This window comes from Pseudomonas fluorescens (genome assembly GCF_000968015.1).
In the GTDB taxonomy this organism is placed as follows: domain Bacteria; phylum Pseudomonadota; class Gammaproteobacteria; order Pseudomonadales; family Pseudomonadaceae; genus Aquipseudomonas; species Aquipseudomonas fluorescens_W.
Genome location: NZ_LACH01000055.1, coordinates 57,001 through 114,671 on the forward strand (window position 1 = coordinate 57,001; position 57,671 = coordinate 114,671).

The 57,671-nt window shown below is 57.8% G+C and carries 50 protein-coding genes and 2 pseudogenes (2 of these 52 only partly in view); 23 read left to right on the plus strand and 29 right to left on the minus strand.

Features of this window, described 5'->3' with window-relative positions:
• The 4 genes from VD17_RS23580 to VD17_RS32295 form a co-directional block, all read left to right on the plus strand.
• Nucleotides 1-876 carry the 3' portion of an aldehyde dehydrogenase gene (locus VD17_RS23580; RefSeq protein ID WP_046055906.1) on the plus strand. Its footprint begins 615 nt before the window's first position, so only the last 876 of its 1,491 coding nucleotides appear in the window; its start codon lies off the left edge, out of view; the stop codon is at nt 874-876.
• Nucleotides 877-928: 52 nt separating this feature from the next.
• A complete protein-coding gene (locus VD17_RS23585) occupies nt 929-2,212 on the plus strand; it encodes an NAD(P)/FAD-dependent oxidoreductase (RefSeq protein WP_046055907.1) in 1,284 nt (427 codons plus the stop codon).
• A 431-nt stretch (nt 2,213-2,643) separates the two neighbouring features.
• Nucleotides 2,644-3,192 carry a cupin domain-containing protein gene (locus tag VD17_RS23590; protein ID WP_007895886.1) on the plus strand — a complete coding sequence of 183 codons (549 nt, stop codon included), beginning with the start codon at nt 2,644-2,646 and terminating at the stop codon, nt 3,190-3,192.
• A gap of 267 nt (nt 3,193-3,459) precedes the next feature.
• Nucleotides 3,460-3,975 (plus strand): hypothetical protein, encoded by a 516-nt coding sequence (locus tag VD17_RS32295; protein WP_185753202.1) that lies wholly within the window; start codon nt 3,460-3,462, stop codon nt 3,973-3,975.
• 18 nt (nt 3,976-3,993) lie between these two features.
• Here the strand turns inward: VD17_RS32295 and VD17_RS23595 are convergent, their stop codons facing one another.
• Nucleotides 3,994-4,680, minus strand: a complete 687-nt coding sequence (locus VD17_RS23595; RefSeq protein WP_046055908.1) for a DUF4225 domain-containing protein — start codon at nt 4,678-4,680, stop codon at nt 3,994-3,996.
• Nucleotides 4,673-5,173, minus strand: a complete 501-nt coding sequence (locus VD17_RS23600) for an Hcp family type VI secretion system effector (RefSeq protein ID WP_046055909.1) — start codon at nt 5,171-5,173, stop codon at nt 4,673-4,675. The genes VD17_RS23595 and VD17_RS23600 overlap by 8 nt, the downstream gene beginning before the upstream one ends.
• A 495-nt stretch (nt 5,174-5,668) precedes the next feature.
• Here VD17_RS23600 and VD17_RS23605 point away from each other — a divergent pair, with 495 nt between their 5' ends.
• The gene (locus VD17_RS23605) at nt 5,669-10,432 is read left to right on the plus strand and encodes a DUF3320 domain-containing protein (RefSeq protein WP_046055910.1); all 4,764 of its coding nucleotides are present in this window, start codon (nt 5,669-5,671) and stop codon (nt 10,430-10,432) included.
• A gap of 68 nt (nt 10,433-10,500) precedes the next feature.
• On the opposite strand, the gene VD17_RS23610 is transcribed toward VD17_RS23605, so the two are convergent.
• From VD17_RS23610 to VD17_RS23650, 8 genes are all read right to left on the minus strand, one after another.
• Entirely contained in the window at nt 10,501-10,794 is a 294-nt protein-coding gene (locus VD17_RS23610) for a hypothetical protein (RefSeq protein ID WP_046055911.1), read from the minus strand.
• Nucleotides 10,795-11,362: 568 nt separating this feature from the next.
• Nucleotides 11,363-11,581, minus strand: coding sequence for a PLD nuclease N-terminal domain-containing protein (locus VD17_RS23615; RefSeq protein WP_046055912.1), 219 nt, complete (start codon nt 11,579-11,581; stop codon nt 11,363-11,365).
• A 185-nt stretch (nt 11,582-11,766) separates the two neighbouring features.
• Nucleotides 11,767-13,182: a purine-cytosine permease family protein gene (locus tag VD17_RS23625; protein WP_046055914.1), complete on the minus strand. Its 1,416-nt coding sequence runs from the start codon at nt 13,180-13,182 to the stop codon at nt 11,767-11,769.
• A 286-nt stretch (nt 13,183-13,468) separates the two neighbouring features.
• A complete protein-coding gene (gene argE / locus VD17_RS23630; protein WP_046055915.1) occupies nt 13,469-14,620 on the minus strand; it encodes an acetylornithine deacetylase in 1,152 nt (383 codons plus the stop codon).
• Nucleotides 14,617-15,294 carry a DUF1028 domain-containing protein gene (locus tag VD17_RS23635; protein ID WP_046055916.1) on the minus strand — a complete coding sequence of 226 codons (678 nt, stop codon included), beginning with the start codon at nt 15,292-15,294 and terminating at the stop codon, nt 14,617-14,619. The genes argE and VD17_RS23635 overlap by 4 nt, the downstream gene beginning before the upstream one ends.
• Before the next feature lie 163 nt (nt 15,295-15,457).
• Nucleotides 15,458-15,874, minus strand: coding sequence for a RidA family protein (locus VD17_RS23640; RefSeq protein ID WP_008027166.1), 417 nt, complete (start codon nt 15,872-15,874; stop codon nt 15,458-15,460).
• 22 nt (nt 15,875-15,896) lie between these two features.
• Entirely contained in the window at nt 15,897-17,207 is a 1,311-nt protein-coding gene (locus VD17_RS23645) for a flavin-containing monooxygenase (RefSeq protein WP_046055917.1), read from the minus strand.
• Nucleotides 17,208-17,367: 160 nt separating this feature from the next.
• Nucleotides 17,368-18,642, minus strand: coding sequence for a flavohemoglobin expression-modulating QEGLA motif protein (locus tag VD17_RS23650; RefSeq protein WP_046055918.1), 1,275 nt, complete (start codon nt 18,640-18,642; stop codon nt 17,368-17,370).
• Nucleotides 18,643-18,825: 183 nt separating this feature from the next.
• Here VD17_RS23650 and VD17_RS23655 point away from each other — a divergent pair, with 183 nt between their 5' ends.
• From VD17_RS23655 to VD17_RS23665, 3 genes are read left to right on the plus strand one after another with little or no spacing between them, the layout of a single operon-like run.
• Nucleotides 18,826-19,488, plus strand: coding sequence for a hypothetical protein (locus VD17_RS23655; protein ID WP_046055919.1), 663 nt, complete (start codon nt 18,826-18,828; stop codon nt 19,486-19,488).
• A 42-nt stretch (nt 19,489-19,530) separates the two neighbouring features.
• Entirely contained in the window at nt 19,531-20,352 is an 822-nt protein-coding gene (gene ppk2 / locus VD17_RS23660; protein WP_046055920.1) for a polyphosphate kinase 2, read from the plus strand.
• Nucleotides 20,353-20,401: 49 nt separating this feature from the next.
• On the plus strand, nt 20,402-22,189 hold the full coding sequence (locus tag VD17_RS23665) for a SulP family inorganic anion transporter (RefSeq protein ID WP_046055921.1): 1,788 nt from the start codon (nt 20,402-20,404) through the stop codon (nt 22,187-22,189).
• A gap of 16 nt (nt 22,190-22,205) precedes the next feature.
• Here VD17_RS23665 and VD17_RS23670 read toward each other — a convergent pair whose 3' ends face one another.
• Nucleotides 22,206-22,574 (minus strand): DUF5064 family protein, encoded by a 369-nt coding sequence (locus VD17_RS23670; protein ID WP_046055922.1) that lies wholly within the window; start codon nt 22,572-22,574, stop codon nt 22,206-22,208.
• A gap of 245 nt (nt 22,575-22,819) precedes the next feature.
• Between VD17_RS23670 and VD17_RS23675 the strand changes: the two genes are divergently transcribed.
• From VD17_RS23675 to VD17_RS23685, 3 genes are all read left to right on the plus strand, one after another.
• Complete coding sequence (locus VD17_RS23675; RefSeq protein WP_046055923.1) at nt 22,820-23,299, plus strand: VOC family protein; 480 nt, start codon at nt 22,820-22,822, stop codon at nt 23,297-23,299.
• Nucleotides 23,300-23,621: 322 nt separating this feature from the next.
• On the plus strand, nt 23,622-23,993 hold the full coding sequence (locus VD17_RS23680) for a PH domain-containing protein (RefSeq protein WP_046049313.1): 372 nt from the start codon (nt 23,622-23,624) through the stop codon (nt 23,991-23,993).
• 66 nt (nt 23,994-24,059) lie between these two features.
• Complete coding sequence (locus tag VD17_RS23685) at nt 24,060-24,482, plus strand: HD domain-containing protein (RefSeq protein WP_046055924.1); 423 nt, start codon at nt 24,060-24,062, stop codon at nt 24,480-24,482.
• A gap of 196 nt (nt 24,483-24,678) precedes the next feature.
• On the opposite strand, the gene VD17_RS23690 is transcribed toward VD17_RS23685, so the two are convergent.
• From VD17_RS23690 to VD17_RS23705, 4 genes are all read right to left on the minus strand, one after another.
• The gene (locus VD17_RS23690) at nt 24,679-25,587 is read right to left on the minus strand and encodes an alpha/beta fold hydrolase (RefSeq protein ID WP_046055925.1); all 909 of its coding nucleotides are present in this window, start codon (nt 25,585-25,587) and stop codon (nt 24,679-24,681) included.
• A 114-nt stretch (nt 25,588-25,701) separates the two neighbouring features.
• On the minus strand, nt 25,702-27,378 hold the full coding sequence (locus VD17_RS23695; protein WP_046055926.1) for an MFS transporter: 1,677 nt from the start codon (nt 27,376-27,378) through the stop codon (nt 25,702-25,704).
• Nucleotides 27,379-27,605: 227 nt separating this feature from the next.
• The gene (gene speF / locus VD17_RS23700) at nt 27,606-29,789 is read right to left on the minus strand and encodes an ornithine decarboxylase SpeF (RefSeq protein ID WP_046055927.1); all 2,184 of its coding nucleotides are present in this window, start codon (nt 29,787-29,789) and stop codon (nt 27,606-27,608) included.
• Between the two features lie 137 nt (nt 29,790-29,926).
• Complete coding sequence (locus VD17_RS23705) at nt 29,927-30,814, minus strand: serine hydrolase domain-containing protein (RefSeq protein ID WP_046055928.1); 888 nt, start codon at nt 30,812-30,814, stop codon at nt 29,927-29,929.
• Between the two features lie 296 nt (nt 30,815-31,110).
• On the opposite strand from VD17_RS23705, the gene VD17_RS23710 reads away from it, so the two are divergent.
• Nucleotides 31,111-31,899, plus strand: coding sequence for a DeoR/GlpR family DNA-binding transcription regulator (locus tag VD17_RS23710; protein ID WP_046055929.1), 789 nt, complete (start codon nt 31,111-31,113; stop codon nt 31,897-31,899).
• A 28-nt stretch (nt 31,900-31,927) separates the two neighbouring features.
• Here VD17_RS23710 and VD17_RS23715 read toward each other — a convergent pair whose 3' ends face one another.
• From VD17_RS23715 to moaA, 3 genes are all read right to left on the minus strand, one after another.
• Nucleotides 31,928-32,818, minus strand: a complete 891-nt coding sequence (locus VD17_RS23715) for a LysR family transcriptional regulator (protein ID WP_046055930.1) — start codon at nt 32,816-32,818, stop codon at nt 31,928-31,930.
• 248 nt (nt 32,819-33,066) lie between these two features.
• On the minus strand, nt 33,067-33,966 hold the full coding sequence (locus VD17_RS23720; protein WP_046055931.1) for a bestrophin family protein: 900 nt from the start codon (nt 33,964-33,966) through the stop codon (nt 33,067-33,069).
• Nucleotides 33,967-33,971: 5 nt separating this feature from the next.
• Entirely contained in the window at nt 33,972-34,970 is a 999-nt protein-coding gene (gene moaA / locus VD17_RS23725) for a GTP 3',8-cyclase MoaA (protein WP_046055932.1), read from the minus strand.
• A gap of 324 nt (nt 34,971-35,294) precedes the next feature.
• Between moaA and VD17_RS23730 the strand changes: the two are divergent.
• Nucleotides 35,295-35,885: pseudogene (locus VD17_RS23730) on the plus strand (molybdopterin-dependent oxidoreductase); the annotation flags it as partial.
• Nucleotides 35,868-35,960 carry a DUF2474 domain-containing protein gene (locus VD17_RS32720; RefSeq protein ID WP_259674590.1) on the plus strand — a complete coding sequence of 31 codons (93 nt, stop codon included), beginning with the start codon at nt 35,868-35,870 and terminating at the stop codon, nt 35,958-35,960. The pseudogene VD17_RS23730 and the gene VD17_RS32720, both read left to right, overlap by 18 nt.
• Before the next feature lie 69 nt (nt 35,961-36,029).
• Here VD17_RS32720 and VD17_RS23735 read toward each other — a convergent pair whose 3' ends face one another.
• Entirely contained in the window at nt 36,030-36,881 is an 852-nt protein-coding gene (locus tag VD17_RS23735) for a CAP domain-containing protein (RefSeq protein WP_046055934.1), read from the minus strand.
• 175 nt (nt 36,882-37,056) lie between these two features.
• Between VD17_RS23735 and VD17_RS23740 the strand changes: the two genes are divergently transcribed.
• Entirely contained in the window at nt 37,057-37,677 is a 621-nt protein-coding gene (locus VD17_RS23740) for a cell wall hydrolase (protein ID WP_046055935.1), read from the plus strand.
• 156 nt (nt 37,678-37,833) lie between these two features.
• Here the strand turns inward: VD17_RS23740 and VD17_RS23745 are convergent, their stop codons facing one another.
• Nucleotides 37,834-38,748 carry a LysR family transcriptional regulator gene (locus VD17_RS23745; protein ID WP_046055936.1) on the minus strand — a complete coding sequence of 305 codons (915 nt, stop codon included), beginning with the start codon at nt 38,746-38,748 and terminating at the stop codon, nt 37,834-37,836.
• Nucleotides 38,749-38,853: 105 nt separating this feature from the next.
• Here VD17_RS23745 and VD17_RS23750 point away from each other — a divergent pair, with 105 nt between their 5' ends.
• From VD17_RS23750 to VD17_RS23760, 3 genes and pseudogenes are all read left to right on the plus strand, one after another.
• A complete protein-coding gene (locus tag VD17_RS23750) occupies nt 38,854-40,593 on the plus strand; it encodes an amidohydrolase (protein WP_046055937.1) in 1,740 nt (579 codons plus the stop codon).
• A gap of 90 nt (nt 40,594-40,683) precedes the next feature.
• A pseudogene (locus VD17_RS23755) lies at nt 40,684-41,411 on the plus strand (TorF family putative porin).
• Between the two features lie 299 nt (nt 41,412-41,710).
• Nucleotides 41,711-42,613 carry a universal stress protein gene (locus VD17_RS23760; protein ID WP_046055938.1) on the plus strand — a complete coding sequence of 301 codons (903 nt, stop codon included), beginning with the start codon at nt 41,711-41,713 and terminating at the stop codon, nt 42,611-42,613.
• 150 nt (nt 42,614-42,763) lie between these two features.
• Here the strand turns inward: VD17_RS23760 and VD17_RS23765 are convergent, their stop codons facing one another.
• From VD17_RS23765 to VD17_RS23785, 6 genes are all read right to left on the minus strand, one after another.
• On the minus strand, nt 42,764-44,029 hold the full coding sequence (locus VD17_RS23765; protein ID WP_046055939.1) for an MFS transporter: 1,266 nt from the start codon (nt 44,027-44,029) through the stop codon (nt 42,764-42,766).
• Between the two features lie 33 nt (nt 44,030-44,062).
• Nucleotides 44,063-45,133, minus strand: coding sequence for a sugar phosphate isomerase/epimerase family protein (locus VD17_RS23770; protein ID WP_046055940.1), 1,071 nt, complete (start codon nt 45,131-45,133; stop codon nt 44,063-44,065).
• Between the two features lie 112 nt (nt 45,134-45,245).
• On the minus strand, nt 45,246-46,751 hold the full coding sequence (pdxR, locus tag VD17_RS23775) for a MocR-like pyridoxine biosynthesis transcription factor PdxR (protein ID WP_046055941.1): 1,506 nt from the start codon (nt 46,749-46,751) through the stop codon (nt 45,246-45,248).
• 42 nt (nt 46,752-46,793) lie between these two features.
• Entirely contained in the window at nt 46,794-46,946 is a 153-nt protein-coding gene (locus tag VD17_RS32300; RefSeq protein WP_185753204.1) for a hypothetical protein, read from the minus strand.
• 21 nt (nt 46,947-46,967) lie between these two features.
• Nucleotides 46,968-48,392: a GGDEF domain-containing protein gene (locus VD17_RS23780; RefSeq protein WP_046055942.1), complete on the minus strand. Its 1,425-nt coding sequence runs from the start codon at nt 48,390-48,392 to the stop codon at nt 46,968-46,970.
• Between the two features lie 194 nt (nt 48,393-48,586).
• Entirely contained in the window at nt 48,587-48,877 is a 291-nt protein-coding gene (locus tag VD17_RS23785) for a hypothetical protein (protein WP_046055943.1), read from the minus strand.
• Between the two features lie 358 nt (nt 48,878-49,235).
• Between VD17_RS23785 and VD17_RS23790 the strand changes: the two genes are divergently transcribed.
• Both VD17_RS23790 and VD17_RS23795 read left to right on the plus strand, forming a co-directional pair.
• Complete coding sequence (locus VD17_RS23790) at nt 49,236-50,051, plus strand: carbon-nitrogen hydrolase family protein (protein ID WP_046055944.1); 816 nt, start codon at nt 49,236-49,238, stop codon at nt 50,049-50,051.
• Nucleotides 50,052-50,179: 128 nt separating this feature from the next.
• Complete coding sequence (locus VD17_RS23795) at nt 50,180-51,280, plus strand: polyamine ABC transporter substrate-binding protein (RefSeq protein WP_046055945.1); 1,101 nt, start codon at nt 50,180-50,182, stop codon at nt 51,278-51,280.
• 85 nt (nt 51,281-51,365) lie between these two features.
• Here the strand turns inward: VD17_RS23795 and VD17_RS23800 are convergent, their stop codons facing one another.
• The gene (locus VD17_RS23800) at nt 51,366-52,289 is read right to left on the minus strand and encodes a LysR family transcriptional regulator (RefSeq protein WP_046055946.1); all 924 of its coding nucleotides are present in this window, start codon (nt 52,287-52,289) and stop codon (nt 51,366-51,368) included.
• Between the two features lie 137 nt (nt 52,290-52,426).
• Here VD17_RS23800 and VD17_RS23805 point away from each other — a divergent pair, with 137 nt between their 5' ends.
• Nucleotides 52,427-53,482 carry a tartrate dehydrogenase gene (locus tag VD17_RS23805; RefSeq protein WP_046055947.1) on the plus strand — a complete coding sequence of 352 codons (1,056 nt, stop codon included), beginning with the start codon at nt 52,427-52,429 and terminating at the stop codon, nt 53,480-53,482.
• 87 nt (nt 53,483-53,569) lie between these two features.
• Nucleotides 53,570-54,922, plus strand: a complete 1,353-nt coding sequence (locus VD17_RS23810; protein WP_046055948.1) for a dicarboxylate/amino acid:cation symporter — start codon at nt 53,570-53,572, stop codon at nt 54,920-54,922.
• 54 nt (nt 54,923-54,976) lie between these two features.
• On the opposite strand, the gene VD17_RS23815 is transcribed toward VD17_RS23810, so the two are convergent.
• Nucleotides 54,977-55,462 (minus strand): adenosine-specific kinase, encoded by a 486-nt coding sequence (locus tag VD17_RS23815; protein ID WP_046055949.1) that lies wholly within the window; start codon nt 55,460-55,462, stop codon nt 54,977-54,979.
• A gap of 185 nt (nt 55,463-55,647) precedes the next feature.
• Here VD17_RS23815 and VD17_RS23820 point away from each other — a divergent pair, with 185 nt between their 5' ends.
• The gene (locus tag VD17_RS23820) at nt 55,648-55,848 is read left to right on the plus strand and encodes a YbdD/YjiX family protein (protein WP_033054429.1); all 201 of its coding nucleotides are present in this window, start codon (nt 55,648-55,650) and stop codon (nt 55,846-55,848) included.
• Here the strand turns inward: VD17_RS23820 and VD17_RS23825 are convergent.
• On the minus strand, nt 55,845-57,671 hold the 3' portion of the coding sequence (locus VD17_RS23825; RefSeq protein WP_046055950.1) for a membrane protein. It continues 1,662 nt past the right edge of the window; only the last 1,827 of its 3,489 coding nucleotides appear in the window; its start codon lies off the right edge, out of view; the stop codon is at nt 55,845-55,847. The two genes, VD17_RS23820 and VD17_RS23825, sit on opposite strands and share 4 nt — an antisense overlap.

Genomic DNA, 57,671 nt, shown 5'->3' on the forward strand with positions numbered 1-57,671 from the left:
GCGCTGGACGCCGGCATCCCTAAAGGCGTGTTCAACGTCTTGCCGGGCTACGGTCACACCGTCGGCAAGGCGCTGGCGTTGCACATGGACGTCGACGTGTTGGCCTTCACCGGCTCGACCGCGATTGCCAAGCAACTGCTGATCTATTCCGGGCAAAGCAACATGAAACGCGTCTGGCTCGAAGCAGGGGGGAAGAGCCCGAACGTGGTGTTCGCCGACGCGCCGGATCTGCGCGCGGCAGCACAAGCGGCGGCCGGTGCGATTGCCTTCAACCAGGGCGAAGTCTGCACAGCCGGTTCGCGCTTGCTGGTGGAGCGTTCGATCCGCGAGCAATTCATCCCACTGCTGGTTGAAGCACTGCAAGCCTGGAAACCGGGGCATGCCCTCGATCCGGAAACCACCGTCGGCGCGGTCGTCGATCAGCGTCAATTGGAAAACGTGCTGCGCTACATCCAGGTCGGTAAAGACCAGGGCGCGCAACTGATCGCCGGCGGCAGCCGCACCCTAGAAGCCACCGGTGGCCTGTACGTGGAACCGGCGATCTTTGACGGCGTGACCAACGCCATGACCATCGCCCGCGAAGAAATCTTTGGTCCGGTGCTGTCGCTGATCACCTTCGACACCGAGGAAGAAGCGCTGGCGATTGCCAACGACAGCATCTTCGGCCTCGCCGCAGGCGTGTGGACCAGCAACCTGAGCAAGGCCCACACCTTCGCGCGCGGCTTGCGTGCCGGCAGCGTCTGGGTCAACCAGTACGACGGCGGCGACATGACCGCGCCGTTCGGCGGGTACAAGCAGTCGGGTAACGGTCGGGACAAATCGCTGCACGCGTTCGACAAATACACCGAACTCAAAGCGACCTGGATCAAGCTCTAACACCTCTACAACGGCGGCCGCCGGCACATGCCAGCGGCCATCGGAGAATTTTATGAAGCAAACACATGTAAACAGCTACTACGCCGCCACCCGCAACTTCACCGGCGACTTCCCGGTGCTCGAACAAGCGGTGGACTGCGACGTCTGCATCATCGGCGCCGGCTACACCGGTTTGTCCTCGGCCCTGTTCCTCGCTGAAGCCGGTTACAGCGTGACCGTGCTCGAAGCCGCCAAAGTCGGTTTCGGCGCCAGCGGTCGCAACGGCGGTCAACTGGTCAACTCCTACAGCCGCGACGTCGATGTCATCGAAGAACGCTACGGCGACAAAACCGCCGAAGTCCTCGGCAGCATGATTTTCGAAGGCGCCGACATCATCCGTCAGCGCATACAACACTACGACATCCAGTGCGACTACCGCCCGGGCGGCATCTTCGCCGCGCTGAACAAGAAGCAGCTCAAAGGCCTGGCCGAGCAGAAAAGCAGCTGGGAACGCTACGGCAACAAAAACCTGAAAATGCTCGACGCGGCGGACATCAAACGCGAAGTGGGTTGCGACAACTACGTCGGCGGCCTGCTCGACCTGCAGGGCGGCCACATCCACCCGCTGAACCTGGCCCTCGGCGAAGCCTCGGCCATCATCGGCCTGGGCGGCAAAATCTACGAGCAATCCGCCGCAGTGGAAATCACCTACGGCGAACCAATTACCGTGCGCACCGCCAAAGGCGTGGTCCGCGCCAAATACCTGCTGATCGCCGGCAACGCCTACCTGCCACAAGACCTCGACAACCGCGTCACGCGCAAAAGCATGCCGTGCGGCTCGCAAATCGTCGTCACCGAACCGTTGTCCGAAAAGGTTGCGCGCAGCCTGATCAAAAACAACTACTGCGTCGAAGACTGCAACTACCTGCTCGACTACTACCGCCTCACCGCCGACAACCGCCTGCTGTATGGCGGCGGCGTGGTCTACGGCGCCCGCGAACCGGACGACATTGAACAACTGATCAAGCCGAAGATCCTCAAGACCTTCCCGCAACTGAAGGACGTGAAAATCGACTACCGCTGGACCGGCAACTTCCTGCTGACCATGTCACGCATGCCGCAATTCGGCCGTATCGAGAAAAACGCCTACTACATGCAAGGCTACAGCGGACACGGCGTCACCTGCTCGCACTTGGCCGGCAAACTCATCTCGGAAATGATCCGCGGCGACGCCGAACGCTTCGATGCGTTCGCTTCGCTCCCGCACATGCCGATGATCGGCGGCCGCACCTTCCAGGCCCCCCTCACCGCCATGGGCGCCGCGTACTACGCGCTGCGAGACCGTTTCGGCATCTAACCCCACCGCAACCCCTGTGGGAGCGAGCTTGCTCGCGATGAGGCCATATCAGTCGCCATCAATGTCGCCTGACACACCGCCATCGCGAGCAAGCTCACTCCCACAGGTTGGTCCAGGCCGATCACAGATTTTGTGGTCGTCACAGATCCCCTGTAGGAGCGAGCCTGCTCGCGATGAGGCCATACCAGTCGCCATCAATCCCATCTGACACCCAGCAACCGTACTTATACTTTTCAAGGCCAAACCACCCGATTTCAGGACAAAACAACCTTTTTACCCAACCATTTATCGAACCTGCTGAGCAACACCACCAAACGTGATTTAATACCCGCCTTTCAAATTTCCGGGACAGGGAAGCGGTGTTTTTCGCGGCCAAAAGTCGCCCGCCATCCACCCCCATAACCCTTAAGTATTCTTCGCATAAGGCTGTCATGGACACGGGCTCACGACTCAAATTAGTACGCGAAAGCTACAAACTCTCCCAGCGCGAGCTGGCCCGGCGTAGCGGCGTCACCAATGCCACCATCTCCCTGATCGAACAAAATCGCGTCAGTCCCTCCGTCAGCTCCCTCAAAAAACTGCTCGAAGGCATTCCTATGTCTTTGGCGGACTTCTTTACCTTCGACCAGCCGCCGCGTGAGCATCAATACGTGTTCCGCGCCAATGAACAGCCGGATCTCGGGCGTCATGGGCTGCGGTTGCTGCTGATTGGCGCTTCGGTGCCGAGTCGGCAGATGCGGTTGCTGCGCGAGCAATACGCGCCAGGGGCGAGTTCGGGGGAAGAGCCGATTGTGCACTCGGAAGGGGAGGAGTGTGGGCTTGTTACGCGGGGGACGGTTGAGTTGACGGTTGATGGGCAGATTAGTGTGTTGAATGCTGGGGATGGGTATTACTTTCCGACGACGTTGCCGCATCGGTTTCGGAATATTGGGGCGGATGAGGCGGAGATTATTAGTGCGAATACGCCGGCTAACTTCTGATAGCGATGAACTCTGGCATCGTTCAACTTGATTTTCTGCGATTGATAAAAGTCCGACTCCCGTTCAGGTTTCGGACTTTTTATTTTCACGACACTCCAAAAATATTTCTATTACTCAGCTAAATCTACAAGCTTCCGATTTTGAAGACCCTCTATAGCCCTGGTTTTTTGGTGAGTTGCTTCTGGATCGTTGGGAAAAATACGTAAGAAAAAAAGAAATGATGTGTAAGGCTTTTCGGATCGTCGCTCGTTTGTGTCGTTTGTTAGAGTGAGCCATATTAATGGTGTGGTTATAATTTTGGGTGTGTGCGCTAATTGTATCGAAGCTCAAAAAACTATCAGGCTGTATGAGGGGGCAATAATGCGGTTGCGGGTTTTTTTTACCGTTTTAATTTCGGATTCACTAGCTGTTATGCTTTCGATGTTTTATGCGTTATTACTTACGTGGTTAATAGAGATAGTGGTCCCTTTAATTGGGGTTTGTTATTGGTTGGTGCTAGGTGCTTTTTTTGTTATTTTGTTGTTTGTTAACTTTTATTACTGTTCTCCCGGTTATATTGATGTTTCACTTGGGCGCGATCTTAGTCCCGAAAGAGACTCTGCTTGGGTTGCATATTTTGGCGCTTTTGTCGGTTCTTTGTTCTGGACTGCTGTTATCGTTCTACAAATTGATCAAGCATTTTCGCTGCAAGGCAGTCTTTCGTTTGTCGTTAGTGCGGCTATTTTTATGTTGGTTTTTGCCTGCTTATGCATTTATATAATGAGGCTGCGTCGAAGAAAGTGATGTGCTTGATGATGTGGTTCATTCTAAATCTGTTTCTTCTACTATGTTTTTTATTGTGATTGTATCGATCAATGCTTCAAAGGCCAGTGCCAGTTTTCCCATTTGTCTGTATGCTCGTTCATAGTTGATAGGGTCTTTCCTGAAAAGTTCAAGCGTATCAGTTTTACGCACTAGACTCATTACGCCGAAAGCTGATAGCCCTAAGTCCACAGAATAATAGATAGTGTTTCCGGTTTTAGTGTTTTTGGCTAGATGTTGATATGTTCTTCTAACTGGCCCTACTGTGCTGGGTGCGTCAGGTCCGTTGTATATATTTCCTGCGCTTTCATAAATGTTATTTGCGCCATGCGCAATGTAGGTTAACCCACTGGTTAATTTAATGCCTCTTGAGTTTCCGAGTGATGAAGCCCCGGTTTGAATCTGAATTGCTCCCGCTAAAATCCCAATGCCATTTTGAGTGTAAAACATCGCTTTGGATGATAATTCGGCATACTCGTCTCTGATCTCTTGCAAACCCTGTCGTGCGCTGATCAAGCCTTCATCAACCGCTTGGATAATTTCGTTAGCAAAAGATGAAACGATCGAACTAAATTGAAGCTGCAAAAAACTATCGTACAGCTGCGTAGCGCCGATAGTGCACCCGAACGCCACAAGATCGGACGCAGCTTTAGTCACGTCATGAATATCACAGGAATCATCATTCATCCTCAATTCCCCACGTACTGTAAGCACACGTTCCCGCCTGAACGTGCGTCCAAGTGATATCACGATATCGGATGGATACCATCTCTTGAGGTTCTGCATCATTCATATGTATGGCATGAGGAACTTGAAGGTTGATGTGCGCGATTTTCGCCCCGGTGAGTTGTATTTTATAATATTTATCTTGGCCGCCCGCCGGAGATGTTCTATAGAAAAAGATAGTGCACTCAATGTCCTCCCTTTCATGGAGTGCACTAGCCAACAAAGGTGAAGATTTATCGATGTTCTTCGTAATCATGATCGGCAGATGTTTGCCGCGACCACCTGAAACTCCACCGTCGTTACCTGTAATCATGTTGTGCGAATACGCCAGAATCATGATCTCGTCTTTATGGGCGATTTGACATTTACTCCCTATAGATTCCACACCGGAGCACCCGGCGGAAATTAAACCTTGGCGTTTGCCGGTGATTCTCATGTATCCGTGATTAGCCATGCGGGGTACATCCTGTTTTCTGATTGCTTTATTTCGAGCGTATCAGATGCACTATTGACAGAATTTTGATTTGGCAAATCTTTCAATTAAGTTAAGACTCGTCTTACAGCTTGTGAAGAAATTAGTGATGGAAGAAACCTACAGGCGGAATTTTTTACCTTTGATCGGCTCCTGCGTGAAAATCAATATGCTTTCCGAGCAACCACAGCCCAATCTTGACGTCGTGGGCTGTGGTTGCTGCATGAGAGTAAACGCGGGACGAGTCGGAGGAGGTGCCGTTTATGCTTGCGGGTGGGGCACGGCGAGGTTTCGTTTCACGTAATAGGAGGGCATTTTTTCCTTCAGCATTTGTGGGCTTATCGAAAAATAGCTGCATTGGCACATTAGTTCGTTGTGACGGTGATGATCGTCGTTCATGATCAATCTTTTTTCGTGAACCCACGGAAACCCATTTCCCATCGTTTTCAGCCCCGATCACGTTTCAAGAGAGACCTCATGAGTTCAGGGATTAGTCAAAAGCTGCAGGGTAGCCGCAAGGAACTGCTCGATATCGGCCTTCGCAACACCATGCTGAACTTCCGCGCGTCAGCCAAGACGTTGACTGTGGTGGATGAGCTTTCAGAGTCAGTGTTCCACCTGCTTTATCGGCAGGAGAAGGCCATGAGCTTTTCGCCAATGGCACGCCAGAAGTTGGCGGCGTTGGCGAAAACCGCTCAGATCGAGGGGGAAGACGCTCAGGACGCTGCGACTGATGAGTTGCTGTTGCATGAACTTGACGGCTTGGGCGAATCGGGGTTTGTCGACGATGAGCTGGACGAGTCTGGGCGAGCGCGTCGGCATACGGATACGCGCCTGCAGATAGCACTGGATGAGGAACGCCTTTTCCTGCAGCTGTTGAGGATTCATAGCGAGGCGCGAGCGTTTATCGAGGAACAAGGCGTAAACACCCTGTTTCTGGCGCTGGGCTTTCTTCATTGGTACGAAGCGGACAGCTCAGAGACCCTTCGCAAGGCTCCCTTGATGTTATTGCCGGTGACCCTTGAACGCAGCGGCGCAAAGGACGCCTTCAAGCTGAAGTATTCCGGCGACGAGTTGATGCCTAACCTGTCTCTGATCGCCAAGCTCAAGACCGATTTTGGTCTCGACCTTGCGGCCTGTGAATTCAGTGAGGATCGCTTCGATGCTACGGAGGGTAGTCTAGACAGCTTTTATGCCGAAGTTACGGACCTGATAAGCAAGCAACCCCGCTGGAAGGTTTCAACCAACGAGGCTGCCCTCGGGTTCTTTTCCTTCGGAAAGTTCCTGATGTTCAAGGATCTGGACCCGAAAAGTTGGCCGCAAGACCAGCAGCCCGACGCCCACCCGGTAATCAATCGGCTTCTGGGACCTGGCTTCGGCGACCAGCGGCCAGCCTATGCCGAGGATGTGAACATCGACTCGGTGCTCCAGCCTGGGGAAGTGCGATTCGTTAAAGACGCAGACAGCAGCCAGACTGAAGCGATTCTTGAAGTGCGAGAGGGCGCCAATCTGGTTATCCAGGGGCCCCCGGGAACCGGTAAGTCGCAGACCATCACCAACATCATCGCGGAACTGATTGCCCAGAAAAAAACTGTGTTGTTCGTGGCCGAAAAAATGGCCGCCCTTGAAGTGGTTAAACGTCGACTCGATCAATGTCACTTGGGCGATGCAGTGCTTGAGTTGCACAGCCATAAGTCGACTAAAACGTCGGTGCTCAAAGAACTCGGACGTACGCTTGAACAAGGCCGGCCACTGACCAAGGTGGGCGAGGATGATCTGGCCAACCTGGCGGAACTGCAAGGCAACTTGAACCGTTATTGCTCCGCAGTGAGTGCGCCTGTGGGTGCCAGCGGCATGGACTTTGTTGAGGTGCTGGGGCGGTACCTCAAACTCAAGTGCAGCTACGGTGTGTTGCCTACGATTGCTTTCGCGCCAATGGCGTCATGGACTCAGGCTGATCAGCTGAAACGCCGCGAACTGGTCGAAGAATTAACACTTCATCTCAAGGAAATGGGCCGCCCGGACCAAAATCCGTTCTGGGGAAGCAAACGAACTTTTTTCTCTCCCATTGAACAGAACAATGCGAACGATGCGTTACAACAAGCAAGTGCGCACTTAGCCGCTTTGGACGCTGCCGCCAAGGCGCTGTCGATTCGACTGATGCTGACTCAGCCCGCCACTCTCGCGGACGTTGCTGTCATCTGCCGCGCCGCAAGGCGGGCGGCCGAGGCGCCTCGTTTGCAAGGTGTAGAGCTGAGTACGGGAGACTGGCAGCTGCGCCGCGATGCCATTCGTGAATTGCTTGATGCTGGCCAGCGCATGAGCATGTGCAAAGCCAACCATGGCGCTCAGTTGATCGAGGCCGCGTGGGAGCAGGATCTGTTGGACGTTCGGCAGAACCTGCTGGCCTACGGTGACAAATGGTGGAAGGTATTTTCGGGGCGCTATCGTGCGGCCAAAGCTCGTTTGCAAGGGCTTGCACAGGGTGCGCTGCCTGGCAGCAATGCCGAACAACTTAGTTTGGTCGATTCGGTTCTGACCTATCAACAAAGCCAGAAGGTTTATAACCAGCACGAGGGGCTGGGTAGTGCGCTATTCGGCGCTCAATGGCAGCGTCAGCAGTCCGACTGGGCGGTACTAGAGCGCGTTAGTGCCTGGGTTGTCCAGCTCTACGAAGACCTCGGTAATGGCCATGTACCACAAGGAATCATTGCGTTTCTCGCCGGGCACACGGACGCTAGTGGGCTTGGGGAAACTGTCAGTGACATTGAGGAACATCTCGCTGGCCTTGATCAGGCATTGCTGGCTGGGCTGGAAGTCATCGGCATGCACGATGACAACGCCCAAACGCTGCGCAACTTGGATCTGTCTGCCTTAGGCACACGCTTGCAGCTGTGGCAGGCCAGCCTGAGCGCGCTTTACCAAATGGCTCGGCTCAATGTGCTGTCGGGCGAAATGCATCAGGCCCAACTGGACGAGTTGTTGAACATCGCGCTGCGCAGTGACACGCCCGATCAGATACCCGCCATCCTCGACTTTTCCTGGTATTCGGGGCTTGTGCAAAAGGCCTACGCCGAAAAACCAGCACTACAGCAATTTGACCGCATCAAGCACGAACATCAGATTGCCAGGTTCAAAGCACTTGATGCTGCTTCGTTGAACCATGCTCAAACATATTTGGCGCGTCAGGTATGGGAGCACATGCCCAATGTGAACCAACCGGGAGAAATGGCAACGCTGCGTGCAGAGCTGAATAAGAAACGTCGGCACATTCCGATACGCCAGCTGATCGACAAGGCTGGTCGGGCGATTCAGCAAATCAAGCCGGTATTCATGATGAGCCCTATGTCGATCGCCAACTTTTTGCCTCCAGGCAAACTGGCATTCGACGTAGTGGTGTTCGACGAAGCCTCTCAAGTCAAGGCCGTCGATGCGTTTGGCGCGATATTGCGCGGCAAGCAAGTGGTGGTTGTAGGAGACACACGGCAGATGCCACCTAGCGATTTGTTTAGCCGCGACATCGCACCTGATGACGAGAACGACGCCACCGCAGACATCGAAAGTATCCTCAGCCTGTTCAAGGCAGCAGGTAGCCAGGAACGCTACCTGCGCTGGCACTATCGCAGCCGGCACGAATCACTTATCGCTGTTTCCAACGTCGAGTTCTACGACAGCAAGCTGGTGGTATTTCCCTCTGCTGGCCAGCATCTCCATGCAAAGGGTGTGAGCTTCGATTATCTGCCCCACGCACTGTATGACCGTGGCCGCACTCGAACCAACAAAGAAGAAGCCAAAGCAGTCGCCCATGCGGTGATGAAGCATGCGCTGGAGACACCGGAACTTTCCTTGGGGGTTGCCGCATTTAGTGTCCCTCAGCGGGATTTGATTAATGTTGAAGTCGAGTTGTTGCGGCGTAAGACACCTCAGGCCGAAGTGTTTTTCACTGCACAGGGGAGCGAACCGTTCTTCGTAAAAAACCTTGAAAACATTCAAGGTGATGAGCGCGACGTGATCTTCATCAGCATTGGTTATGGCCGAAATGAATCCGGTCGTATCGCCCGTGAATTTGGTCCGCTCAATAAAGATGGTGGGCATCGTCGGCTTAACGTTCTGATCACGCGGGCAAAATTGGCGATGCGGGTGTTTTGTAACTTCCGTGGCGATGAGCTGGACATCGATGCCACTGCCAAGCACGGCGTACGGGCTTTGAAAAATTTCCTCAAGTACGCGGAAACGGGTGAACTTGAAGTGGCCAAGGAAACCGGCAAAGCTACGGACTCGCCCTTTGAGGACGAGGTTATCCGGGCATTGCGTGATCTTGACTACCAGGTAGAGCCGCAAGTCGGCACCGCTGGTTACTTCATTGACCTCGCAGTGAGAGACCCCGAATTCCCAGGCCGTTACGTGCTGGCCGTTGAATGCGATGGCGCCGCCTATCACAGCTCGCGCTCTGCGCGTGATCGCGATCGGTTGCGCCAAGGTGTGCTTGAGGGCCTGGGCTGGAACTTCCATCGTATCTGGAGTACCGATTGGTTCCGCAATCCCAAGCAAGAAATTAGCCGCACAGTGGCAGCGATCGAGGCTGCGCGCGAACGCATAGCCAACCGTCGTAACGTCCCGGTTGCAGAGACTTTGATCGAGCCCCTGCATGAAATCCTCCGCGATGAAAGTGTTGACGAAGTCGAGCCGGCTGCCAGTCCGCGTTATGAGAAAGCGCGGCTCGCTGCAGTAACCAACCAAGTGGAACTGTATCAACATCAACCTGAACACCTGCTGCAACTGATACGAACAGTTGTTGATATTGAATCTCCAGTGCATTCGGTCGAGGTTACTCGACGTCTCATGGATGCATTCGGGGTGACGCGGCAAGGTTCAAGAATCACCGCCGCTGTAGAGCATGCGATTGGTATGGGCGTTAAACAGAGGCACTTCTTGCGTCGTGGCGAGTTTCTTCACTTGACCGAAGGTCGCCCCGTTGTCATCCGCAGCCGAGCACATTGGGAGTCCACCGAGCGCAAGTTGGAGTGGGTCGCACCTGAAGAGCTCGACCAGGCCTTGATAGAAATCATCATCTCGGGATTTTCCATGAGTTATGACGATGCGATCTCTGGAGCTTTGAGATTGCTGGGCTTTGGTCGTGCCACTGCCAAGGTGACAGCGCTATTGGAAGAAAGAATCGAGCAATTGATCAGTGATAGGCGTTTGGAATTGAGAGAGGGTCGATTAGCGGTGTGTGCCTGATAAGGTATGCAGTTGTGCAAATAATAGAAAACCCGCAGTGATGCGGGTTTTTTTCGACTCGAATTTGGTCACTGACCCTTTGGCGCATCAAACCCACGCTGCTCAATCACCCGAAACACATCGCTCACATCCTGGACCATGATCCGGGCGATGTTGGTGACGGTGTTGATGTCGTTCTCGGCGTAGTCGGGGAGGCTGGTGCAGGCCATGAGGTTGAGGTACTTGAGGACGGCGCTGAGGCGTTCGCTGACGCAGTTATGGAGTTCGCGGAGTGGGGCGTCGCTGTCGATGAGCAGGACGGGGTAGTCGGTGGCGAATTGGGACATGGGGGTGAAGCGGCGGGGTGGGTTTTGGGTTGTCATGGTTTTAGTCCTAGAAAGATGAATCACATCCGTCATAACCAGTTCACAGTCGGAAATCGGCTGTGTTGTGACTGACGGTATTTGGTGTCTTCTTTTTAGGGCTGCGAATCCCTGCCGCTAACTTCTGTCAGCGACGGGGTGAACTATAAGCGGCGATTTTGGCGTCTGCAAACGGGGGTGTAGGACGACAGATCGGGTTTTGCCGTTGATAGTGGAGGCTGCAATTGGCTGTTTGGCAGTTGTGGATTCAGAAGTTGTTTGGTGTCAGATCAATCTTGTTTGCTGGATTTACGGCTGCTGCGCAGCCGAACGCAGGCTTCGCCAGCTGCTACAGGGTTTGGGTGATGTTTAAAAGTTCGGTAGGGTTTGGGGCGGCTTCGCCGCCCAGCGGGAGCAAGCTCCCTCGCCACAGAAGGTGGTTTCCTACGAGACTTTCGGAGCTGAAGATTAATCGAGCGAGGTCTTCTCCAGTTCTAACGGAAAGTCAGAAACAAAAAAGCCCCGAATCTTCGGGGCTTTGTTGTTTAGTTTGCGCAGTTCCCAAATTCTTACCGCGCAGCCTCCGCCGTCATTGTCTAGCCTGCGGTGAATGCGGGTCGTGATCGGTGTGTTTCGGTCCCGCCAGTGCCCACGCTATCAGCCCGAACAGCGGTACAAACACGATCACCACCATCCATACGAGTTTGTTGCTGGATTTGCCTTCGGCTTTTCGCACTTTGTTGATGGCCCATAACTCGATCACTACGAGAATTGCGGCGAGTACGATCCAGATGGTTTCGGTTTGCATTGGTCACCCTCCTGATAGTCATTCAGTTAGGTGAGTCGTGCTGGGCAGGGTTCATTTAATTTTGGAGGGTTGCGGGGGAGATGTAGGCAGGGTTGCTCGCGATGGTGGTCTGTCAGGCAAATCAATATTGACTGTCAGGGCCTCATCGCGAGCAAGCTCGCTCCCACAGGGGATTGGGGGTTTAGTTAGATCGAGTTGGCGAGTTTTCCGGTTGAGAGGCGACGTTTGTAGGCGGTGTCGCGGTTGGCTAGCCAGTAGTAGAGCGGCGACGTGATCAGCAGGCCGACCAGCCAGGACAGGTCTGCCCCATTGATGTGTTCCGAAATCGGCCCGACATACAGCGGCGTGTTCATAAACGGAATCTGCACCACGATCCCGATCGCATACGCCAACAACGCCTGCGGGTTGTACCGGCCATAGATCCCGCCATCGACCTTGAAGATCGAGCCGATGTCGTACTGACCTTTGTGAATGGCGTAGAAGTCGATCAGGTTGATCGCGGTCCACGGCACCAGCACCACGAGCAGCACCAGCACCATGTCGACGAAGTGGCCGATGAAGTTGGCGGAGGCGCCGACGGCGGCGAAGCAGCAGGCGGCGAGGACGATGATGGAGAGGACGGCGCGGCTTTTGGCGGTCGGGATCCAGCGGTAGGCGAAGGTTTGGACCAGGGTGATCAGCGACAGTACGGCGCCGTACAAGTTGAGGGCGTTGTGGCTGATGACGCTGAGCAAAAACAGCACGAGCATCAACGGGCCGATGGAGCCGGTGGCGAGTTTGACGGCGTCCATGGTGTCCATGCCGACGGGTGTGGCGAGAACGGCGACGGCGCCGAAGATGAACGAGAGGCTGGAGCCGAGCACGGTGCCCAGGTAAGTGGTCCAGAACGTTGCGGCCACGGGCACGTTGGCCGGCAGGTAGCGCGAGTAATCGGAGACGTAGGGGGCGAAGGCGATTTGCCAGAGCGCGGCGAGCGATACGGTGGCGAGCCAGCCGGAGATGTTGAAGCTGCCGCGGGTGAGGAAATCGGCGGTTTGCACGTGGGTGAAGATGTAGCCGAAGCCCAGCACGATGCCGGCGCCGAGCACCCAGGTGCCGATGCGGTTGAGCACGTGGATGAAGCGGTAGCCGATGATGCCGATGATGCCCGAACCGAGGGCGCCGATGACGATGCCCACCGGCACAGGCACGCTGTCGACCACGCCGTGCAGGGACTTGCCGGCGAGGACGATGTTGGAGGCGAAGAAGCCGATGTACATGATGCCGGCGATCAGCACCACCAGCAGCGCGCCGAGTGAGCCGAACTGGGCGCGGCTCTGGATCATTTGCGGAATGCCCATCTGCGGGCCTTGCGCGGAGTGCAGCGCCATCAGCACGCCGCCGACCAGGTGGCCGACGAGGATGGCGACGATGCCCCACACCAGGTTCAGGTGAAACATTTGCACGCCGAGGGCGCCGGTGACGATAGGCAACGGTGCGATGTTGCCGCCGAACCAGAGGGTGAACAGGTCCCTTGTCTTTCCGTGACGATCTTCGGGGGGCACGTAGCCGATGGTGTGTTTTTCGATGAGCGGGGCGGAGGTTGTTGCTGCGGTAACCATGACGGACTCCAAGGCAATTTGAGTACGTGGACGTACTTCGGTGAGCGCTGCACGGGGGCGACGCTTTTCTTGTTGGAGTTGATGATGTGCGGTGGGGAGTGAGAGATAAATTAGTAAGTTTGTTGGCATAGACGTTAAAAAAAGTATGCCTATGGGCAGCCACAAAACCTGTGGGAGCGAGCTTGCTCGCGATGAGGGCCTGGCAGTCAAAATTGATTTGGCTGACAGATCGCTATCGCGAGCAAGCTCGCTCCCACAGGGGATTTTGGGGTGTTCAAAATCTTTGTTAATCGCTGATCGATTGCAGCATTCGATGGAGCATGGCGTCGCAGGCGGTGAGTTGTTCGAGGCTGACGAATTCGTCGGGTTTATGGCCCTGATCCATGCTGCCGGGGCCGCAGACGACGGTGGGAATGCCTGCGGCGTCGAATAGGCCGCCCTCGGTTCCGAAGGCTACGGTGCCGAACTCTCGGGAGCCGGAAAACGCAGCAATCAACTCAGCCGCTTCGCTGTGCGCATCGGTCGCCAATCCGGGGTACGCCGACAACTCGCTGAAGCGAATCTCACTTTGTTCACTCACAGCACGCATGCGCGGCAACACCTGCTGCTCGGCATAGGCCTTCAGCTCCTGCGCAACCTCACTCGGATCATGCGAGGGCAGGGCGCGGATTTCGAAGTCGAAGCGGCAATCGGCGGGGACGATGTTCAAGGCTTTGCCGCCAGAAATCACGCCGGTTTGCACCGTGCTGAACGGTGGATCGAAACGCGTGTCGTGATGCTCGGGCGCCTTGAGCCGGTTACCAATCCGCCCCAGTTCACCGATCAGTTCAGCGGCGTACTCGATGGCATTGACCCCAAGCGGGGCGTACGCCGAATGGCACGCTTCACCGTGGATGTCGCAACGCATCGCCTGTTTGCCTTTATGGCCCAGCACCGGTTTCAGCTCGGTCGGTTCGCCAATGATGCAGAGCATCGGTTTGACCGGGCGCTTTTCCAATTCCGACAGCAACGAACGCACACCGAGGCAACCGACTTCCTCATCATAGGAAAGTGCGATGTGCACCGGCAGCCGCAGTGTGGCTTTCACCAGCGACGGGACCAGGGCGAGCACGCAGGCGATGTAGCCTTTCATGTCCGCCGTGCCGCGACCGTACAGCTTGCCGTCGCGCTCGGTGAGTTCGAACGGCGCAACGGTCCACGGCTGGCCGTCGACGGGCACCACGTCGGTGTGCCCCGACAGCACGATGCCCGGCCGGTCCACCGGGCCAATGGTCGCGAACAGATTGGCCTTGCTGCGCGGCTCGTTGTAGACCAGCTCGCAAGGCACGTCGAAGCGTTCGAGGTAGTCGCGGACGAACTCGATGAGGTGCAGGTTCGATTCGCGGCTCGTGGTGTCGAACGCCACCAACGTTTTCAGCAAATCGAGGCTGTTGCTCATCGGTCGTCTCCGGCGACACCGTAGCCGGGGGATTTGTCAGGGGCGAGGGCGCGGTCGATGTAGTCCTGAACTTGTGGACGATAGGCGTCCCACAATTTCTCAAGCTGGCCGATTGGATCGTGATCCGCCCAATCCACCCGCAGGTTGATGATCGGCCAGGTCAACTCGCCGACCACCACCACCGCCGCCGAATGCACCGGCCCGGCTTCGCCGCCCGCTGCGATGGCCGCTTTCATGGCCGCGAGCAGGCGGTCGGTCAGTTGGCCTTCGCCATGTTCGAACGCCTCGACCATGGCCTCGATCACTGATCGATCCGCCAGCATGTTGCCGGCAGCGACGCATTGGTCGCCGGACACTGCATTGTGGTTGCCCAAGGTTTGCGCGCCGCTGAAGTGCGCGGTGCGGCCGAGATGGTCAATCGCGGTGATTTGGCGATATTGGCTGTAGCCGTTGCGGGTCAGGACTTTGTCCAGTGCCTCGGCGGGGGATAGGCCTTGCTCCATGAGGGCGAGGGCTTCCGGGCCGAGGGAGGGCAGGGTGATGTTTTGCGTGGAGACGGCGCCGACACCCGGCAGCAGCCAAGGGCAACGGGCGCCGACGGCGATGCTGGAGGAACTGATCGCAATGCCGAACTGACCGGTTTCGGGGCAACGGGCGGCGATGGAGAAGGTCATGGTTTTGCTCCTTGTATTGCCTTGGCGAATGAGGTGTCTGTGCGGACGCCATCGCGAGCAGGCTCACTCCTACAGAGGATCTTCGGTGGCCACAAAATTTGTGTACGACGACTAACCTGTGGGAGCTGGCTTGCCTGCGATGGCCGCGACTCGGTAAACGTGCTTACTCAGGAATCACCGCAATCACATCAATCTCCATCAACCATTGCGGCTGCCCCAACGCCGACACCACCAACCCGGTCGAAATCGGAAACACGCCTTTAAGCCACTTGCCCACTTCCTGATACACCGGCTCGCGATACCGCGGGTCGATCAGGTAGGTGGTGGTTTTCACGATGTGGCTAAGGTCGCTGCCGGCTTCTTCCAGCAGCTGTTTGACGTTGCGCATGGCTTGCTCGGTTTGCGCTCGCGGGTCGCCGAGTCCCACCAGGTTGCCTTCGAAATCGGTGCCGACCTGGCCGCGAACATAAACGGTGTTGCCGGCCCGGACTGCCTGGCACAGGTCATTGTCCAGGCTCTGGTTCGGGTAGGTTTCCTTGGTGTTGAACATGCGAATGCGGGTATGGGTTGGCGTGGACATTTGACGCTCCTGAAAAAGAAAATTAAGCACTGACCGTTGTTTTGTGGGCGACCGGGGCGGCTTCTGCCTCACGTTGCGCGGCATCGTGGTAGTCGAGGTATGAACGCTGGATGGCGATGTGATCAGCCACGTACTTGGCGTCATGCCAAACGCCCCAGATGAACGAAGACCCGCGACGGGACTGCCACGGCAGGCCGAGGAAATACACGCCCGGCTCGCTCGACACGCCGCGCTGATGCGCCGGTTTGCCGTTGTCGTCGAAGGCATTAACCTTGAGCCAGCTGTAATCCGTGGCAAAACCGGTGGCCCAGATGATCGAGGTCACGCCGGCCTTGGCCAGGTCAAGTTCAAGAATCGGGTTAGTCACGCATTCCGGATCGGAAAAGGTAATGCGCGCTTCAGGTTCTTCCGGCAGGTCCAGACCGTTGCGCTCGATGTAGGCGTCAGCCGCATTGAGCAACGCCAGATAGTTCTCATCGCCGCGCGCCAGGTTCTCGGCAAGGTTCGGTTGAAAAGTCGCTACGCCACCGTTGAACGATTGGGTCAGACCGACCAGCGTCATGCCGCGATGAGCCAGCCCACGAAAGTCCACCGTGCGGCCGCCATGCGCACCGCTCACCGCGATGGTCACGTGTTCCCGGCCGGGTTTCATAGCCGCCTGATCCCATTCACCCAGCACGCCCAGCCACCAGCAGAAATCACGGTTGCGATAAGCGCGAGGAGGGCGGTCATGTGCGCCGACCGAGAGGTAAACCTTCTTGCCGGCCCGCTGCAGTTCATCAGCGATTTGCACGCCCGACGAACCGGCGCCGACGACCAGCACTGCACCCTCGGGCAGTTGCGCCGGGTTGCGATAGTCGGCGGAGTGGATCTGCAGGAATGGCTGATCTTTCGGTGCAATCGGCGGGATAACCGGACGCTGGAAAGGCCCGGTGGCAGCCACCACGCGGTTGGCCTCGATCACGCCTTCGGAGGTTTCAATGGTGAAGCCCGGGCGACCGACATTGCGCTCAACCTTCAGCACGTCCACGCCGGTGCGGATCGGCGCGTTGAATTTCTTGGCGTAGGCTTCGAAGTAGTCGGCGACCCGCTCTTTCGGGGCAAAGTCGTCGGGGCTGAGGTCGTCGAAATCGAGGCCGGGAAAACGGTCGTGCCAGGCCGGACCGTTGGCCACCAACGAATCCCAGCGCCCGGTGCGCCAGCGCTCGGCGATACGGTTGCGCTCCAGCACCAGGTGCGGCACGCCGAGTTTGCTCAGGTGTTCACTCATGGCCACGCCAGCCTGACCGGCGCCAACAATCAGCGTATCTGTTTTTATTTTTTCAGTGGTCATCTCTATACCCTTCGAAGTTGGATTTAGGTCGGTAACGGCCTGCCATTTCTTGGGGTCAAGACTAGGGATCACCCTGGTATCGGTAAAATATTATTAAGCTGGCATTTGAGTATAAATAACTGATGCAGAGCGCTTGGTTCGGCGGTTTTCCCTTTAAACACTAGGCGCTGGCATCGGCTTCATGCTCGTCGGCGAAGGCCATGAGCACCTCAAGATCGAGTACATCCAGCTTGATTCGGGAAATAAAAGCGGAGAACGCCAGGTTGGCGGCTAGCAGACGCAGATCGGAGGCCCACGCCGGGACATGGACCGGTCCCTGGAGCCAACCGGACTCGAAAAGCGGCGCCAGGCGCACGGTATCCCCCAGACTGAGGCGCCCGGCGAACAGATGGCCCACCAGTTCCGGCCGGTTGTCGCGGATCGCGATGCGCAACAGGGTGTGCACGCCGAGCAAACCGGTCAGGTAGGCGGCATCCTTGGTGAACGCCGAACCGCCGCGCAGGTCGGCGCCGCGGAACACCCGCTGGGTCGAGCGGAAGGACTCCTCTTGCGACTGACCAGCGGCGAGAAAACCTTCGAATACCTGAATGAAATCGGCACCATCCAGCGCCTGCTGGACCGCAAGCACGCGCAGGGCGAGGCGGCGCAGGCGGTTGATGTCCATGCTGCCGGTGAACAGCTCGGCCAGGGTGGCAATGCCCTCCTGAGTCTGGGTCGTGCGTGGCGCCCCCAGGCCCAGGCTTTTGAGGTTGGGTTGCAGCGCGCCGTTTTGTGCCGTGGCGACATGCACGAAGGCCTCATGTTGCAACAGCTGGTTCTTGTCCAGTTCCGAGAACAGGGCGCTGGCACGCAGGCGGATACGACTCGCCCCGGCGATGGCCTTGGCGGCCAGGGTCGGATCGAGCACGATGGTGATCCGGCCCGCTCCGAAGAAGCGGTCGAGTTCCGGCTGCATCCAGGCGGCGAAAACATCGGCCGGGATTTCGGCCGGGCTCGGTGGAATCCGCGCGCCGCCCAGAAGGGCATCGGTGGTCTTGAGGAAGAATTGGGCAGCGTCCAGCATGCTCAGTTTCAGGCGTGAATAGTAGAAGTCCGGGCGTCGGTACAGCGCTGACGAATACTGAGTAAAGGCGGGTGTGCCGATGGCACCGAGCATGTGCCCCGCCGTGGCATAGCTGCGCGCCGTCATGGCGAGGTGGCGCCCGGCCGGATGGCCCTCATCGCAGCGGCCGATAAAGGCTTCTAGGGCGACGATGTCGGCGCTGTGGTCGCGCGGGCGCAGCTCGACCCTGGGCAGTTCTGCCTGCCCGGCGCGCCAACGTGCCAGGAATACTTCCTCGACCCCATCCGGCCAGGCCAGGGCCTCCAGCACGCGGATCTTGCGGGCCAGACCGGGCAGGGCGGCATCGAGTTCAGACAGGGGAGCGGCGCTCACAGGGACCTCCTTGGGAAACAAGGTTCAATCGCAAAAGTTTAGTCGTTGTCGATGCATTGCGTGGTGACAGCTCAAGTCTGAACTAAGCTGTTCGATGTGCTTGCGGATGCAATGTCTTGGCCATGCTGGCACAGCTGAAAGCCAGGACCACGCTGACGCAGCCGCCGTGGCGAGGATGAGCGCATGCAAAACACTGGAGAGCAAAAGCGGGCCCGTGTACTTGATCCGGTCGATCGTGTCACGGAGATCATCTTCGGCCTGCTGATGGCAATGACCTTCACCGGGACGATCAGTGTGGCCACCTCTGGCCAGGAGGCCGAGCGCACGATGATGATCGCCGCGCTGGGTTGCAACCTCGCCTGGGGACTCGCGGACGCCGTGATGTATTTGATGCGAGCCCTGATTGAGCGCACGCGCAACCGTACGCTTCGCACCAACCTGCGCGATGCGACGGATGCAGCCGCCGGGCAAGCGCTCATTGCTGAGGCATTACCCCCGCGTCTCGCAGTAGCGGCCGGCCCTGAAGAGCTGGAATCGTTGCGTCGCCGCCTGGTCGACTATTCATCCATGCCGTTACAGCCGCGCCTCGGTTGGGATGATTTCAGGGGCGCTGTCGGCGTTTTCCTATTGGTGGTGTTATCGACATTCCCGCTTGTCGTGCCGTTTCTGTTGCTCGACCAGACAGCGCTCGCCGTGCGCCTGTCTAACCTGGTCGGTCTCGGGGTGCTGTTCATCGCCGGTTGGATGCTCTCCAAGTACGCCGGCGCAAAACCGTGGCAAGGCGGTCTAGCGACTGCAGTTACCGGCGCTGTACTGATCACTGCGATCATCGCGCTCGGTGGATGAGCAGATTGCAACCCTACGCTGTTTATTGGTGAGGTCTCGATCATGGCAAAGGACAAGAAAAAAGCCCCTAAGAGTCAATCTGCTGAAAGCCCGAAACTGAAGAGCAAGGATTACCTTGAGCAACTGCGCACCCTGCACGTCGAACTGGTCAAGTTGCAGGAGTGGGTAAAAGCCAAGGGCATCAAGATCTGTATCGTCTTTGAGGGGCGCGATGGTGCTGGCAAGGGCGGAACGATCAAGGCGATTACCGAACGCGTCAGCCCACGTGTGTTTCGGGTGGTGGCGCTGACGGCGCCGAGTGATCGAGAGAAAAGCCAGATGTATATCCAACGTTACCTGCCGTACCTGCCCGCGGCGGGCGAAGTGGTGATCTTCGATCGCAGTTGGTACAACCGGGCGGGCGTCGAGCGTGTGATGGGGTTCTGCACCAAAGAGCAGGTTGCCAGTTTCCTGAAGACAACGCCTCCGGTGGAGCGTGCAATCGTCGCCTCGGGCGTGATCCTGCTCAAGTATTGGCTGGAAGTCAGCGAAGAGGAGCAGACCCGCCGGCTTCAAGAGCGCATCAAGGATGGGCGCAAAATCTGGAAACTGACCCCCATGGATCTCAAGTCATACAGCCGCTGGTATGACTATTCACGCGCGCGTGACGACATGTTCAAGGCAACCGACACCGATCATGCCCCATGGCTGGTGGCCAACTCCAACGACAAGCGGCGGGCGCGCCTTAACATCATCACCGATTTGCTCAGCCGTATCCCGTACAAGGAAGTAGCGCGCGAGGAGGTGGTATTGCCCAAACGGCAGAAGCCAGCCGGCTATCGCGACCCGGGTTACCCGCACCGGCGGGTTCCCGAAAAATTCTGATGGGCACGTGTAAGCGAATCTGCGCTGTCTACCTATAGGCCACAGTTCTATGAGCGATTCGGACTCTTCGACTCCCGTCCCGGAACCGGGCCGGATTGCACGCCGCAATACCGGCGACGAAACCGGCTGGAGCCGCTGGCTGCCTGGGCTTCGCACGCTGCGCGGGTACCAGATTGCCTGGTTGCGTCACGACATCATGGCCGGGCTGGTGCTCACCACGATGTTGGTGCCCGTCGGCATTGCCTACGCCGTGGCATCGGGCGTACCCGGCATCTATGGCCTCTACGCGACCATCGTTCCGCTAATCGCTTACGCACTGTTCGGGCCTAGCCGGATTCTGGTGCTGGGCCCGGATTCCTCACTGGCCGCCGTTATCCTGGCGGTCGTCCTGCCCCTGTCGGGCGGTGACCCGCAGCGCGCCATCGCCCTGGCGAGCATGATGGCGATCGTTTCAGGCGCCGTGTGCATCCTGGCGGGCATCATGCGTTTGGGTTTCATTACGGAGTTGCTGTCCAAACCGATCCGCTACGGGTACATGAACGGCATCGCGTTGACCGTATTGATCAGCCAATTACCCAAGTTTTTCGGTTTTTCGATTGAGTCCCACGGCCCGCTGAGAAACATATGGGCCATCGTCACCGGGGTGATGGAAGGAAAGACCAACTGGGCCGCGTTCATGATCGGCGCAGCCACCTTGGTCGTGATCCTGCTGCTCAAGCGCTTCAAGCGCGTGCCGGGCATCTTGATCGCCGTGGCAGGTGCGACCGTTGCCGTGGCTGTGCTGGACCTTGCCGAGCGTGCGGGGGTGTCGGTCCTCGGTGTTCTTCCACAAGGTTTACCTGCGTTCGCCATCCCCTGGATCACCCGCGCCGATATTGTGCCCGTGCTCATCGGCGGTTTCGCCGTGGCCCTGGTGTCGTTCGCCGACACCAGCGTGCTCTCGCGTGTCTATGCGGCACGGACCCGCACCTATGTCGATCCTAACCAGGAGATGGCGGGGCTCGGTCTTGCCAATCTGGCGGCGGGATTTTTCCAGGGCTTTCCGATCAGCAGCAGTTCGTCACGTACCCCCGTGGCCGAAGCCGCAGGTTCCAAAACCCAGTTGACCGGGGTTGTCGGCGCGTTGGCCGTTGCCTTGTTGCTGATGGTTGCGCCGAACCTGTTGCAGAGCTTGCCCAGCAGCGCACTGGCAGCGGTCGTGATCGCGGCGGCCATCGGCCTGATTGAAGTCGCCGACCTGCGACGCATTTATCGCATCCAGCGCTGGGAGTTCTGGCTGTCGATCGTCTGTACCGTCGGCGTAGCCGTGTTCGGTGCGATCGAGGGCATCGGGCTGGCCATCGTGATCGCCGTCATCGAATTTCTGTGGGATGGCTGGCGGCCGTATTCCGCGGTGCTGGGACAAGCCAAGGGGGTCAAGGGCTACCACGACATCCAGCGTTATCCCGACGCGAGCCTTATCCCCGGCCTGGTGCTGTTTCGCTGGGATGCGCCGTTGTTTTTCGCCAACGCCGAACTGTTCAATGAGCGAGTGCTCGACGCAGTGGCAACATCGCCAACGCCCGTGCGCTGGTTGATCGTTGCGGCCGAACCCGTCACCAGTGTGGACGTGACCTCTGCCGACGTGTTGGCTGAACTGGACGACACCTTGCATGCGGCGGGCATCAAGTTGTGTGTGGCCGAGATGAAGGACCCGGTCAAGGACAAGCTGAAGCGATTCGGGCTGTTCGCACGGCTTGGCGAATCGGCGTTCTTTCCAACCATCGACGATGCCGTCGAGAGCTACCTCGTGATCCATCCGGTGGAGGGTGCGGGTAGGCAGGACGGGGCGCGCTGAGTGGCATGGGTGTCACTCAGCGACGGTCCTTCTCAACGTTATCCAGATCGACTGGATCGCCCGGTTTGACGCCGAGTTTGTCGCGAATATCCTCGAACATCGCGTCGTATTCCTTGTGCCCGCGCATGATGAGACTGGCAGTGGTGGGCACGCCATGCCTGGCCGCAGCCTTTGCCACGTGGCTGGCAAAGTTGAAGGCCGTGTCGCGGTGCATATCGAATTCTTCAGTGAAGCTTTTACCTGATACCGCTCCGTCCATCTTGAAGTGCATCAGCATGCCTTCCTTGGGGTCACGGCGGACTTCATAGAAGACATCAATGTTGTATTCCGGGACTCCGGGCGTGCCAGGAGCATTAGTACGGTTCAGGTGACCGGGCTTGAACATGATTGGCTCCTTTTCGGATGGATGGCTAGCTTCTTGGCATCGGCTGGAGTCCAAATGACTTGGATTTCAGTCAGTGGAACTCGCATTAGTGGAGCGTGTTCCATAGCGTGGTGCTATCAATTTGCAGCAGCGCAAAATCTCCCCTTAAAGCTTAGGTGATCGCTTGGGGTTTTCTACCTTCAAGGTGCACGAAAGGTGTATCCGTACCAGAATGCACGTACCCATTCCAATTCTGGAGAACCAAGATGATCAGCAAAAACACGATTTGTCTGTGGTACGACGGCACCGCGCTGGACGCTGCGACGTTCTACGCCAAGACGTTCCCGGACAGCGAGGTGGGAGCTGTCCTTCGCGCGCCCGGTGACTATCCAGCAGGCAAGCAGGGCGATGTCCTGACGGTCGAGTTCACGGTGATGGGCATCCCTTGCCTCGGACTGAACGGGGGCTCGGGGGTCAAGCACAACGAGGCTTTTTCGTTCCAGGTTGCGACCGACGACCAGGCCGAAACGGACCGCTTGTGGAACGCGATTATCGGAAATGGCGGCCACGAAAATGTATGCGGCTGGTGCCAGGACAAGTGGGGAGTGTCATGGCAGATCACACCACGCGTTCTGAGCGCCGCGATCACCCATCCTGATCAAGCAGCGGCCAAGCGCGCCTTCGACGCCATGATGGAGATGGGAAAGATCGACATCGCTGCGATTGAAGCGGCTGTTAAGGGTTAACCAACGCTGCTGGGGGGCTACTGCGCTTTCCAGTGTCCTCCACCCGACTCGCAATCAATTTTCGCCTGACTCAAATGCTCAGCGCCGTAGTAATACGTAGTGACCTGAGCATTGTTCGGAATACTCAGCGATGTGCTGTTCATGTCCTTGTTTGATCAAAGATCAGCGCTGATAGAGTTTCGAAAACGCGATGAGGCGCGGGGTTCCATTGGTTTTTCAGATCCACTGTGGGAGGGGACGCAAAAAGCCCAGGCCCGATGGTATGCTCGCCGCGCCACGCGCTGGCAATCCAGGGAACACTCTTTAAGGAAGGGGATGGCGGATGATCGATTTCAACAACAAAGGCTTTTTCAAACTCAAGCAAAACAACGAGTACGCGGAGCGAGTCACCGCGCTGCTGCTGGACGGCGAGCAGGTCATTGATGCCTATAAATCCATGCGCGACGGCGTGGTGTTTACCAACAAACGAATCATCGCGGTGAACGTGCAAGGCATCACCGGCAGCAAAAAAGACTTCACTTCGTTACCTTACAAAAACATCGTCGCTTACTCCGTGGAAACCTCGGGCACCTTCGACCTGGATTCTGAGCTGGAAATCTACTTCTCGGCACTGGGCAGAGTGAAGTTTGAATTCACCGGAAGGACGTCGATGGTCGAGATTTCCAAACTCATCTCACAGCATCTGTTGGGCTGAACCCGGATTTTCATGGTCATTGCGGCGAGCTCCAATGCGAACGCCGATAACCCAAGGGAGAACGACATGAGCCAGACACTGGAACGCGCCATTGCCATCGCCGCCGCTGCGCACGAGGGCCAGGTCGACAAGGGCGGTAGCCCTTACATCCTGCATCCGTTGAAAGTCATGTTGCGGGTCACGACGCTGGAAGAACGCATCGTCGCGGTGCTGCATGACGTGGTCGAAGACTGCGGCATCAGCCTTGATGACCTGCGCAAGGAAGGCTTCAGTGAAGCTGTTCTGATGGCCATCGAGTCGGTGACTAAAGTGCCGGGTGAGTCCTATGAAGCCTTCGTCGAACGCGCGGCGCAGAACCCGATAGGCCGGGCGGTGAAACTGGCGGATCTGGAGGAGAACAGCGACTTGTCGCGGATCGCGCAGCCGTCGTGGGAAGACCTGGAGCGTGTTGAAAAATACCGGCGGGCGATTGGCGTGTTGCGTTCCTGACGAGCCGAACAAATAGACAACTGCGCCCCGGACTATGTAGCAGCTGGCGAAGCCTGCGTTCGGTTCGGGCCGCGATCGGACGAAGCAGTCGTGATGTCAGGCAACGCGATGCGTCAGGAAAACCGTGTGCACAGGTTTTACGACTGCTGCGCAGCCGAACGCAGGCTTCGCCAGCTGCTACATAGTCCGGGTTGCATTACTGCGCTATGAATTCGCGAATCGCTCGAATGGTCTGCGTTGGCGCTTCCTCCATCAGCCAATGCCCCGCACCCGGAATGACCACTTGGGTCACCGAGTCCGCTGCATTGCGCATCACGATCGCTTCATTCTCTGCAAAGGATTTTTCCCCACCGACGGCCAGCACCGGCATTGTCAGCCGCGTTGCCATCGACGCTTCGTTGTCCACCGCGTCCTGACGAATGCTGCGGAACTGAGCGAAGGCCGCGTGCATGGCGCCGGGTCGGGCATAGAGTTTGGCGTAATGCTGACGGGTGGCTTCATCCACCTTGGTCGGGTCGCCTGCGAATTCGTTCCAGAACCGGTCCAGGTAGATGCGCTCGCGGCCGGCGACCAGGCGTTCGGCATCCGCTCCGCCGAAGTCGAAGTGCCACAGCATCGGTGAGCGGACAATGTCGTTCCAAGGGGGAATGCCCGGCACGGGCGCATCCATCACCACCAGGCGGTCAGTCAGCTGCGGATAGCGCGCGGCGTAGGCGAAGGCGACCATGGTGCCGATGTCGTGGCCGATGACCACCGAGTGCTCGATACCCAGCGCGGCCAACAGCGCACGGATGTCGCCCGCCTGGGTCTTCTTGTCGTAGCCACTGTCCGGGATCGACGACAAGCCCATGCCGCGCAGGTCCGGCACGACGACGGTGTGATCCTTGGCCAGATCGGCAGCCAGTGGCGCCCACATGTCGCCGGTGTCGCCGAAGCCATGCAGCAGCACCACGGCGGGCCCCTTGCCGCCGACGCGCACATGGAGCGTGACGCCTTCGACCGGAATGTCCTGAACACGAAAGGCAGCAGGAAATGGCGTCACCCCGGCCTGTGCCGGAATGCTGAGCGCAAGCAGGATAAAAGCGCTTAACAGGATGCGGATCATGACGGTGCCCCCTCGGTTTACGGGGAAGGACCCCCGAAGCCATCTGGATGAGCGTAGACCGTTTGATCGTCTCTGGATGGCCCTCTCCCCGGCAGGAGAGGGCTGGTGCCAGTCTTATGTGTGATGAATTTCCCGATCCTTGGTTTCCGGCATGAAGAAAATGCCCAGAATGGCTGTCATCACAGCGATGACAATCGGGTACCACAGCCCGTAGTAGATATCACCTGTGGCCGCGACCATGGCGAATGCCACCGTCGGCAGGAAGCCGCCGAACCAGCCGTTGCCGATGTGGTAGGGCAGCGACATCGAGGTGTAGCGGATGCGCGCCGGGAACAGTTCCACCAGCCAGGCGGCGATCGGGCCGTAGACCATGGTCACGTAGATCACCAGGATGGTCAGGAGCAGCACCATCATCGGGTAGTTGGTCTTGGCCGGGTCAGCCTTCTCGGGGTAGCCGGCCTCCTTGAGCTCGGTGCCGAGGGTGGCGGCGAAGGCGTCGTTCTTGGGCTTGAAGTCGGCAGCCGGCATGCCGGTGCCCTCGAAGCTCGGGATCACCTTGTCGCCGATGCGCACTTGCGCAACGGTACCCGGCTCGGCCTTCACGTTTTTATAGGGGATGGCCCGCTTTGCCAACACGGTCTTGGCGAGGTCGCAGGAGCTGGTGAATTTGGCCTTGCCCACCGGGTCGAACTGGAACGAGCACTGGTCGGGATCGGCGACCACCGTGACCGGGTTCTTCTCCTGCGCGATGAATACGTCGGGGTTACCGTATTGGGTCAACGCATGAAAGATCGGGAAGTAGGTCACTGCCGCCAGGATACAGCCGGCCATGATGATCCCTTTGCGGCCGATACGGTCGGACAGGCTGCCGAATATGACGAAGAACGGTGTGCCGATCAGCAGGGAGCCGGCAATCAGCAAGTTGGCGGTCTGCGCTTCGATCTTCAGCGTCTGCAACAGGAAGAACAGCGCATAGAACTGCCCGGTGTACCAGACGACGGCCTGGCCGGCAGTGCCGCCGAGCAGGGCCATGATCACGATCTTGAGGTTTTCCCAGCGGGCGAAGGACTCGGTCAGCGGTGCCTTGGAGGACTTGCCTTCGGCCTTCATCTTCAGGAACACCGGCGACTCGCTGAGTTGCAAGCGGATGTACACGGAGACGATCAACAGCAGGATCGACAGCAGGAACGGAATCCGCCAGCCCCAGGCCTCAAACGCTTCGGTGCCGAGGACCGTGCGGCAGGCGAGGATCACCAGCAGCGAGAGGAACAGCCCAAGGGTTGCAGTGGTTTGAATCCACGAAGTGAAGTAGCCGCGTTTGCCTTTCGGTGCATGCTCGGCGACGTAGGTCGCCGCGCCGCCGTACTCACCGCCCAGGGCCAGGCCTTGCAGCAGGCGCAAGGTGATCAGGATGATCGGCGCCGCCACGCCGATGGTCGCGTAGCCGGGCAAAAAGCCCACGACGGCGGTGGAGATACCCATGATCACAATGGTGATGAGGAAGGTGTGCTTACGCCCGATCATGTCCCCCAGTCGGCCGAACACAATGGCGCCGAAGGGGCGTACTGCGAAGCCCGCGGCGAACGCGAGCAGCGCGAAGATGAAGGACGTTGTTTCATTGACGCCGGCGAAGAAGTGCTTGGCAATGATCGCGGCGAGAGACCCATAAAGGTAGAAGTCGTACCACTCGAACACTGTGCCCAGGGACGAGGCAAAAATGACCTTGCGCTCCTCCTTGGTGATCCCGTGGTGGGGCGCGCTGCCCGTGGAAGTGTTGTCGATTGCGGCCATGAGTCTTCTCCGTCGTTCTTGTTGTAGGCCGGAGTACCTCGTTACCTTTCTTGCCGCACCCAGGCCCTGGGGCTGATGTCGTCGGATTACGGATTGCGCGAAGCATGCACACAGGCTGACGGCCTCGCATCGCTGCAAGGTTTCCTGAAGCATAATCGGCTTCGCGCAGATATCCACTCGCCATCACGCTCAACCCCGGGTTGAAACGCCGCTGGAGGTGTGAAGACTTACGTTTTGATCACGTACCCATAGACTCGAATGCGATCACCGTCCTGTTTCAAGTACACGCCCTGGAGTTCCGGCGTGAAGCCGGGCAGTGAGTTGATACCTTCCTCCAGCGCCAGGAAGTACTTGAGCACCGCACCGCCCCATACTTCCCCGGGCACCACGCAGAGCACGCCGGGCGGGTAGGGAAGCGCACCTTCGGCAGCGATGCGACCGTCCGCGTCCGCCAGCGCCACCAGTTCGACGTTGCCACGGATGAATTCGAACTGTGCTGCCTGCGGGTTCATCGCCTTTTTCGGGAAGTGTTCCTTGCGGAACATTGCCTTCTGCAATTGCTGGACGTTGTGGGTGCGGTAGAGGTCGTGCATCTCCTGGCAGAGTTGGCGAATGGTGTAGTTGTGATAGCGCTCCTGATGCTTTGCATAGATGGCCGGCAACACCCGGCTCATCGGCGCGTCATCACTGATGAAGCGTTCAAAGCGCGCGATCTGGGCGGCGAGATGAGTCATCTTCGCCCAGTCTTCGGCCGGGGTGAGCAGGAACAGAATCGAGTTCAGGTCGCACTTTTCCGGAACGATGCCATTCTCCCGCAAGAAGTTGGCGAGGATGCCGGCATGGATGCCGAAGTCGGTGTAACTGCCATCGATCGGGTCGATGCCGGGCGTTGTGAACAGCAACTTGCAGGGGTCGATGAAGTATTGCTTGTCGGCGTATCCGCCAAAGGCATGCCAGCGATCCTTCGGATGGAATTCGAAAAACCGGATGTCGTTGGCGATGTCTTCGGTCGGATGGTCCTGCCAGGGGCGACCGTCAATGGTGTCCGGCACGAAGGGGCGAATCAGGGTGCACGCTTCCAGAATCAACTTGCGTGCGTCGATGCCGAACTTCACACAGTCTTCCCACAAGCGCAGGCCACTGCGCCCGGAATGGATGCGCGCGTTCACATCCAGTGAGGCGAACAGCGGGTAAAACGGGCTGGTAGAGGCTTGGGACATGAAAGCGTTGTTCAGCTGCGCATGGTTGCAATAACGGGCCTGGCCCTTGATATGGCGATCTTTCTTGTGGACCTGCGACGCCTGGGAAAACCCCGCCTGCTGTTTGTGCACCGATTGAGTGACAAAGATACCGGGATCGTTTTCATGCAGATCCAGCAGCAAAGGCGAGCAATCCTTCATCATCGGGATGAACTGTTCATAGCCTACCCACGCCGAGTCAAACAGGATGTAGTCGCACAGTTTGCCGATGCGATCGACCACTTGTCTGGCGTTGTAGATGGTGCCGTCATAGGTGCCCAATTGAATGATTGCCAGGCGAAACGGCCGCGGCAGTTGGGCCTTGTCCGGCGCAACTTCGCCGATGAGTTCGCGCAGGTAATCTTCTTCGAAACAATGGGCGTCAATCCCGCCGATAAAACCATAAGGGTTGCGCGCGGTTTCCAGGTAAACCGGGGTCGCCCCCGCCTGGATCAACGCACCTTGGTGATTGGATTTGTGGTTGTTGCGGTCGAACAGCACCAGATCGCCAGGCGTGAGCAGCGCGTTGGTGACCACCTTGTTGGAGGCCGATGTGCCATTGAGCACGAAGTAGGTCTTGTCGGCGTTGAACACCTGCGCCGCGTGTTTTTGCGCCAGAAGTGCCGGGCCTTCGTGGATCAGCAAATCGCCGAGCTTGACGTCGGCGTTGCACATGTCGGCACGAAACAGGGTCTCGCCGAAAAAATCGAAGAACTGCCGGCCAGCCGGGTGTTTGCGGAAAAACTGGCCGCCCTGGTGGCCAGGGCAGGCGAACGTAGCGTTGGCCGATTCGGTGTAGTGCTTGAGCGCGTCGAAGAACGGCGGCAGGAGACTTTCTTCATAGGCTTTTGCTGCGGTCTCCAATTGGTTGCCATGGTATTCGGCGTTGTTGCGCGAGGGGTCAAAAATGCCATTCACCTGAAGCAGGACATCTTGCAGGTGCTTGTAGACTTCCCGGGCGCGGTTGCCGGAACCGGGAGAAGTGACGAGGAAAATGGGGATATCGAAACCGGTTCGCTGCAGGACGTCCAAGGCGCCCCCCATCACATCCTCCACAGAGAACACCGCAACCGCGACGTCGGTGTAGTCGGTTTGATTGAGCGGAATCACTTCTCGGGAGGTCTGGAAACATTCGAACGCGGAATCACTGGCGGCTATTTTCAGGGCTTTCATGCGAGGAATCTCCTAGCGGACAGTCACTTGTCGGCTTTTTTTCAAGAGATCAATTTAGCGAAGGAGCCTTCAAGGTTCTGTGATCCAAATCATGTAGACACTGGTTATAGACCATGTTGGCAAGGGTTACGGCTTTTCTACCGGCTTTTCCCAAGGACTGCCGACAGACGCTCGACCACCTCTTTTTCGGCTACCCCTTCGTTGGCGCCTTCATGAAAGACCGCGCAACTCGCAGCGTTTTCGCCATCAACGCAGCGATAGACCGCCACTACGCTGCCCGGACCGGCGCCGGTGTGTCCGCTCAACGTCAGATCGCCCATCACCAAACCCTGCATCAGGCCGAGACCGTAGCCCGGGGAAGTCCATGGGCGACCGGGAATCGGGCCGCCGAGGACGCGTGCCGTTTGCATCGCTTGCAGCAGCGGGTTTGGCAGAAGGTGCCCGGCCAGCAGGCCGTCCAGACAAAGCGCGGCGTCCTCTAGCGGGCCAACCAGTAAACCGTGATAGACCCAGCCGGGGTCGTAGGATGGCGCGCTCCCCATGTTCACGCCGTCCAGATCGGCTCGTGTTTTGGCGAGGCGTACGCGGGTTAAACCGAGGGGGGCGAACACACGCTCCGTGAGCGCCGCTTCAAGCGTGCGCCCCGTCACGCGTTCAATCAGTCGCACGACAAACAGATAGCCGACGTTTGAATAGCGCCAACCGTCCCCGGGTGCGTAGCGCAATCGGCTGGCATCAAGGCGTTGCAGCATGTCATCGGCCGACCAGGGCGTCTCTTGGCGAGCCACGGCGTTGTGGTAGTCGGCGAGCTCGCCATAATCCGCGAGCCCGGCCTCGTGCCGAAGTAGTTGGCGCAGCGTAAAGGGGCCTTCAGCAACGGTGTCGTCCAGGTTGATCAACCCGTCACGCACCAGTGACAGCGCGGCAGCAGCGAGCACGGTTTTGGTAAAGCTCAACCAGGGCACCGTTGTATCCGGCCTTTCAGGCGTGACGAGCGCGCCGTTCGATACAAGGGAACACAGCATGAGTTGACTCTGGATGGAGGAGGAAGGGAATGGCCCTCGGTTTCTGCTGATCAGGCGTGACCCAGCGCAATCGCGAACGAGACCACGATCATGCAGGCAAAGGCAAAATTTAGATTCATGAAGTTTCCATCCAAAACATGTGTGATGGCGCCATCTTGAATCGGTCACAAACAAATAAAAAATTCGGCTTCATGATTTGAATCATCGAAACAATTGATAGGCGGCGGTTTGTGTTTATCCCGCGATGTGGCTAGTCTCGCACAAACACGCAACTACACGCAAAAGCGGGCAAAAACATGCACGACTCACACTCGGCCGCCGAGCTCCCTCATCTGCGCCGGCAAAAAATCCTGTTGATTCTCGAACGTGACGGCAAGGTCATGGCCAGTGAGCTGAGCCAGCATTTCGCGGTGTCCGAAGACACCATTCGCCGTGATCTGGCGGAGCTGGCCACCGCTGGGCTGGTGCAACGGGTGCACGGCGGGGCACTGCCGCGCCCCAAGGACACCGGCAAGGATTATTTCACCCGCGTCAGCGAAACCGATGAGGTGAAAACACACCTGGCGCAACTCGCCGCACGCCAGGTACACAACGGCCAGATTGTGATTTTCGATTCGGGGAGCACGACGCTGCAAATCGCCCGTTCTCTACCTTCGGACATTGTCATTACGGCCGTCACCGCCTCGCCGATGATCGCGATCACCCTGGCTGAATACAAAGGCATCACGGTGATTCTGGCCGGCGGGAAACTCAACCCCGCGACCATGTCGGCCAGCGGACATGAAACCCTGCGGCTGATCGAGGGCATCAAGGCTGATCTGCTGTTCACCGGGGTCTGTGCGATTCACCCGGAGGTCGGCATCAGCTCCCTGCATTTCGACGAGGTGCCGGTCAAACAGGCGATGCTCGCCAGCGCTTCCCATGTCGTTGCCGTCACCACCGCCGACAAACTGGGAGCGGTGGAGCCGTTCGTGGTCGCGCCGTGTCAACGCATTCATACCCTGATCACCGAGCGTCATGTGGCGTCGGGCAATGTCGGGGACTATCAAAAACTCGGGATCGAGGTGGTCCAGGTGGAGGCGTGAAGCGCGTTGGGTTTTGAACTAACAAGTGTCAGCTCTTTGGAGTGAATAGCAGCTTGGCTTCAGCAAAACATTTCTCGGCAATGGCCGAACGAGGCTCGGTTTTGCGCATGACCAGGCCCAAAGGCGCAAGCACACTGGCATCCGGCAGGTTGATGAACGCCAGATGCTCGATGGGCTCTTCCAGACCGCTGTCCAGCGGCATGATGGCGCAGCAGAAGCCTTCGTGAATCGCCTGGAGCAACTGGTAGGTCGAATCGCTTTCCAGTATCGGTTGCGGGTTGAGCCCACGGCTGCGGAAACTCAGATCGATGGATTTTCGGTAGTGCATGCCGTTGCTGATCATCCCCAGCGGCAGCTCGGCGGCGTCTTCCCAGCTCATTTCAGTGCCTTCGAAATGGAAGTGTCGCGTGTCGTACAGCAGACCGACGCGGGTCTCGCCGATTTCGAAAGACTCGAAATAGTTCGGGTTGACGTGATCCAGGTAGCACACGCCCAGGTCCAGTTGATTGTTGCCAAGGCCTTCGATGATCTCGTCTGAACTGAGGGAGCACAGGCTGAATTTCAGCTCGGGAAAGCTGCGGTTGAGGCCTTGAATGTAGCTGACGGGATTAAAGCTGCTCAGCGGCACCAGGCCCAGACGCAAGTTGCCGACCAACTGGCCACGGCACGCGGCGGCTTCAGCGAAGAGCCCGTCGTGGGCGGCCAGCAATGTCTTGGCCCATGCCAGCACCCGTTCACCGGCCTGGGTAAAACCCTCGAAGCGCTGGCCCCGGGTGACAAGCACCAGGTCCAGTTCATCCTCCAGGTTGCGCAAGCGCATGGACAGGGTCGGCTGAGTGATGTGGCAGCGCGCGGCGGCCTGCCCGAAGTGTCGGGTCTGCTCCAGTGCGATCAGGAACTTCAGTTGTTTGATGTCCATGATTGCACCTGCTGACGGAGGAATGAGAGGTAAGTATTGACTCAGGTGCCGAAGACACAAGGCTGGGCTGTTGACGTTTGGCCTGTTGAGTTCCTTGTGGGAGCGAGCTTGCTCGCGATAGCGGTCTGTTAGTCGACATCAATGTTGGATGTGCCGGCCTCATCGTGAGCAAGCTCGCTCCCACAGGTGATCGAAGTCGTACACGCATGGCGAGTCCGACAAACAATCCCTGCATACCTGGAAAATTATCAACTCAGCACATAGTCCACCGGTTCCAGCTGCGGTGGCAGTTGTGTCACGCCCAGTGCTGCCAACACATCCCGTTCGACGCTGCGCACCAGTGCATCGGTGGGCAGGTCGTTTTCATCGCGACCGAACGGGTCTTCCAACTCATCGCCAATCGCATCCAGACCGAAAAAGGTATAGCTGACAATCGCGGTGAAAATCGGTGTCAGCCAGCCCAGCGGCTCGGCCATCGCGAAGGGCAGCAAAATGCAGAACAGGTAGATGGTCCGGTGCAGCAGCAAGGTGTAGGGGAAGGGCAGCGGCGTGTGTTTGATCCGTTCACAGACCGCTTGCACCTGGGTCAGGCGGGTCAAATGGTTGGCCATGAGCGTATAGCGCCATTCATTGATCGCGCCTGACTCGGCGAGCGCCGAACACTGTTGACCGACCTGCAGCAGAATCCCCCCGCTGATATCCGCCGCGTTGTCCTTGGGCATCGGGTTCAACCATTCACCACTGGCCGCCAGTTCGTTTTTTTTGCGCAGTTTTGCATTGAGCGCATGGGCGAAGCCGCAGAGGTTGCTGAGGATATTGTGTCGCTCGTTCGCGTCCTTGATGACCTGGGTTTCGCGCACCATCGAGCGAATATCCACCAGCATGTCGCCCCAGGCTTTGCGCGCTTCGTACCAGCGGTCGTAGCAGGCGTTGTTGCGAAAGCTCATGAAGATCGACAACGACAAACCCAGCAGGGTGAAGGGCGTTGCACTGACCTTGGAAAAATAGCTCGGGTGCAAGGTTTCGATGAGCACGATGGCCGAGGCGAGAAGTGTCACCAACAGACTGCGCCAGGCAATTCGTTTGGCGATCGAGCCCTTGAGTGAAGTCAGGACGCCGATCAGATTGGGTTTGGGTCTAACGATCATGGTGTTCAGCCGCCCGTCATGTTCATGAAGCGAACCACCTGGACATCGTCGTTCACTTCGAAATTGTGTCGATAGGGTTTGAGTTTCATCGCCTCGATAATGGCTTTTTCCAGGCGCTCGGGATGGCCGGGGTGGCTGCGCAACACGGCCTTGAGGTCGACAGAATGCTCATTGCCCAGACACAGCAACAGACGACCTTCCACCGTCAGCCGAACCCGATTGCAGGTGCCGCAAAAGTTGTGGCTGTGGGGGGAAATGAACCCCAGACGAATTTGCGGTGCCTCGGCCAGGCGCCAGTAGCGCGACGGGCCTTGGGTCGACTCGGCGGACTCGATCAACGTGTAGCGCTCGGCGATCCGTTCACGTACCTGGCTGCTTGCGTAAAACGACTCCGCACGGCTGTGTTCACTGATGGTGCCCAGGGGCATTTCTTCGATGAAAGAAATGTCGAGATTTCGGTCGATGGCAAAACTCACGAGGTCGTTGATCTCGTGGTCGTTACGGCCCTTCATCACCACGCAATTGAGTTTGGTGTGACGAAATCCTGCGGCGTTGGCCGCGTCGATGCCTTTGATGACCTGCGCCAGATCACCGGTGCGCGTCAGCTCACGAAAGCGTTGCGGGTCCAGGCTGTCGAGACTGACGTTGAGCCGTTTGACCCCGGCCTCGAACAACGGAGCTGCGAGCTTGCCCAGCTGCGAGCCATTGGTGGTCATGCACAGTTCGCGCAGGCCGGGCAGGGCAGCGATCTTTTCGCACAGCTGCACCACCCCTGGACGGATCAGCGGTTCGCCACCCGTGAGGCGGATCTTGCGGGTGCCCAGCGCCACGAAGCTTTCGGCCAGTTGGTAGATCTCTTCCAGGGTCAGTACCCGTTGGCGTGGCAGAAACTGCATGTCTTCAGCCATGCAATACACGCAACGGAAATCGCAGCGGTCGGTGACAGACATCCGCAGATAGTCCACACGCCTGGAGAACCCATCGATCAAGACTCGCTCTGACATGACATCCTCGCCGTGAGTTGAATATTGCGCTATTAACGGACTTGTTGAGCGCAGACTAAGAGCAACATTAGAACGCGTCCAATCACTATTAATGACCGGGTGATAGACAGGATCGATGAAGGATTTATTTAGGCGATGAAAGTTGTTTTATTAATTGTTAACTATATGATATGTAACGATAAAAACTCATGATAGATCTCCTCGATAATGTGGTCGTAAATAGCGATTAGACAATATTTAAACCCCATTCATATTCTTTCTCCGTCAATCGAACAAAGACCTGAATCAGGTCAAAGCCTGTGTGCATTGTCACGGAGAATTACCATGTCTCAAGTCGACCGATACAAACCCTACAAAGGCGCAGCCGCCGGTTGGGGCGCGCTGATCAGTGTCACCAAGAACTGGTTAGGCAGTGAAAATGCCCTGAAAAACATTCGCGCCATGCTCAAGACCAACCAGAACGGTGGCTTTGACTGCCCTGGCTGCGCGTGGGGCGAGTCGCCGGAAAGCGGCATGGTCAAGTTCTGCGAGAACGGCGCCAAGGCCGTTAACTGGGAAGCGACCGGTCGCCTGGTCAACCCGGCCTTCTTCGACAAGTACAGCGTCTCGACGCTGGCCGAGCAGAGCGATTACTGGCTGGAGTATCAGGGGCGACTGACCCATCCGATGCGCTATGACGCCGCCACCGATCATTACGTGGAAACCACGTGGGATGAAGCGTTCGCCCTGATCGCCCGGCACCTCAATGCGCTGGAATCGCCGGACCAGGCCGAGTTCTACACCTCGGGCAGGGCCAGTAACGAGGCGGCATTTCTCTACCAATTGTTCGTCCGAGCCTACGGCACCAACAACTTCCCTGACTGTTCCAACATGTGCCACGAAGCCAGTGCGGTCAGCATGGGCGAAAGCCTGGGCAGTGTGCTGGCGTTGGGGGTCGTGGCGGGGGCATTGCGATTGTTGATGCATGCGGCCGGGATGAGTACCCACTGACGATCACTGAAAAAACAAACCCGGAGCCCCATGACAGGGCTCCGGGTTTTTCTATCGGGCGTCCCGAACTCACTGACCGCCGAACATCGCCGTCCAGTAAATCCCCGGATCACTCTTCGGATCAACCGCGTAGGCGGCGCCCAACTCCCGGTAATTTGGGTTCATCAGGTTCGCGCAGTGACCCGCGCTGGACACCCAGCCATCGACCACTTTGCGCACGGTGTCTTGGCCGGCAGCGATGTTCTCGCCGACCTGCCCGCCGCTGTAGCCCGCCAGCTCAGCCCGGTCACCCGGCATGCGGCCATCGCGGTCCTTGTGATCGAAGTAATTGTTGTTGGCCATCGACCGCGCGTGCTCCTCGGCCGCCGTCGCCAGTGCCGGGTTCCAGGCCAATGGCGTGGTGGCGGCAAAGGATTGCGTGCCGCACTGGCGCGGCTGGCTGCGTACGATGTTGAGCTCGGCCAGCAGCTTCTGGCCTTCGGCCTGCCAGTCGCCCAGGCGAGCGCTCAACAGTGGACGCGCCAGCACGATGCGCCACTCGCGGTCCTGGTGGCTGACGCCGACATCGACGAATTGCGGGTCCAGCACGATCTGGCAAAAGCTTTCCTGGATGGCTTTCATCGCCGACGGCGCATCGCGCGGCCCGGACAGGCTGATCGCCTGGACATTCTTCATCGGATAACCCGCGCTGGCCATTGCCTGCTGCAAATTGCCGACACTGTTGGCGTTCATCGCCAGCCGTGGGTCGCCGGCCAGCGGTGGCAGTTCCTGCGATACCTGACCCGCGCAACGCTGCACCTGGCTGCGGTAGAGGTTGATCGAATCAATCAGTTGTTTCTCGTCGGCCGCCAACGCATTCATGGCGAACAACATCCCCAGTGACACCGTGGCAAGACGCATAGCAGATGATTTGAAGCGCATGGAAATCCCCTTGAGCTGACTGCGCCCATCATGCGCGATTTCACCCCCGCGAGCGCAATGACTTTTCATGCCCGAAGACAGTTTTTTTGTCCGTCTGCTGGAATGAATTTTGGCAACTACAATCAAGCAAAGTCGCCAGTGTGGCGTGCTCCCGGTTCCGTCAGAAAGGTCGATCATGCGAGTTATCTGGATAGCCACCTGCTTGGCAATAACCCTTCTCGCCGGCCACGCCATGGCGTCTGAACAGGAGCAAAAAAAGGAGGTGGCTGAGGACAAGGCCGAGGTCCTTGAGCAGAAAGCTGCGGAGAAGGGCGCCGATGTGCCGGTGCCCAAGTCCGAAACCATCACCACCTCCGAGGCTCAGGCGGTCGATCCGGCCGGGCAGTCGCCCATGGACGATGCAATCACCTGTCTGGCCCGTTCCATCTATTGGGAATCCAAAGGCAAATCGCCCGCCGACATGGAAGCCGTCGCCAGCGTCGTCATGAACCGCCTGGGCCATGAGGGCTTTCCGGACACGGTATGCGCCGTCGTCAAGCAGGGTTCTGAAACCAAGAATTGTCAGTTTTCGTGGTGGTGTGATGGACGCTCGGATCAGGTCCAGGAAGAAAGCCAATACGCGATCGCCAAGGAAATCGCGCGCAAGGCGCTCAACAAGCAACTGAACGACCGAACCCACGGCGCGATGTATTTCCACAACCGGAAGGTGAAACCCGCTTGGGCCAAGGAATACATCAAGACCACAGAGACTTCGATGTTTCTTTTTTATAAGCCGCATGAAGGGGCGGCGAAGTAGGGACGTTCGGTATAGGTCCGGGTCGCCGGCCATATGAAGAGCATTAGATGCTCGGGATCAGATGAGGCGAGCTGGGACGAATGTTGCCTATCGTGGAGGGCCGTCGACCCAATGCGGCTTGAGTCATATCGACTCGTCTCGAACTTGCCACACCTCTCAGTGCAACGCCTGTTCGTCCAAGTAGTTGCCAAGACACTCAATAAAGGCTTGGTGCTTACGGGTATGGCGTCTGTATTCAGGGTAGATCACATGTATTTTTGAACCGAATTCATCAGGCTCCGGTTGTATTTCCGGGAGTAGTTGCACCAATTCCCCACGTCTCAGATAGGGGGCTGCACTCCATTGCGGGCAGAACTGCAATCCCATCCCTGACAGCAACGCACCTAACAAAAAGTCGTAGTTGTCGCTGGCCATGCGCGGTACGGGTTGCGCTATGCGTTGGCGTTCCCCGCCATGCGTAAACCACCAGAAATGTGGGTTCAGTGCTGGATGACGAAAAATCAACCAATCGTGTTGGTTAAATGTGTCAGGCAGTACCTCGATGGGATTGCGTTTTAAGTAGTCGGGGCTGGCGCAAAGCAGAATACGGTTTGCGGTCAGTGGTCGCGCGATCAGGCCGGGCAACTCTACCGGTCCATCTCGCACGGCAAGGTCATAGCTGCCTTCGAGCAGATCGACGAACTCATCGGTGAGTTCGACTTCCAGACGCATTTGCGGATATTGATTGAGAAAGCGACAGCACACCGCATTAAGAAAGGCCGGGCCGAAAGAGGGCGGGGCAGACACACGCAAGATGCCGCACATCTCCTGCTGGAGCTGATCGATATCTTCTCGAGCCTGTTTAAGTTGAATCAGCACCTGGCGCGCACTTTCCAGATAGATCATCCCAGCTTCGGTCAGGGCTATACGTCGTGTGGAGCGCTCGAAAAGACGGGTTCCCAGTTCAGTCTCAAGGTGGGTCACGGCCCTGGTCAGGGCTGATGTGGTTTTACCTAGATAGGCGGCTGCACGCGTGAAACTGCCTTGATCTGCGGTGGTCACGAACATGGTGATGGCGCCCAGCTGGTCCATTCACTTTTACCTTTTTGGAAAGTGTGTGTTTCGGCTATCAAGTATTCTTAACATCGCATGATTTGACTAGTCTCCCGAACATTCTAATAAAAAGAAGGTTTGGCAATGAAGAATGTTCTCAGGGTGACACTTGCAGCTGCCGTGGCTTTTTCATCAATGGAAAGCATGGCCGCTGTGGATTTGCTTTTGTTCAATGGCAAGGTGTTCACGGCCGAGCCGGGGCAAGCGCTGCAACAAGCCGTCGCGGTGGTCGATGGCCGGATCCTCAAGGTCGGTAGTGATGTCGAAATTCTTTCGCTCAAGGAAGCCATGACCCAAGTGGTGGACTTGAACGGTAAGGTTGTCATGCCCGGCTTCATTGACAGCCACAGCCACGCAATTTTTGGCGGGGTGAAAGTTACAGCGGCGGATCTTGATGCCCAGATGTTGCCCTTCGATGAACTGGAGCAGCGCTTGCGCGCGTGGCGAGATAACGGTAAGGCTCGGCATGGCGACATACTCAGTGTTGGTGGCTTTCCGTCTACTTATTGGAGTGAAGTGGCGCAGTTTGAAAAACGCTTCAATCACGGTGAATGGGCGGACACACCGATTGCTTTCATCGGCTGGGATTACCACACCGGCTGGGCCAACAAGGCGATGCTCAAGCGCGCCGGTATCGATGCCGAAAGGGTCAAGTCGCTGAAAGGCGAAGCCGTGGCGACCATCGGGCATCATCAGGACAGCACTCCCAACGGTTTTGTTGCCGACGCAGGGTTGTCTGCGGTCATGTCTCAATTCCCTTCACCCTCCATGGATCAGTTGATGGCGGCGGGCCGGGCAGCGCGTGATCTGAACCACAGCCTGGGCATTACGGCGCTAATGGATCCGGCGGCCAATGCCATGCCGGGCGATGGGCTCTTTGACTTCAAGCCGACAGCGCAAACCGTCGGAGTGTTGCCGGTTTACAAAGCGCTATCGGAAAAGGGTGAGCTGGAGATGCGTGTGGCCGCGCTGATGGTTGCCAATCCGAAGAGCAAACCGGCGGATCTGGATGTGCTGGATGAGGTTAGAAAGCAGTTCGTTGGCGTCGATAATCTCAGCCTGCCCGGCATCAAGATATTCGCCGATGGTGTCGCTGAATTCCCTGCGCAAACCGCATCGTTGCTCACTCCCTACAAGAACTCAAAAAAGGGTGGGGAGTTGTTGATCGATCCCGCGCATTTCGATGAGTTGGTCAGCGCCGCCGATGCCCGTGGCTGGCTGGTTCATGTGCATGCAATTGGCGACCGCGCGGTGCGCGAGTCGCTCAATGGCATCGAGCAGGCTCGTCACGACAGACACAGTGATGTGACGCATTCCATCACCCATTTGCAAATGGTCAACCCCAAGGAATTCGCCCGTTTCAAACCGCTGAACGTCATTGCTTCGATGCAGCTGTACTGGGCTTCGGCGGACGAAATGAGCATCGATCTGCTCAAACCCTACATCAGCGCCATGCAGTTCCAGTTCATGTATCCGGCGCGTTCATTGCTCAAAAATGGTGCGACTATTGCGGGCGCCAGCGACTGGCCGGTCAGTACGCCCAATCCGTGGAAAGCCATTGGCCAAGCCATCAGCCGCAAGGGCCCCAAAGGCATCCTCAACAAGGATGAGGATATCGACAGGGAAACGATGTTCTACGCCTATACCCGCAATGCCGCCCGAGCCATTGGCCTGGAGAAAGAGATTGGCTCGCTCACTGCCGGTAAAGAGGCTGACCTGATCATTCTTGACCGCGATGTTTTCAGCGTGCCGGACGAGCAACTCGCCGACACCCAAGTGCTGAAAACCTACTTTTCGGGGCGCGAAGTCTACAGCCGCCCGTAATAACCCTTTCTCGACTGCCCGTCCTGTGTCCTTCGGAACACAGGACGGGCGAAGCCTTGCCTGCCAATAATAATAAACAGGACTCGACCTATGCATCGCCTTGCCTTTACGACCCTTGTCGGCTGCGCGCTTTTACCCGCTGCCGCCGGGGCCGTGTCGCTGACTGACGACCTGCAATTACAGCTCAAACCGCAAGTGGTCAGCGACTACCGCAGCCGCGGACTTTCTATGACAGTGGGCGATCCCGCCGTGCAATTGGACGCCACCTTGATTCACAGTAGCGGTGCCTATGCGGGTGTCTGGACTTCAAATGTCGACTTCGGGCTGAACTTGAAAACGCGCCTGGAACAGGATTTTTACGCCGGCTTTTTCAGCCAATTCAATGACGATGTCAGCCTTGATATGGGGTATCTCAAATACACCTACGCCAAGGAAGCACAATTCAACATGAGCGAGGTCTACGCCATCCTCAAAGCCTATGGCTTCAAACTCGGCAGTTTCTACTCCGGCGATTTGAAGAACTATGTCGGGAAAGATCAGGACACCCTCTACACCTATCTGGGGTACAGCCATGAAATTGTGGATCAGACAGGTCTGGAGGTGCGCTACGGTCGGTACGACTTCAAGGATGATGTGTTTTTAAAGCTCGTGGTGATTATCACGAATGGGAAGCCAAGCTCACCCGCAGCGCTTTTGGTGTCGACTGGGGGGTGAGTTACATCGACACCGATCTTTCCAAGAGCGAGTGCGTGAGCTATTACGGTTACACCGATGTTTGCACGGCGACCGTGGTGGTCAGTGCCAGCAAAACGTTCTGATCTAAATCGACGGTCCTGTAACCTGCAAGCTCGAATGCTTGCAAGTTTTAGAGCAGCCCTTTGCCGGGTTCTCATTCGTTCCCCGTGTCAAAGACGATGAGGGTCGAAAAGCCATACCCAACGGTCGCATTCGACCGATTCTGTTGAAAAAGTCGACCCGGCCAAGTGGGGGGTTGATGGAATCCAGGCGTATATTAATAGTGTCGATCCAGACAGTTGAGGCGATAGTTAATCGTCGGTGGTGTGACAGGCGAGAGCGCCGGGGGAGCTAGATATCCCGGAAGGTTTGGAGGTGTTACATGAGCCAATATCAACGACTCTTTCTGATAGCCGGTCCAGGCATGCGTCACACGCCAGCGTTGGAGCGCGCTGTCGCCATTGCCGAAGCCACTGGCGCCGCGCTGCACATCACGGTGTTTATCGAAGACTCCAACCTCTTGGGTTTGAAGAGCGCGGGTGCACGCTTTCGTGAGGCCTGTCAGCAAGAGAACGAAACATGGTTGAAGGATGAGGCCGATCTGATACGCGAGCGCGGGGTCAGGGTGAGTACCGAAGTGCTTGTTACGCGAAACGCGCTGCAAGAAATACTTCGGCATGTGGCAGAAATGCAGCCGGATCTGGTTATCAAGGATGTGCAACACGAGTCAGCGCTCAAACGCGTTTTCATTACGCCTCTTGATTGGCACCTGTTGCGCGAATGTCCGGTGCCTGTGCATCTGGTCAGCGAAGTCAGGTGTCCACGTCCGCGGGTGGTCGTGGCGGCAGTCGATCCGTCACAACCCGAGACTCAGATCACGGGCATCAACGACCGCATCATCCAGGCGGCGAACGGATTGTCTATGCAATGCAGCGCGGAACTGCATCTGCTGCATGCCTACGATCTGTCGCTGACACATATATCCGACGCAGGCGCCGGGGCAGTGACGATGCCAGGTTTCAGCAGCGAGGTGCGCAAGTCACTGCAAAAGTCATTTACCGCATTGGCCGACCACTATGGTGTGCCCACTGAGCGACAACACTTCGTCGAAGGGCCACCTGGCAAAGCGCTGGCCGACTTTGCCGCGCATAATCGGGCCGATGTGATCGTCATGGGAAATGCGCATCGCAAGGGACTGGGTAAATGGGTGGGCAGTACGACGGAGCATGTTCTGTATCGAGTGCCCTGCAACATTTTCGCCGTTATGGGGGCTGCGGATCAGTGAATGTATTGGCTATCAAAAGACTCGTATCGCCATCGGTCGCGCTAACGCGTTATCCAGATTGCGCGCAAGCTTCGGTTCATTCCGGCGTTGTGGCCAGGAGGAGGGATCGGCTTGGTAGACGATTCCTCCTCCTGGAGTCCATGGCGATGATCAGGCTTGCGCTGCGTTCATCGCGCCAGTGGCCATGGATTTTTTGCGCACCGCTTGGTAGAGCAGGCTGGACACCATGAAGCCCCCAACGGCCAGTAGGCTCATCAGGGTGAAGACGTAGTTGTAACCCTGTTGGCCGGGGAAGTGGTCGAGGATCGCGCCATAGATGACGTAGGCAAACATGCCGGGTGCATAGCCGATCAGGCAACCGATGCCGAAGGCCGAGCCGGTGATGTGCTGGGGAATGCCGACTTCACCCATGGGGGCCCAGAACACGCCGCGCATGGAGAACACGATCAGGGCGAAGGACAGGGTGGCGGCCATGCCCGCATAGATGAAGCCCGGGCTTTTCGGAATCAGCATGATCACGCCCATCAGCGGCAACAGCGCCAGGAATGCCCACTTCAGGTAGCGGCTGGTGCTCTTGAACTGCTTGTCGGCAATGAAACCGCCGGCAGGCCCGCCGAGGATCTTCAGGAAATACTGGTTGATGATGCCGTAGGCGCCCACCAACGCCACGGGCAATCCGTACATTTCCTTGAGGTAGGGAATGAAATAGGTCAGGCCGCAGTAGACGATGTAGACCATGAACACGTTGAGGCTGACCAGCCAGATGCCCGGCACTTTGATCGCTTCCATCAGGTTCGCCAGACCATTCTTCGGCTTGGCCACCGACTGCGCGTTGCCGCCCTTGAGCAGGAACCAGGTCAGGGTGCCGGCCAGAATGTCGATGACCGAGTAGAACAGGATCGCTGACTTCAGGCCGGTTTCGCCCGAACCCATGGCGACGAACACGCCCAGAGCGGAAAAGGCCACCAGTGTATCAACCACGCCACGGCCGCCTTCGAGCAGGCCGAACAACCGGCCTTGCTCCTGATCGTCACCCAGGTTGCGGATGGCTTTGAGCAGCGATGGCCAGAACAGGCAGTCGGCACAGACGGCCAGGAGACTGAACACGATCAGCAAACCGCTGAAGGGTGGAAAGGTCGCCAGGTACAACCCCAGGCTACCGGTCCCGATCAGGCCGAGGGGAATCAGTTTGCGCGTGTCGTAGCGATCGGCGAGCAGGCCGCCAACCACAAACAGCGCAGTAGCGATGATCGCGTTGGCACTTAGCAGCATGCCGATTTCAGTGTGGCTCAAGCCCATGAATTCCTGCATGGGTACATAAAAGGCGTCCTTGAGGTTCGCCAGCTTGTAGATGGTGCCACCACCGAGGATGAGGATCAGGAATCTGAGCCATTTGGCCTTGTTTTGAGTTGTCATTATTGTTCTCCGGGCGTAATCGGGTCGTCAGGTTCAGGCGTTGGAAGGGTTGGCCAGGGTCAGTTCGGCCAAGGTGCGCCATTCGGCCAGCAGGCTACGGACGTAGGCGACCTGGTTGTTCGCCCAGCGGTGTTCATCGGCCAGCATTTGCTCCAGCGAGTAGCCGTTCGGGAGTGGCGTTTCACTCATCTCCCGGTAAGCAATGAAGGGATCGGCCGCTTCAAGGCTCTGGCGGAAGGCCGGGGCCACGTAGTGGTTTTCCTGCTCGAGAATGAATGCGATCACCTGCGGGGTGGCTTCGCCCAGCATCAACAGCTCGAACAACATGCGGGGGCTGGGAAGATCGTCCTCTTCGCTGCCCTGCAATACGCCGTAATGGCCGAAGCCGTTGTGTTCGGGGACGATGCGCACACCCTTGAGGTGAGTCTGGCGGATGTGCGGCGCCAGGTTGCGCAGGGCCTGCAGGGGCTGTTCGCAGGCATTGATCATGTTGCCGAAGTCGAACAGGGCATGCAGGCGAGGGTGGTTGAGGCGGTTGAGCAGTTGCGCGATTTCGCCGCTCTTGAGTTCTTCATGCTGCTCGAAGTCAAAGTACAGATCGTGTGCGTCGGCCTGTTGCGCGAGGTAGTGCAGGTCGGTCTCGATCACGTCCATGACCCGCGACAGCGTGCCCTCGTAACGTGAGTAAACACGGATGTTGCGCACCCCCAGGGCCCTGGCGATGGCAATCACCTGGTCGACATCCTTTTTCAGCGTGCTGCTGATTTCCAGATGCACATCCAGCCCCAGCGCTTTGGCCTTGGCGGCAAACGCCTGGAGCTGCGCGAGTGACATTTGGCTCAGGCTGTTTTCCTCGCCGTCGAGCAAGTGCAGGCTCAGGCCTTGCAGCTCGTGGCGATAGGCGAAGTCCAGCAGGTCGGCAGGGGTGACACGACCGTGGGTAAGGTTGGTGAGTAGCGGGTAGGCGTGGGCAAACAGGCGCAATTGCCCGAGACGCTCAAGCAACCGCCGGGCCAGTGCGTCCGTCAGCACGGGAACTGGCCCGTGTTCGACCACCTTATGGCTCAGCAAGGCGTTGAATCGTTCCTGGATCTTATTGTTCATTAGAGTCGTTCCTGGTTCAGACACCGGGTCTACCGGCGCGCCCTTTATCGCGCCAGTCAGGAACTCTCGATAGATCCATTATCAGTTAATTGATAAGACCACTTGCCTCGCATCAAGTGGTCGGCGGCAGATAACCCAATGTGCGCAAGGCCCGGGCCAGTGCCTCGACACGCTCCCGGGCCTGGTTTTCAGGCGTGCCGGCAAAGCCGATCAACAGGGCCGGCGGCAGGGCATGCTTGATGCGGTAGTCGCTCAAGGCGTAAGTGTGGATGTTGTGCCGGGCCAGTTGCCGGGCGATGTCAGCGTCACTGAGTTCGGGGGGCAGCCAGGCGATCAGGTGCATGCCAGCATCCGTCGGAGTGATCCTGAAGAAGCTGCCAATTTGCTGTTCAAGTTGTTCGATCAATGCCTGCTGGCGCGCCTTGTACAGCGCACGCATGCGGCGGATGTGCCCCAGGAAATGGCCTTCGCCCATGAAGTCCGCCGTTGTCGCCTGAAGCAGTGTGGGCGGACTGCGATCCATGACCGCGCGCAGGGTGCAAAAGGGTTCGACCAGGGCCTGCGGCAAAATCACGTAACCCAGTCTGAGTGACGGAAAGAGCACTTTGCTGAACGTTCCGACGTAGATCACCCGGGCCATCTGGTCCATGGCATACAGCGCCGGGAGGAGGCGGCCACTGTAGCGAAACTCACTGTCGCAATCGTCCTCGATGATCCAGCTCTGATGCTGCGCAGCCCAGTCGATGAGTGCCTGGCGCCGCGCATAACTCAGGGTGACACCCAAAGGATGCTGGCGCGAAGGCGTACAAAACACCAGGCGCGCATCAGGGCACTCGGTCAGGCCTTGCTGGACATCGATCCCCTGTTCATCGATACGCAACGCAATCACCTGAGCACCCTGGGCCTGTAATGCAATGCGCGCGGCGATGTGCCCCGGGTCCTCCATCCAGACGCTGTCCTGCGGATTGAGCAGCAGCATGCCCAGCAGGTTGAACGCTTGCTGCGCGCCGGAAACGATCACCACTTGCCCGGCAGTGCAGTCGATGCCACGCGCATCGAAGACGTATTCGGCAATCGCTGTGCGAAACGCCTGCAAGCCTTGCAACTCGCCATAACCCAGAATCGCCTTGGTCGGCTTGAGCAGATGGCGGTTCATCAGGCGCCGCCAGATCGCCTGCGGGAATGCGTCATAGGTGCTGTGGCTGGGCAGGAAAGAGGTCGGGGTCGCGGGGTCCCAGTCGGCATAGGACACCCCGCGAAAATGATCGCTGCGCAGCGACAGCATCGACTGGCTCAGGTCGGACAGGCGCGGTGGCTGGGCAGGTTGCTCGTCCTCGAGACCCCGGCTTTCCCACTCAGTGCCGACATACGTACCGGCGCCAGTGCGCGAGGCCAGGAAACCTTCGGCAATCAGCTGATCGAACGCATTGAGAATGGTGATCCGCGACAACCCCAACTCGTTGCTTAAGGTCCGGGTCGACGGCAGGCGCACGCCCCCCTGGATTCTGCCGTTGAGTATCTGTTTGCGAATTTGCAGATACAGTTGGCGGTACAGGGGAATGGCACTTGCACGGTCCAGCTCGATGGCCGACAGCAGCAAACCTGCGGGGGATTTCATGACATGCTCGTCTGGGCGAAATGGGATTTGACCTGCAAACCGTCAGGCGACGGCGAGGTAAGGGTATCGAGCGATACCCGATAAGTCATCTGTCTGGCGCTGGATACCACTGAACAGGCCGATGATCACGGCACTGTCCAGGTCGATGAAAAAGCCAGTGTTGTCATGCGTGAGCTGTAGGAGCAGGTGCTCCAAAGCCGCTCCAGGCCGACGCTTTCACAAAGATTGGAGGCTGGTTTTGATGGTCGTGACCACACGGTTACGGCCTTCGTGTTTAGCGTGATACAGGCGTTGATCGGCTGTACGCAGAATGGCCTCGATGGTGTCGCCGTCGCGGCCGGATTGCGATACGCCGATGCTCACGGTGACCACGGTTAACCGCTGCAGGCCATGAAAAGAATTATTGGCAACGGTGCTTCGCAGACGCTCGGCGATTACGTGCGCGCCCTCAAGTGAAGTCTGAGGCAGCAGAATCATGAATTCTTCCCCACCCACTCGGGCTACGCCGTCGTACGGCCGGATCGAATCGAGGCATTTCTCCACGAAATCCTTCAGGATGTCGTCGCCAACCTGATGCCCGAAGCGATCGTTGATGGACTTGAAATTATCCAGATCGAGTGCCAACACCGAGAACGGCTCACCGCCGCGCTTGGTCCGGCCCATTTCGACGTCGAGCCGTTCCATGAACCGACGCCGATTATCAGCGCCCGTCAATGGATCGGTGGCCGCAAGGTGCCCGAGTTCTTGATTGGTGCGCTGGAGTTCCTGCAAGGCGCTCTCGGTATACGCCATCGCTTCGGCAAGACGCACCATCAGCTCTTCCTGGCTGTAGATCTTCGAGAACGACCGCGTGGTGAGGAACGCTTGCACGACCCCGTAGCTCAGCATGAAGAAACCACCGGCGAAGATCGCATGAGCGAGCCACCACATGTGGTTCCACGGACGTGCAAGGATGAAGGCAAGCGATGACAGCGCGAACGCGGTGACCGAGACGACAAAAATCATCATCAGCGGCGACCGGATACGGCGCAGCAGGAGTATTACCACGGTCAATGTGGAAAGTATGAGCGCACCACCTTCCATCGAGAGGCGCACCGCGATATCGCCGGCGATCGGTGAATTCGCGACGTACGCCACTGCCACGTCAACCAGCAGGAACAGTCCTATCCAGGTCAACCACGGGCGGGCCTTCATTCGTTGGTCCGCGGCATCGGGTGGGCGGTGGTACGACAGCATTCCGACTAACAGCAAACTCGACATGACCAGCCGAGAGGCCGGTCCATAAAGCAGGAAGAGCCAGATATTGTGGTGTGCTTGCCCGGTGAAGGCGCCATGCAATGCGTAGATCAGTACAAAACCGAGAAAACCAAGCGTCATCCATCGCAGCAGAGGATCTCCCGAAGACTGATAGCAGCGCCACGTGACGTAAGTAACAAACAGGCCCGCCAAGGTGGCTGCGGTGATCGCAATGATATGGAACAGGTGGTTTTCGAAAATAAGGGTGGGGTCTTGAAAGACGTATAAGTAGCCAATCAGATAGGCCGGAACAAACGCAAATCCTGCGAGCAGCAAGTAGGCATAAACCTTGACCATGAGGCGGACGGCTTCAGGTGGCTCGCCGGTGGCGATGAGATTGCTCATGGTTCCCTCCAAGTTGAAATCTATTTAGCCAACACCGGTCCGGTGTCGGCTCCGAAGCCGCCTGCTTGCCAATGGCCCCACGCATCACTACGTAGATAGGGGATGGACCGACCTATGGCATTTCAATATTAGACTCCTTCCCGATTTCTGCTGCGCAAGCAGGTAAAAATGTTCACGCGAACGCAAGGGGCGCGCTAATTGATCTGCACAATGACCGGGCCTTCCGTGACGACGGGTGGGTTCGCCTGGATGTGCGAGGCGTTTTTCTGAATCCAGTCGCGAGCGACTTTCATGCTCTCATCGGTGCCGGCCTTGTCCGTGCAAACAGTGACCGACATACCGCCATCACCCAGAGGCAGCAGTGTGTAGCTTGCCAGGCCATTCACTTTGCGGAGGGCCGCTTCGACGTCGGCCTTCTGCTTTTCCAAAACCTCGAAAAGCTGCTTTGCACCAGGACCTGAGTAGGTTCTTATGACCGCATACATAGTCGTCTCCTTAGTGATTTACCGTCGTGATAGCCACCCGGATCCGCTGATGGCCGCTGATGTGTTCAGCTTAGTCAAACGCCGGTGACAAGCGAAATGCAACGACCACCGGCAGCAGCCATTCCTGATGTGGACGTAGAGTCCAGCAGGGCGACCGACCCCATCAGAAACCGAGGCGATCCCCCCGTCTGGATTAGCGGGCGCTCACTTGATTGCGACCCCATCCTGCAATGTCGCTTTCACGGCACTACACATTTGTGGTTAACCCCTGGGGGTAATTACGTGTCGCTCTACCGCGCTCCATACTCTGGCCAACCCTGGCGGGTTGGGCCCTTACTTAACGGTGCAAGGAACAGAGATGAAGATTGAATTGGTGCAACTGGCTGGCCGTGATGGCGATGTCGTTCACAACCTCGGCCGTACCTTGGAGGCCATCGCTACCTGTGCGGCTGACACGGATTTGTTGATCTTCCCGGAAACCCACCTCACGGGATTTGTCGATGCCGAGCAATTGGCGAGTGTTGCCGAACCCTTGGATGGTCCCACCTTGCAGGCCGTCGAGCAGCTGGTGCGCAAGCGTAATGTCTCAGTCGTCGTCGGCATTGCGGAGAATGATGGCGGCATCTTTTACAACACCTCGGTGCTGGTAACGCCCGAAGGTATCGCCTTGCGCTACCGCAAGACTCACCTGTGGCCATCGGAGCGTGGTCTTTTCCAGCCGGGTGATCGCTATGTCACGGCACTGTGGAAGGGCGTGCGTGTAGGCATGCTGATTTGCTACGACATTGAACTCCCGGAAAGCGCCCGCGCCCTCGGGCAGCTCGGCGCCGAGCTGATACTGGTCACTAACGGCAACATGGATCCCTACGGCCCGGTCCATCGCACAGCGATCATGGCTCGCGCCCAGGAAAATCAGGCGTTTGCTGTCATGGTGAATCGGGTGGGAGAAGGGGATGACGGCCTGGTGTTCGCGGGGGGCAGCGCAGTGGTCAATCCGTTCGGGCAAATAATGTTTGAGGCCGGCCGCGATGAGTGTCGGCAGGTGGTCACGCTTGACCTTGACCAGCTCAAGGCGTCCCGTCGGGATTACGACTACCTCAACGACCGTCGCCTGCACCTGACAGGTGAACAACTTCAACATGCCGACGGTCGTCGCGAGCTGCTGATTCCTTGAGTCGTTTGAATTCTGTTCCCCAGTCATACGTCGTTGATCTTGCCGATGTCGGCCCTGCCCTATAACTCTAACAATCAGCAGGCGTAGCGTTGTTTTTTTAAACAGCGCCACCGCTCCGGAGTCTCCAGATGAACCCGAAAGTCGGTTTACAGCTAGTCCTTGCCTCACTGTTGAGTACAAGCATCCTCTGCACCGAGGCCGCTGAGCCCCAGATGAATATCTACAGCTGGTACGACTTTATCGCACCGGATGCGACGAAAAATTTTCACGAAGAAACCGGCATCAACGCGACGTATGACTCGTTCGACAACAGCGATGTCATGCAAAGTAAAGTCATGGCCGGTCGTAGCGGCTATGACGTGGTGATTGCTACCGATTGGCTGTTGCCGAACCTGATAAAGGCCGGTGTCATCAAGGAAATAGACCGGGCGCAATTGTCCAATTATCACCATCTCAACCCGGATATCCTTGCCAAGTTACAAGCTAACGATCCGGGTAATCGATACGCCATTCCGTATATGTGGGCTACCACCGGGATTGGTTATGATGCGGACAAGGTCAAGTCGATCCTTGGCCCGGATGCTCCGGTCAACTCATGGGACCTGATTTTAAAGGAGGAGAACCTCGCCAAATTAAGCCAATGCGGCGTGGCCATGCTGGACGCACCGGGCGAGATTTTTCCGATCGTACTGCATTACCTTGGGCTGCCCTATAACAGTCAGAATCCTGAGGACTTCCGCAAAGTCGAGGCGCTGTTGTTGAAGCTGCGCCCGTACGTCCGTTACTTCGACTCATCCAAATTCAGCGCTGACCTGGCCAATGGCGACGTCTGTGTTGTGCTCGGCTGGGCTGGCGGAGTGTTCGGGGCACAAGAGAGTTCCAGGCTTGCTGGTAACGGACGCAAGATTATCTATAGCATTCCTCGCGAAGGTGCTCCGTTTTGGGTGGAAAACCTTGTGCTGCTTAACGATTCCCCGAATCCAGTGGAAGGAATGGCCTTCATCAATTACATGCTACGCCCTGAGGTCATCGCCAAGTCCTCCAACTACTTGGCCTATCCGAACGCCAACAAGGACGCTACCGCGCTGGTCGAGGAGAATATTCGCAATAATCCTGACGTTTATCCGTCGAAGCAGGTTTTGGACACTCTGTTCCCGCTGGAGCCGATCTCGCTGAAAATGGAACGTGTACGTACCCGTCTCTGGAGCAAGATCAGAACGGGCAGTTGATCGTTTCTGCAGAAGGACGATCAGGGGGCGTTACTCGCACTGCACTGGAGATCCGCAGACGTGAGTTGACGCCCGCCGATCCTGTTCATTCGCGCGTAGATTCCGGTTCTTCCAGGTGATCGATGTGCTTGAAGCGCTCGACCAAAAAATCGATCAGGCTGCGTACCCGCGCCGACAGGTGCAGCTGTTGCGGATACACGGCGTAGACATCGGCGCGGGTGGGGGTCTGATCCTCCAGCACCAGGCGCAAGCGGCCACTGCGCACGTAACGGGCGATGTCCCATTCGGCCCGCAGCAGAATGCCGTAACCTTCCAGCGCCCAGTTCAGGGCCACTTCACCGTCGTTGCAGCCTAATGCGCCGCGCACTTTGACGTTTTGCGTGCGCCCACCGTTGGTGAAGCTCCACACGCCATAGGGCGTTTCGTTTTGCCGCAGGAAGATGCAGTTGTGTTGCTGTAAATCCGCCAGGCGTTGGGGCACGCCATGCTTTTCCAGGTACAGCGGCGAGGCGCATAACAGACGGCGATTGGAGGCGATCTTTCGGGCATGGAAGGCGGCGTCCGGCAGCGTGCCGAAACGAATACCCAGGTCAAAGCCATGCGTCGTCAGGTCGAGTGGGTGATCGCTGATTTCGAGCTGTATTTCCACCTCCGGGTACTGCGCGAAGAACGCGCCCAGGGCAGGGCCGATATAGCGCCGACCGAACCCCAGCGAGGCGTTGACGCGAATCAGGCCTTTAGGGGTTGCCCGACTGCTGCTGATCAACTGCTCGACCTCATCGATCTGCGTCAGGATGCGCGCTGCATGGGAAAAATACAGTTCACCTTCCGAGGTCAGGCTCATCGAGCGCGTGGTGCGGTTGACCAGGCGTATGCCCAGCCGTGCTTCCAGCGCGGTCAGGCGTTTGCTCACCGCCGGCGGTGTGACGCCCAGCTCGCGAGCCGTCGCCGCCAGGCTGCCTTTGTTGGCCAGCAGGTAGAAAAAAGACAAATCCAGGGTTTGGCTCATTGGTAACTCAAATTCATCTATGTAGTGATTTGGAGTAACTCACGCTCATTTGTTCACTACATATACTCCGCTCACACCCTGATTGAACACCCCCGTTCGACAGGCACAACAAGAACGTGACGAGAGTGGAGTCAACAATGAGTGCATACAAAATTGCTGCGGTTCCAGGTGATGGTATCGGTGTTGAAGTGATCGCCGCAGGCGTCGAGGTGCTGCAAGCCTTATCGAAGAAATCCGGTTTCGAACTGAATTTCAAACACTTCGACTGGAATTCGGACAACTACCTGAAAAACGGCTACTACATCCCGGAAGGTGGCCTGGAAGAGCTGAAAACCTTCGACGCCATTTTCTTCGGCGCTGTCGGTGCGCTCAACGTACCGGATCACATTTCGCTGTGGGGCTTGCGTCTGCCGATCTGCCAGGGCTTCGACCAGTACGCCAACGTGCGTCCGGCTCGCGTACTGCCAGGGGTAAAAAGCCCACTGCTCAATGGTGATCAGATCGATTGGGTCGTGGTGCGTGAAAACTCCGAGGGCGAGTACTCCGGCAACGGCGGTCGTGTTCACCGGGGGCTGCCCGAAGAAGTCGCCACCGAGGTGTCAGTGTTCACCCGTGCCGGGGTCGAGCGCATTCACCGTTTCGCCTTCGAACTGGCGCAAAGCCGTCCACGCAAACACCTGACCATGGTCACCAAATCCAACGCCCAGCGTCATGGCATGGTGCTGTGGGACGAGATCTTCTATGAAGTCGCCAAGGACTTCCCGGATGTGAAGATCGACAAGGAACTGGTCGACGCGGTGACCACGCGCATGGTGCTCAAACCGTCGACGCTGGACGTGATCGTCGCCACCAACCTGCACGCCGACATCCTGTCCGATCTGGCCGCCGCGTTGTCCGGCAGCCTGGGCATCGCGCCGACCGCCAACCTGAACCCCTCACGCAAATTTCCCTCGATGTTCGAACCGATCCATGGCTCGGCCTTCGACATCACCGGCAAAGGCGTCGCCAACCCGATTGCGACGTTCTGGACGGCAGCAATGATGCTCGAGCACCTGGGTGAAGCGGCCGCGGCGAAACACTTGATGTCGGCCATCGAGGCAGTGACCGAAAGCGGTCTGCATACCCCGGATCTGGGCGGCACGGCCACCACTCGCCAGATCACTGATGCGGTCATCGAATTGATCAAACGCTGATTCAAGCGGCGGCACAACGCCAAGGGGCTGATCACCGGTCAGACCCCTTGGCATTTCCTGACAACAATAAAAAATCAGGGCCCTGTCATGAAAAGAATATTCGGCAAACTTTACGTCCAAGTGCTCATCGCCGTGATCCTCGGCGCCATCGTCGGGGTGTTTGTGCCCGAATCCGCAACAGCGCTCAAACCCTTGGGCGACGCGTTCATCAAACTGATCAAAATGCTCCTCGCCCCGGTGATTTTCCTGACGGTGGTCACGGGCATTGCACGCATGGAGAACATGAAAGAGCTGGGGCGCGTCGGCTTTCGGGCGCTGATCTATTTCGAAGTGGTGTCCACCCTGGCGCTGGTCGTCGGTCTGGTGGTGGTCGATGTGTTCAAACCCGGCGCCGGCATGAACATCGATGTCGCCACGCTGGATACGTCCAGCCTGGCCACCTACACCAGCGCCGTGAAGCACGCGTCGTTCATGGACTTTGTGATGAACATCATCCCCGACACCATCGTGGATGCCTTCGCCAAGGGTAACGTGCTGCAAATATTGTTGTTTTCCATTCTGCTGGGCATTGCCCTGGCGCATGTCGGACCTCGCGCCAAGGTGTTCGTCGACACATTGGACAGCCTGATGCAGGGCATGTTTCGCATCGTCAACATGGTCATGCGTCTGGCACCCATCGGCGCCTTCGGGGCGATTGCCTTCACCATTGGCAAATACGGTTTTGGCTCGCTGTTCTCACTCGGCAAGCTGATGGCCTGTGTCTACCTGACCTGTGCTGTGTTCGTGATTTTTGTACTGGGCCCGATCTGCCGCTACAGCGGTTTCAGCCTGTGGAAGTTTCTGAAATTCATCAAGGAAGAACTGTTCACGGTCCTCGGCACCAGCTCTTCGGAATCGGTACTGCCGCAGATGATTTCCAAGATGGAAAAGGCCGGCGTTTCCAAACCTGTCGCGGGCCTGATCATTCCTTCGGGCCTGACCTTCAACCCGGACGGGCAGGCGATCTACTACACCATCGCCGCCATCTTCATCGCACAGGCCACGAACACACCGCTGACCCTGACGGATCAGTTGATCGTCCTGGCCGTGCTGATGTTTACCTCCAAGGGATCTGCTGGGGTCACCGGCTCGGGATTCATCATTCTGGCGGCGACGTTATCGTCCCTCGGCACCATTCCGGTGGCGGGCATGGTGCTGCTGTTGGGCGTCGACCGGTTCATGTCGGAAGCGCGTGCGATCACCAACACCATCGGCAATGGCGTCGGGACAATGGCCATTGCCAAATGGGTCGGGGCGCTGGACACCGTGAAAATGCACAAGGCGTTGAATGGTGAGGTCGAAGGGGAGAAACCCGCGACGGCTCAGGCAGAGGTTATCGCTGCTCATTCAGCGCTGGGCGCTCGCGTGCTGCCAAACCGCCCAGAAGCCTCTCAGGCATAAGCTGTGAGGCGCTGAACAGTGCGATGTTCAGCGCCCGCTTGTAACGCAAGGTGCTCAAAGTTTGTAGCCGATCTGCCGCAACAGGTTCTTGCGCCACAGGATGTCTTCCTCGCCTTCAATGTCACGGGCACAGAAGCCATCCACCACGCCCAGAATCGCTCGCCCTTGATCCGTCTCGGCAAGAATCACTTCAGTCGGGTTGGCCGTTGCACAAAAAATGCGGCACACCTCCGGGACCATTTTGACGGCGTTCAACACGTTTACGGGATAGAAGCCATCGTCGAGGAAAATGATGAAGCTATGGCCTGCTCTGATGGCTTGGGCATTGCTGCGGGCCAGTTCGATCATGGCGGTATCGGTGCCGGACCAGCGCACCAGGCATTTACCGGAGGCTTCGCAAAACGCCACGCCAAAGCGGATACCTGGCACGGCATTGACCAACGCTTCGTGGATGTCCTCGACGGACTTGATGAAGTGGGTCTGACCGAAAATGAAGTTTGTCGCTTCCGGCTTGTCGATTTTCAACGTGATGAGTTGCATCTCAAACACCTCCTTTCACGATGTGGCTACCAGGGGCTGGCAACACCTCAAGCATAGCTACCCATGGGGTTTGTGATCGCCGCCGCTTATGCTACTTGAACTTACAAAAGTCCCCGGTGCTGACACAGTGCAGATACATCAGTGCGCTTTCATGGGCCAATCCCACACGCATAGAGAGATTTGCCATGTACCGCAAACTGCAGCATGTCGCGAAGTTCCTCAGCCAGAGCGCGCGTTTAATGGTTGGTGTTCCCGATTACGATAACTACGTTGCGCAAATGGCGCTCAATCATCCCGGCGAGCCGGTCATGAGCTATTCGGCGTTTTTCCGTGAGCGTCAGGAGGCCCGCTTCGGCCGTGGGAAATGCAATACCCGTTGCTGCTAGAACTTCGCATAGTTCAACGCATCGACAATGGCCGAGCCGCCGATACCGGTCAGCGACAGCAACAGCGCCCTGATCAGCGGGTCTTCTGAGTAGCGTGAGAACGAGCCGGTATTGAACGTCGCGACCCGCTCGCGGATCATCTTGAACTTGGTGTAGCAAGGCGTTGTTTCGGGTGTTTGCAGCAGATAGGCATCGAGTCGTTGCAGTGCAAGCGTGCGGGACTTTTCCGCGGCACGTCGCAGCGACAGCGCGGAGACCAGCAGCACCAACGCCGTCAGCAGGTAGGAAATGATCAGGCTGGGCGGTGTCGGCCAGTTATCGAACAGACTGCTGCGCGACGCCAACAGGATCAACAAGACCACGGTCGGCGCATAGATCAGACGGTTTACGGCCGAGGTGCGCTTGGCGATCAGCTGCAAATCTACCCACTCGTCGATGCACGGGTGCCGGAGCATGCCAAAGGTTTTCTTGTGCTCCAACTGCAAGGTGCCAGGCCAGATCGCATGATGTTCGCTGAGATGGCGGATGAACCGCGTCAGCAGCAGGTTGGCATCCACCACCCAGAACACCAGCACCTGGAACGTCAGGGAGGGGATCAGCCAACTCAGCATCCACCACATCGATGCGCCGCGAACGGGCATGCCCTCCATGGGCCAGATGACAAACAGCACGCTGGTGACCACGACGTAAACCCACGTGGCGAGCATGGCCCGCAGCATTCGGGCGCCAAAGGAGCCGCAGACGCAGTGCTCACCCCAGAAGCGTGCAATGACGATCATCTTGCGTCCGTCCGTGCAAGCGGCCTGTGCCGGTGCGCAGGACTTTGACCATTCGTCGCTGGCGGTCAGTAGGGGGAAGAAAATCTTCAGCAGGCAGTGCCCCAGTTCGTTGCACCAACGACGCAATGTCCAGCCTTTGCCCCGGCGAATCAAGCGTCGCACCTGTCCCCACAAGGTCATCTCGTATTTGCGCATGTGCAGGCGCAAATGGTACGTGGCTTCGATATCGGTCCGGTTGATGCGCAGGTTGCGCCAGCCCCAGGCCAACGCCGAGAGCGAGATCAGCACGGCCAGCAGCCGCAGTGCCACGGTGGGCCAGGCACTGATGCCTTCAAACAGGAACATCGGCTCGCCCAGTCCGTTGTCCGTTAATGTGCTGCGCATCTGGTACGCCAGCATCAGCGCGAGGATGAACATGACGAGAGGGACCACGATGTACCACGCCCGGGAGTCGTATAACCCCGTGTCCATGCTGGCTGTCGAGTCCTTGGCCATCGCCTGTTGCCTGGCGGAGCGCCGGGTCAGGTTCGACGAGATGATCCCGAGCAATATCAGCACGAACGTGAACCAGAGAAACTCCGCATGCCAGAACCGCGTGGCGATGAATGCGCAGGCCGCTGCCACCATAAATAGCGTCATCGGTACGCCGCGAACCCAGGCCAGCCGTGCGTCATGGTTATCTTTCGGGCCCTCTATGCGCCACCAGACGATGAACCCGGCGAGTATCAGCAAGGTGATCGTCAGTGGCCCGGCCCAGAAAAATGATTGGGCTTGCTTGAAGCGGTCGCGGATGGATTTGGAGGGTTCAGGGTAGGGCGGTGGCGAGGGGTCTTGAAGGCAGCGCAGCGCCATCAAATCGTGTGGACGTACGCCTCGTTCCGACTGCGATTGGGTCGGTGCCTCGCAGCTAGCCGGGCGTGAGGCGGTCAGCCGGCTCGCCAGGGGAATGAAGCCGCTGATCCCCACTTCATAGATGCCCGGCGAGAGCAGCTCCGATTTGGAATAGTCGAATTTCGCGCGCTTGGCGTCGAAGGATTGTGGCGC

Bases quoted from the DNA above. Each gene is read 5' to 3' on its own strand.
- VD17_RS23585 (WP_046055907.1), top strand. From the start codon at position 929: ATGAAGCAAACACATGTAAACAGCTACTACGCCGCCACCCGCAACTTC.
- VD17_RS23590 (WP_007895886.1), top strand. From the start codon at position 2,644: ATGGACACGGGCTCACGACTCAAATTAGTACGCGAAAGCTACAAACTC.
- VD17_RS23595 (WP_046055908.1), bottom strand. From the start codon at position 4,680: ATGAATGATGATTCCTGTGATATTCATGACGTGACTAAAGCTGCGTCC.
- VD17_RS23600 (WP_046055909.1), bottom strand. From the start codon at position 5,173: ATGGCTAATCACGGATACATGAGAATCACCGGCAAACGCCAAGGTTTA.
- VD17_RS23605 (WP_046055910.1), top strand. From the start codon at position 5,669: ATGAGTTCAGGGATTAGTCAAAAGCTGCAGGGTAGCCGCAAGGAACTG.
- VD17_RS23610 (WP_046055911.1), bottom strand. From the start codon at position 10,794: ATGACAACCCAAAACCCACCCCGCCGCTTCACCCCCATGTCCCAATTC.
- VD17_RS23615 (WP_046055912.1), bottom strand. From the start codon at position 11,581: ATGCAAACCGAAACCATCTGGATCGTACTCGCCGCAATTCTCGTAGTG.
- VD17_RS23625 (WP_046055914.1), bottom strand. From the start codon at position 13,182: ATGGTTACCGCAGCAACAACCTCCGCCCCGCTCATCGAAAAACACACC.
- argE (WP_046055915.1), bottom strand. From the start codon at position 14,620: ATGAGCAACAGCCTCGATTTGCTGAAAACGTTGGTGGCGTTCGACACC.
- VD17_RS23635 (WP_046055916.1), bottom strand. From the start codon at position 15,294: ATGACCTTCTCCATCGCCGCCCGTTGCCCCGAAACCGGTCAGTTCGGC.
- VD17_RS23640 (WP_008027166.1), bottom strand. From the start codon at position 15,874: ATGTCCACGCCAACCCATACCCGCATTCGCATGTTCAACACCAAGGAA.
- VD17_RS23645 (WP_046055917.1), bottom strand. From the start codon at position 17,207: ATGACCACTGAAAAAATAAAAACAGATACGCTGATTGTTGGCGCCGGT.
- VD17_RS23655 (WP_046055919.1), top strand. From the start codon at position 18,826: ATGCAAAACACTGGAGAGCAAAAGCGGGCCCGTGTACTTGATCCGGTC.
- ppk2 (WP_046055920.1), top strand. From the start codon at position 19,531: ATGGCAAAGGACAAGAAAAAAGCCCCTAAGAGTCAATCTGCTGAAAGC.
- VD17_RS23665 (WP_046055921.1), top strand. From the start codon at position 20,402: ATGAGCGATTCGGACTCTTCGACTCCCGTCCCGGAACCGGGCCGGATT.
- VD17_RS23670 (WP_046055922.1), bottom strand. From the start codon at position 22,574: ATGTTCAAGCCCGGTCACCTGAACCGTACTAATGCTCCTGGCACGCCC.
- VD17_RS23675 (WP_046055923.1), top strand. From the start codon at position 22,820: ATGATCAGCAAAAACACGATTTGTCTGTGGTACGACGGCACCGCGCTG.
- VD17_RS23680 (WP_046049313.1), top strand. From the start codon at position 23,622: ATGATCGATTTCAACAACAAAGGCTTTTTCAAACTCAAGCAAAACAAC.
- VD17_RS23685 (WP_046055924.1), top strand. From the start codon at position 24,060: ATGAGCCAGACACTGGAACGCGCCATTGCCATCGCCGCCGCTGCGCAC.
- VD17_RS23690 (WP_046055925.1), bottom strand. From the start codon at position 25,587: ATGATCCGCATCCTGTTAAGCGCTTTTATCCTGCTTGCGCTCAGCATT.
- VD17_RS23695 (WP_046055926.1), bottom strand. From the start codon at position 27,378: ATGGCCGCAATCGACAACACTTCCACGGGCAGCGCGCCCCACCACGGG.
- speF (WP_046055927.1), bottom strand. From the start codon at position 29,789: ATGAAAGCCCTGAAAATAGCCGCCAGTGATTCCGCGTTCGAATGTTTC.
- VD17_RS23705 (WP_046055928.1), bottom strand. From the start codon at position 30,814: ATGCTGTGTTCCCTTGTATCGAACGGCGCGCTCGTCACGCCTGAAAGG.
- VD17_RS23710 (WP_046055929.1), top strand. From the start codon at position 31,111: ATGCACGACTCACACTCGGCCGCCGAGCTCCCTCATCTGCGCCGGCAA.
- VD17_RS23715 (WP_046055930.1), bottom strand. From the start codon at position 32,818: ATGGACATCAAACAACTGAAGTTCCTGATCGCACTGGAGCAGACCCGA.
- VD17_RS23720 (WP_046055931.1), bottom strand. From the start codon at position 33,966: ATGATCGTTAGACCCAAACCCAATCTGATCGGCGTCCTGACTTCACTC.
- moaA (WP_046055932.1), bottom strand. From the start codon at position 34,970: ATGTCAGAGCGAGTCTTGATCGATGGGTTCTCCAGGCGTGTGGACTAT.
- VD17_RS32720 (WP_259674590.1), top strand. From the start codon at position 35,868: ATGGGCGAAAGCCTGGGCAGTGTGCTGGCGTTGGGGGTCGTGGCGGGG.
- VD17_RS23735 (WP_046055934.1), bottom strand. From the start codon at position 36,881: ATGCGCTTCAAATCATCTGCTATGCGTCTTGCCACGGTGTCACTGGGG.
- VD17_RS23740 (WP_046055935.1), top strand. From the start codon at position 37,057: ATGCGAGTTATCTGGATAGCCACCTGCTTGGCAATAACCCTTCTCGCC.
- VD17_RS23745 (WP_046055936.1), bottom strand. From the start codon at position 38,748: ATGGACCAGCTGGGCGCCATCACCATGTTCGTGACCACCGCAGATCAA.
- VD17_RS23750 (WP_046055937.1), top strand. From the start codon at position 38,854: ATGAAGAATGTTCTCAGGGTGACACTTGCAGCTGCCGTGGCTTTTTCA.
- VD17_RS23760 (WP_046055938.1), top strand. From the start codon at position 41,711: ATGAGCCAATATCAACGACTCTTTCTGATAGCCGGTCCAGGCATGCGT.
- VD17_RS23765 (WP_046055939.1), bottom strand. From the start codon at position 44,029: ATGACAACTCAAAACAAGGCCAAATGGCTCAGATTCCTGATCCTCATC.
- VD17_RS23770 (WP_046055940.1), bottom strand. From the start codon at position 45,133: ATGAACAATAAGATCCAGGAACGATTCAACGCCTTGCTGAGCCATAAG.
- pdxR (WP_046055941.1), bottom strand. From the start codon at position 46,751: ATGAAATCCCCCGCAGGTTTGCTGCTGTCGGCCATCGAGCTGGACCGT.
- VD17_RS23780 (WP_046055942.1), bottom strand. From the start codon at position 48,392: ATGAGCAATCTCATCGCCACCGGCGAGCCACCTGAAGCCGTCCGCCTC.
- VD17_RS23785 (WP_046055943.1), bottom strand. From the start codon at position 48,877: ATGTATGCGGTCATAAGAACCTACTCAGGTCCTGGTGCAAAGCAGCTT.
- VD17_RS23790 (WP_046055944.1), top strand. From the start codon at position 49,236: ATGAAGATTGAATTGGTGCAACTGGCTGGCCGTGATGGCGATGTCGTT.
- VD17_RS23795 (WP_046055945.1), top strand. From the start codon at position 50,180: ATGAACCCGAAAGTCGGTTTACAGCTAGTCCTTGCCTCACTGTTGAGT.
- VD17_RS23800 (WP_046055946.1), bottom strand. From the start codon at position 52,289: ATGAGCCAAACCCTGGATTTGTCTTTTTTCTACCTGCTGGCCAACAAA.
- VD17_RS23805 (WP_046055947.1), top strand. From the start codon at position 52,427: ATGAGTGCATACAAAATTGCTGCGGTTCCAGGTGATGGTATCGGTGTT.
- VD17_RS23810 (WP_046055948.1), top strand. From the start codon at position 53,570: ATGAAAAGAATATTCGGCAAACTTTACGTCCAAGTGCTCATCGCCGTG.
- VD17_RS23815 (WP_046055949.1), bottom strand. From the start codon at position 55,462: ATGCAACTCATCACGTTGAAAATCGACAAGCCGGAAGCGACAAACTTC.
- VD17_RS23820 (WP_033054429.1), top strand. From the start codon at position 55,648: ATGTACCGCAAACTGCAGCATGTCGCGAAGTTCCTCAGCCAGAGCGCG.